This is a genomic window from Phenylobacterium kunshanense (genome assembly GCF_003254525.1).
In the GTDB taxonomy this organism is placed as follows: domain Bacteria; phylum Pseudomonadota; class Alphaproteobacteria; order Caulobacterales; family Caulobacteraceae; genus Phenylobacterium; species Phenylobacterium kunshanense.
The window spans coordinates 1-56142 of sequence record NZ_QFYS01000012.1 but is presented as its reverse complement, the minus strand read 5'-3'; the positions used below and the strand labels follow the sequence as shown (position 1 = coordinate 56142).

The following is a 56142-nucleotide window of genomic DNA, read 5'->3' as shown; positions in this document are numbered from 1 at the left end:
GCGCGGCGGGCGCCGCTGGGGCGCAGGCGAACACCCGCGGCGCAGGCCGTTGACGGGACGGCGACCAGCCCGTCAATCTCCGGAGCTCAAGGGTGGGTCCAGCAAGGGTGACGCGACGATGATGACCAAGGGTGCGATGCTGGCGATTGCGCTGGGGATCGGCGCGGCCGTGGCCGCCGGCGGGGCGATCGCTCACGACGACGTGATGCCGGCGAACGCCAGCGCGGCGACGAAGGCGGCCTATGCCCGGCATGAGAACTTCAAGAAGCTGGGCGGCGCCTTCAAGGCGATCAACGACGAGCTTCGCAAGCCGCAGCCGGCCAAGGCGGTGCTCACCAGCAACGCCAACACCATCGCCACCCTGGCCAAGGGACTGCCCACCTGGTTTCCGCGGGGCAGCGGCGTGCAGGCGCGCCCGATGAGCGAGGCGAAGGCCGAGATCTGGACCGACGCCGCGGGCTTCACCGCCGCAAGCTCCAACTTCCAGACCCAGGCGGCGAAACTCAGCCAACTGGCGGCGGCTGGTGACGTGGACGCCGTGAAGGCGCAGACGCGACAGACCTTCATGGCCTGCAAGAGCTGTCACGAGAAATACCGGCAAGAGAAGAAGGGCTGATCGTGCCCGGCCCGTCGGCAGGCGTAAGCGTCAGGCTGTGGGACGCGCCGGTTCGCCTGGTCCACTGGGCCCTCGTCGCCCTGATCCTGTTCTCCTGGTGGTCGTCTGAAGATCACCTGAACTGGCATCGCTGGAGCGGCTACGCGATCCTCGGCCTGCTGTTGTTCCGCCTGTGGTGGGGCTTCGCCGGCGGCGGCGCGGCGCGGTTCGCCAGCTTCGTGAAGGGGCCGGGCGCCACACTGGCCTACCTGAAGACCCTCGGGCGTCGGGAGGCGTCCGTGACGCCGGGGCACAATCCGCTCGGAGCCTTGAGCGTTGTAGCGATACTTGCAGTGCTGTTCGCCCAGGTCGCGACCGGCCTGTTCACGGTCGATATCGACGCCTTCGAGGGTGGGCCGCTGTCGGATCGCGTCAGTTTCGAGACGGGCAGGGCGATCGCGGAGATCCACGAACTGATCTTCCGCATCCTGCAGGCCCTGGTGGCGCTGCATCTGGCGGCGATCGCCTACTACCTCGTCTGGAAGAAGACGAACCTCGTCCGGCCGATGATCACCGGCCGCCGCTGGCTTCCGTCGGACCCGGGCCTGTCGAAGGCTCCTTGGTGGAGCCTGGTGCTGGGCGCCGTGCTGGCCGGCGCCGCAGCCTGGTTCGTGTCGAAGGGGCTCAGGCTCTAGCTGCGCTCGGCGGCGTCGCGCAGGCAGGTCAGCCAGGCGTCTTCCCGCAGCTTCTCGGCTTCCCGCAGCTTGGTCTCGGCGTCGCGCACGGCGGCGTCGTGTTTGCGCCACTCGGCCACGGCTTCCTCGCGCGCCGCGCGGGCGGCTTCCAGCGTCGAGTAGCGGGCGAGCACGGCGCGGGTGGAATAGTTCACCGGCGGGCCCACGGTCTCGCGATCCGGGTAGAATCCCGTGATCGAATCCGGCGTCTCGCTCTCGATGTGGAAGACGTCAGCCCAGCCCGCGTGATGGCGCATCAGGGCCCAGGGGCGTTCGATCCGGTTGCTCACCAGGTGTCTCCGTCGAAGGTGTCTTGTCGTTCCGGCCGCGAAGCGCGGCGCATGGCTTGCCTTTAGCGCGGCGCGTGGCCGCGTCCAACGCTGCGATCACGGTTTTGGCTTCCATTCCGCGACGCAAGCGTGAGAAAGCCGCCGCCATTCATCCGGTTCATTCTTCGCTTGGGTTTCCGATTTTGAGCAAGATCGTCATCGGCCGCCAATTCTGCGGCCCGCCGAACTCCGGCAACGGGGGGTATGTCTGTGGCGTCCTCGCCAGGGGACACGAAGGGCCCACAACCGCGGTGTTGCGGGCCCCGATCCCCTTGGACGCCGAACTCGACCTGGAGTCCCGCGAGGGCGGACAGGCCTTGCTGGGCGGGGAGGGCGCGCTGATCGCCCAGGGGCGGCCCGCAACCCAGGACCTTCCCACGCCCCCGCCGGCGCCGAGCCTCGAGGCGGCCCGCGCCGCCGCGGCCCGGCATGTGGGGCTCACCCAGCGCATCCACCCGATCTGCTTCACCTGCGGAACGGCGCGCGAGGAGGGCGATGGCCTGCGCGTGCTGCCCGGACGGCTGGAGGGCGCCGATCTCGGCGTCGTCGCCTGCACCTGGACGCCGCACGCCAACTTCGCGGGCGAGGACGGACTCGTCGCGTCCGAGGTCGTGTGGGCCGCCTTGGATTGCCCGGGCTACTTCGCCTGGGTCGAGAAGGAGGGGCGTCACGGCGCGCTGCTCGGAACCATGACCGCGGAGGTGCTGCTGCCGGTGCGGGCTGGCGAGGAGTATGTCGTGGTCGCCTGGCCGATCTCGAAGGAGGGGCGCAAGGAAGTCGCCGGCGTCGCGCTCTATGATGGCGAAGGCCGCCTGGCCGGCCTCGCGCACCAGGTCTGGATCGTGATGGGCGCCTTTCCTCCTGCCGCCGGTGTGCCTCCCGGCGCTGGCGGCGTCTGACGCTTGCGCCCAGGCCCCCTGCGCTCCAAAACCGGGCGGCGGGAGGATCATCGATGCGGGCGGCTTCGGTCTCGGACTATCGCGAGCTGGCGCGCCGGCGCCTGCCGAACATCTTCTTCGAATACATCGACGGCGGATCCTATGCCGAGGTGACCCTGCGCCGGAACGTCGAGGACCTGGAGGCCATCGCGCTGCGCCAGCGGGTGATGCGCGACATGACCCAGCTCGACATGAGCGTCCAGACCCTGGGCCAGACGCTGAAGATGCCGGTTGGCCTCGCGCCCGTCGGCATGGCGGGGATGTACGGTCGCCGGGGCGAGACCCAGGCGATCCGCGCGGCGACGGCGGCCGGCGTGCCGTTCTGCCTCTCCACGGTTGGTGTCTGTTCCATCGAGGAAGTCGCCGCGACGGGCACGCCGCCCTGGTTCCAGCTCTACATGCTCAAGGACCGCGGCTACATGCGCGAGTTGCTCGCGCGGGCCAAGGCGGCGGGCTGCCCGGTGCTGGTCTTCACGGTGGACCTGCCGCTGCCGGGGTCGCGCTATCGCGACATCCGATCGGGATTCACCGGCTCGACGCCGCTCAAGGCCGCGATGACCCAGGCGTTGGACGGGATCACCCACCCCGGCTGGACCTGGGACGTCTTCGTGAACGGGCGTCCGCACACCCTGGGATCGGTGCAGGCGGCGGTGAAGGAAGGTCGGCGCGTCACGGATTTCCTCGCGTGGATCGCCCGCAACTTCGACCGCTCGGTCACGTGGAAGGACATCGACTGGGTTCGGGAGAACTGGGAGGGCCCGATCGTCGTCAAGGGCGTACTGGACGTCGAGGATGCCCGCGACGTCGTCCGCGCAGGGGCTCAGGGGCTGGTCGTCTCGAACCATGGCGGACGCCAGCTCGACGGCGTGCGCTCCTCGATCTCGGTGCTGCCCGCCATCGCTGACGCCGTGGGTGGTGATCTGGATGTGTTCATGGACGGGGGTGTCCGATCGGGCCTGGATGTCCTCAAGGCGCTCGCCCTGGGCGCCAAGGCCTGTTTCGTCGGCCGCGCCTGGGCGTGGGCGCTGGGCGCCGGCGGGCAGCCGGCGATCGAGAGGATGCTCGACACCCTTCGGGCGGAGCTGGCCGTGGCGATGACCCTGACCGGCTGCAACAACGCCCGCGACGCCGGCAGGACCCTGCTCGACAACGGCTGAGGTCGCGCATCGCGCGAGCCGATCTCCCGATCACGCGAAATCTATTGTGCACTGCGAAACCGTTTGATTTCGTACGAGTTGAACCCGCTCGGGACGGAGGACGGGTATGCGTGACGGTAAGTACCTCGCCTATTCGCTGAGCCATGACGAGGACGTCTGGCGCTGGAGCGTCTATGACGAGGATGGCGTGACGGTGGCTGACGGGGCGCATGCGACCCAGGCGGCCGCGCAGGCGGCCGTGAATGTGACGCTGCAGAGCGCCGGCGTAGACCTCGGGCTGTCGGCCAGGGCCTGATTGCCCACGCCCTGGCGGGACCCTAGCTTCAAGAGATGTCGCAAACTGTGTTCGACACTGTCTGGCGCTTCGCCAAGCGCTTCGAAGCGCGGGTGCTGATTGCGCTCGGCCTCGCCAGCGGGGCCGTCCTGTCCTTCGTCGAACTCGCCGATGACATGGTCGAGGGCGATACGGAGGCGCTGGACCGTCGTCTGGTCCTGGCGCTTCGCACGCCGGGCGACCTCAACAATCCCGTCGGCTCTCACGACCTGGAAGAAGCGGTCCGCGACGTCACGGCGCTGGGCGGCACCACCTTGATCGTGGTGGTGACGCTCGTTGGTATCCTGGCGTTCGCCTTCCACCGCCGCTATCGGCATGCCCTGGTCCTCGGCGGGACCGTCCTGCTCGGCACCCTGTCCAGCAACCTCACCAAGACCTTGTTCGACAGGCCGCGGCCCGACCTCGTGCCGCACGAGGTGTTCGTCTACTCGGGCAGCTTCCCAAGTGGGCACTCGACCATGGCGGCGACCACCTACCTGACGCTGGCGATGCTGGTCTCCAGCCTCGAGCCCCGCCGGCGAACCAAGGCGCTGGCCTATGGCCTGGCGTGCGCGGTCCTTGTGGGCGTGGGTTTCAGCCGCGTGTACCTGGGGGTCCACTGGCCCAGCGATGTCCTGGCGGGCTGGTGCCTGGGGGCGGCCTGGGCCTTGGCGGCCTGGCTTGCCTTGCGGCTCCTGCACGCGCCGACCAGGGGGAGCTAGCCGAACCCTGTCAGGTCGGGTGTCCGCCCGTTCCAGCCCGACACCCTCTCGAATGCGGCCCCCAGCGTCACGACGCCGGCCTCATCCCGCGGATTGCCCAGGATCTGAAGCCCAACCGGCAGGCCGGCGGCGGTCAGGCCACACGGGACGCTGATCCCCGGCAGATCCAGGTAGTTGGCCGCGCGGGTAAGGCGGCTCAGCGGCGAGATCGTCTCGTCGACGCCATTGATCGGCGGGGCGGGGATCGGGCAGGTCGGGGACACGAGGCCGTGATAGCCGGCGAGCCAGTCGCGCACCTCGGCCTGGCTCGCGGCGCGCTCCAGATGAATTTCCGACAGTCGATCGTCGCTGACCTCTCGACCGGCCTCGAAGCGGCGGACGATCCAGGGGTCCATGAGTTCGCGATAGTGGGCGATCCGCTCGCGCCAGATACGCCAGCCCTCGCCGGCCATCAGCCAGCCATTCGGGCCGAACGACGCCTCCAGCGCCCGAGGCGGCCGGACGATCTCGACGATCATCCCGGCGTCTCGGAGGCGCTCGAGGGCCTCCTCATAGAGGCGGGCCACCTCGGGATCGAGCGGCGCCAGGTCCTCCGTCGGCATGGCGGCAATCCGACGGCCCGCGCTATCGGCGCCCAAGGCCGCTTCGGCGTCGAAGGGGCCGCGGTCGGCGGTCGCGCCGTCCGGACCGGAGATCGCCGCCAGGGTCAAGGCCGCCGTCCTGACATCGCGGGCCAGCGCGCCGACCGTATCCAGCGACGGGCTGAGCGGATGCACCCCCTCGAGGCTGACGAGGCCTCTCCCCGGCTTCAGCCCTACGACGCCGCAGGTCGCGGCCGGTATCCGCACCGAACCGCCGGTGTCGCTGCCCAGGGCCGCATCGCAGAGGCCTGCGGCCACGGCGACGGCCGAGCCCGACGAAGATCCGCCCGGCGCCCGATGGACCGCCGCATCCCAGGGATTCCACGGCGCGCCCACGGCCCGGTTGGTGCCCCAGCCCCCGTAGGCGAGCTCGACGGTCTGCGTCTTGCCGATCACCCGCCACCCGGCCTGCAGCAGGCGCTCGACCACGATCGCATGACGGGCGGGGCTGGGGTCCAGCGGGATGCGGGCGCCGCCGCCGGTGGGGACGCCGGCGACGTCGATCAGGTCCTTGATCGCCACGGTCGGCCCGCGGGCCCGCCCGATCTCCAGCGGCGGGTCGAACACCTGGACGAAGGCGTTGAGGCGGCCGTCGTAGCGGCGGATCCGATCGAGGGCCTGCTGCGGTGTCATCGGAGAGACCATTGCCGCGGAAAATCGGCTAGGGAAGGGTCATGTCCGCCAATCTGTACGACCTTCTCGCCAGCCGGTTTCCCGACGACCGTTCGAAGCCCTGCTTCCTGCTGAACGACGGCTCGGCCATCAGCTATGGCGCGCTGGAGGCGGGCGCGGCCCATGTCGCCGGCCGGCTCCGCGCCGAGGGCGTACAGATCGGCGATCGCGTGGCGCTTCAGGCCGAGAAGAGCGCCGAGGTCATCATGATCTATCTCGGCGTGCTCAAGGCGGGCGCGGTGTTCGTGCCGCTCAACAGCGCCTACACCCCCGCCGAGGTGGACTATTTCCTGGGCGACGCCGAACCGAAGGTGTTCGTAACCGACCCGCCCGCCTGGGTGGCCGAGGCGCGCCGTCATCCGGCGATTGCCGATACGACGCCACGGGATGCGGGGGACCTTGCGTCACTGATCTACACGTCGGGGACCACCGGGCGTTCCAAGGGCGCGATGCTCAGCCATGGGAACCTCGCCGACAACGCCCTGGCTCTGCATGCCGCGTGGGGGTTCACGTCGGAGGACGTGCTGCTGCACGCCCTGCCGATCTTCCACGTCCACGGCCTGTTCGTGGCGCTGCACTGCGCGCTGCTCAGCGGCGCGCCGATGGTGTGGCTGCCGAAATTCAGCGACGCGGAGGTGCTGGCGGGACTGAAGCGGTCAACCGTGATGATGGGGGTGCCGACCTTCTACACGCGCCTGCTGTCGAACCCCGCCTTCACGCGTGAGGCGTCGGCGGGCGTGCGCCTGTTCATATCGGGTTCGGCGCCGCTGCTGCCTTCGACCTTTGAAGAGTTCGAGGCGCGCACCGGCCAGCGGATCCTGGAGCGCTACGGCATGAGCGAAGCGGTGATCATCACGACCAATCCGCTTCACGGTGAGCGGATCGCCGGTTCCGTCGGCTTCCCGCTGCCCGGCGTGGACCTGCGGATCGGCGGCGGCGAGGAGACGGGCATCATCCAGATTCGCGGCCCCAGCGTCTTCTCCGGCTACTGGCGCATGCCCGAAAAGACCGCGGAGGAGTTCACCTCGGACGGCTATTTCATCACGGGCGACGTGGGGCGCCGCGATCCCGACGGACGTGTGTGGATCTCGGGCAGGGCCAAGGACCTGATCATCTCGGGCGGCTACAACGTCTATCCCAAGGAGGTCGAGCTGGTGCTCGACGAGCTTCCGGGCGTGACGGAGAGCGCCGTGATCGGCGTCTCCCACCCCGACTTCGGCGAAGGCGTCGTGGCGGTGGTTATGGGCCAGGGCGACGAGGCGACGCTTATCGCCGAGGCTCGCCGCCAGCTCGCGGCCTACAAGGCGCCGAAGCGGGTGGTGTTCGTGGACGAGCTGCCGCGCAACGCCATGGGCAAGGTGCAGAAGAACCTGCTGCGGGATCGTTTCGCGGACCTGTTCAAGCGCTGACGGCTCGTGCAGGTTCGCCGCCCAGCAGAACCGGGAGGATGGCATGGACCTGCAGCTCAAGGGCAAGACCGCGGTGATCACGGGCGCCACGCGCGGGATCGGACGGGCGATCGCCGAGGCCTTCGCCGACGAAGGCGCCAACGTCGCCATCTGCGCCCGGAACGCCGAGCAGGTGGCCGAAGCGGTGAAGGCCCTGCAGGCCAGGGGCGTGAAGGCCTACGGCGAGGCGGTGGACATCGCCGACGGCGCAGGGCTGAAGGCGTTCGTCGTGAAGGCCGGGGAGACGCTGGGCGGCATCGACGTGCTGGTCTCCAACGCGAGCGCCCTCGTGCAGGGCAACGGCGAGGACGCCTGGAAGGCGATGTTCGACATCGACATCCTGGGTGCGGTCCGGACGCTGGAGGCCGCCCTGCCGTTCCTGGAGAAGGCCGCGGAATCCCGGGGCGACGCCTGCATGGTCATCACCTCCTCGATCTCGGCGGCGGAGGCCGACAATCCCAGCTCCTATGGCGCCATGAAGGCGGCGCAGATCCACTTCGCCAAGGGGGTGGCCCGGCAGTACGCGCCGAAGAAGGTGCGCTGCAACGTGGTCTCGCCGGGGACGGTGTTCTTCGAGGATGGCGTCTGGGGTCAGGTGAAGCGGGGCATGCCCGGCTTCTTCGACCAGATGATCCAGCGCAACCCGACCGGCCGCATGGCCACGCCGGAGGAGATCGCGGCCGCGACCGTGTTCCTGGCCAGCCCGCGGTCGGCCTTCACGACCGGGATCAACATGGTGGTCGACGGCGCCCTGTCGCGCCGAGCCAACTTCTAGACCTTCAGCTCGGAGGCGCGGCGTCCGCCTTGGCGGATGTCGCCCTGCTGCACCTGACGCAGGCGCGCCACATAGATCGGGCCCGCGGCCATCAGGACGCCCAGCACATCGGCGGCCACCTTCGCCGGTGAGATAAGCTGGCCGCCGATGCATGGGGCAAGCTCGGCCAGCAGGACCACCCAGGCCGCCACCAGCGGGATGTCGCCACGCCGGGCGAAGGGCATCAGGACGTAGGCTGCGGTGGTCGCCGCGTAGAAGATCAGGAGCCGCACCATGAACGGCTGTGCGATCGGGGTCAGCGAAAGGACCAGCACGGCGACGCCCATCGCCGCGCCCAGCGGGACGTAAAGCGAACGGGGCAGAGCCACCGCGTTCGGAGCCGGAATGTGATGGCCGATCATCATTGAGGACCACCCTAACCGGGGCGCGTCACTTCAGGCTTAAGGTTCGTGGTTTAAGGCTGGTGTCCGAATTCGCGCATGGCGCGCATATCGTCGCAGCGCAATCTTTCGCGGTCTTGCATCGGGGCGGGCGACGGCCCCACAACGCAGGCCATGGACAAGCTCTTCTTCGACCTGCGCCCGACCCACAATCCGCATCGCTGGTATCTGCAGCTGGATCCATCGGTCTGCGTCGGCCCGCCCGGCAACGTGTTCATGTTCGGCGGCGTCGGCCTGGCCTCGGCGGTCGCGGCGATGGAGCGAACCTGCGGGCGGCCGCTCATCTGGGCGACGGCCCAGTACCTCTCCTATGCCCGCCCGCCGAGCATCGTCGACCTCGACGTCTGGACGCCGGCCGAGGGCAAGTACAACACCCAGGCGCGGGTGGTCGGCCATGTCGACGACAAGGAGATCCTGACGGTCAACGCCGCGCTCGGGGCGCGACCGAGCGACCTGTCGCAACAGTGGCTGGAGATGCCCGAGGCGCCGCCGCCGGAGGACTGCGAGGTCGCGGACCACTGGCGTGGGTCGGAGGAGGGGCTGCACAGCCGGATCGAGGTGCGGGTCGCCCGCGGGCGCTACGGCAGCGACCGGCTTGGCCATCCCCAGGCCGATGGCCGCTCGTTGCTCTGGGTTCGTCCCAGGGAGGGCTTCCCGATCGACGCCCCGATGCTGGCGATCATGGCGGACTTCGTGCCGTCAGGCCTCGGCGCGGCGCTGGGCAAGCACGCGGGCGGCAACAGCCTGGACAACACCTTGCGCATCCGGCGGATCGTGCCGACGGAGTGGGTGCTCTGCGACATCCGGATGACCGGCGTGCACGGCGGCTTCGCCCATGGCGCGATGTACCTGTTCGCCCAGGACGGAGAACTCATGGCCACGGCCAGCCAGTCGCTGATCGTCCGCATCCGGGAAAGCGTGACGGAGCGGTGATGACGCTCCGGCGGATGACAAAGCCGTAACGCGCGCGGGATGTGACGCCCGGTGTAAGAGAGCCCAAAGCACGCGCGGGCGGCTGGCCCGCGCCGAGGGAGTCCTTTTCCGCATGACCGTCCGTTCCGCCTGGCTCGCCGCTGCATCGGCCGCCGTCCTCGTCTCCGCCTGCGCCACGCCGGCCGCGCCGCCGCCGCCCGCGGCGATGGCCGAGGCGCCGCCGCCCGCGGCGCCGCAGCGCCCCAAGGCGCAGGTCGGCGAGTTCGGCTTCGACGTGTCGGGCATGGACACCGGCGTGGTGGCGGGCGACGACTTCTTCCGGCACGCGGTCGGCAAGTGGGTGGACCGCACCGAGATCCCCGCCGACCGCTCGAACCTCACGAGCTTTGCGATCATCGCCGAGAAGGCCGCCGCCCGGACCCGGACCATCATCGAGGATCCGGCGAACGCCGAGGCTCCGGCGGGATCGGAGGCGCGCAAGATCGGCGACTACTTCTCCAGCTTCATGGACGAGGCGCGGATCGAGCAACTGGGCGCTGCGCCCCTGAAGCCCGAGCTCGACGCGATCGGCGCGATCAGGACCCGCCAGGACCTGTCTCGCATCCTGGGCGCGACGATCCGGGCCGACACCGACGCCCTGAACGCGACCAACTTCTACACCGAGCGGCCGTTCGGTCTCTGGGTCGCGGAAGACCTGGACGACACCACCAAGTACCGCGCCTACCTGATGCAGGGCGGCCTGGGCCTGCCCGATCGCGAGTACTATCTCGCCGACAGCGCCCGTTTCGTGGAGGTGCGCGGCAAGTACCAGGCGCACGTGGCGGCGATGCTGAAGCTGGCCGGCTATCCCGACCCCGAGGCGGCGGCGGGGCGCGTCGTGGCCCTGGAGACCGCCATCGCCCGCACTCATGTGTCCGTGGACGAGAGTTCGGACGTGTCGAAGTCCAACACCGTGTGGACCCGCGCGGAACTGGCCAAGAAGGCGCCGGGATTGGACTGGGACGCCTTCCTCGCGGGCGCCGGCCTTGCGGACCAGTCGAGGTTCGGCGCCTGGCAGGCTCCGGCCATCGCGGGCATGTCGAAACTCACCGCCAGTCAGCCGCTGCAGGCGTGGCGCGACTACCTCGCCTTCCACGCCGTGGAGCGCGGCGCGCCCTTCCTGTCGAAGGCGTTCGTGGACGAGCACTTCGCCTTCAACGGCCAGGTTCTGAACGGAACGCCGCAGCAGCGCGACCGCTGGAAGCGGGGCGTGGATTTCACGTCCGCCGCCCTGGGTGAGGCCATCGGCAAGCAGTACGTCCAGCGCCACTTCCCGCCCGAATACAAGGCGCAGGCCGAGGAGATGGCGAAGAACGTCCTGACCGCCTTCGGTCAGCGCATCGACAAGCTCGAGTGGATGACCCCGGAGACCAAGGCCGAGGCCAGGAAGAAGCTGGCCAACTTCCGGGTCTATGTCGGCTATCCCGACGCCTGGCGTGACTACTCCGGCCTGGAGATCGCGCCCGGCGACGCCTACGGCAACTGGCGCCGCGCTTCTCTGTTCGAATACCGCCGCAACGTCGCCAAGCTGGGCAAGCCGGTGGACCGCAAGGAGTGGTTCATGACGCCCCAGACCGTGAACGCCCTGTTCGCCCCCAGCCAGAACTCGATCATCTTCCCCGCGGCCATCCTGGAGCCGACGTTCTTCGACCCGAACGCGGACGCAGCTGTGAACTATGGCGCGATCGGCGGGGTGATCGGTCACGAGGTGAGCCACGGCTTCGACGACCTGGGGGCCCAGTTCGACGCCGACGGGAACCTGCGCAACTGGTGGCGTCCGGAGGACCTGGCGCGCTTCAAGGCCGAGACCAAGAAGCTGGCCGACCAGTACAGCGCCTATGAGCCGCTGCCCGGGCTCCACTTCAACGGCCAGCAGGTGCTGGGCGAGAACATCGCCGATGTGGCTGGCCTGGCCGCCGCCTACGACGCCTACCACCTGTCTCTGAAGGGCGCGCCGGCGCCGGTGCTGGGTGGGCTGTCGGCGGATCAGAGGTTCTTCCTCGGCTGGGCCCAGAACTACCGGAGCAAGTTCCGCGAGGCCGCGTTGCGCCGGCAGATCGTGACGGGCGTGCATTCGCCGGGGCCGTGGCGGGCCGTCACCGTCCGCAACCTCGACGCCTGGTATCCGGCGTTCGAGGTCAAGGAGGGGCAGAAGCTCTATCTGGCGCCGAGCGACCGGGTGAAGATCTGGTAGTCCAGCGCATCGACGACCCGGACGACCCGAGGCTCGAACCCTATCGGGCCGTCCGGGAACGTGACCTCGTCGGCCGGGACGGATTGTTCATCGTCGAGGGGCGGGTCGTCCTGGAGAAGGCGACCCGGTCGATGCCCGAGCGTCTGGCCTCCGTACTGGTCGCGGAACACCGGGTGGAGGCCCTGGCCGAGGTGCTCGCCCCGTTGGCGCCGGGAACGCCCGTGTACGCCGCGACCCAGGCCGTGATGGACAGGGTGGTCGGATTTCCGATCCATCGCGGCATCCTCGCGGTGGGGCGGCGGCCGACGCCCATCGCCGAGGACCTGCTGGCCCAGGCGCCCGATCGGGCGCTTGTGGTCGGACTGGTCGGGATCGCCAACCACGACAACATGGGCGGGATCTTCCGCAACGCCGCGGCCTTTGGCGTCGATGCGATCCTGCTCGATGACACCTGCTGCGATCCGCTCTACCGGAAGGCGATCCGGGTCAGCGTAGGGGGCGTCCTGTCCGTCCCGTTCGCGCGTGCGGGGTCTGCACTGGAGATGGTCGATCTTCTGCAGGGCGCCGGCTTCGATGTCATGGCGCTCTCGCCAAGGGGCGAGACCCCGCTGGACGAATTCCCATCGCGCCGCCGGACCGCCGCCCTGTTCGGCGCCGAGGGGCCGGGTTTGCCCGCGGAGGTGCTGGGCCGAATCCGGGGCGTACGCATTGAGATGTCGGGTGGATTCGACTCTCTCAACGTGGCGACGACCAGCGGCATCGTTCTGCATCGCCTCGCGCGCGTGGGCGGCTAAGGCCCGCTTAACAGGTTGCGGGCGACAACGTCGGCGGGGGAGGTGCGCCATCGCGCACCGGAACAGGCCGATGACGCGCCAACCGACGGGAGACGCAGCCGCCATGCCGCCGGGCCTAGAGAGCTCCCGGGCGGTCTTCGACCGGGCGACCCGCCTGGCCCGCGCGCTGTTCGGCCGGATCATGGCCCAGGTCACTCTCGTCACTGAAGACGGCTACTGGCGCAGTCGGCCTCAGCCTATCGCGATCATCAGCCGGGGCGCCGGCGTCAACGAGGTGATCCGCCGGGGCGAGGCCATCTGGGTGGAAGACGCTCGCGAGGATCGGATCTTCCGCGGCGAGCCGGAAGTCACCGTGCAGGGTGTCCAGTTCTTCGCCGGCGCGCCGATCCGGCTCGACGATGGGACGACGCCCGGCGCGCTGTGGGTCGCGGGGCTGGAGCCGCGGCGGCGCGACGATCAACTGCTGCGCGACCTGCAGGATCTGGCCGACTTCGTCGCCGACGAGTGGACCCGGGTCAGGGCCAGCCAGGCCCGTGCCGGCTACGAGGAGGCCGTGTCCGCGATCGTGGGCGCGATGCCGGTGGCGATGGTGCTGCTGGATCAGGAATTCCGCCTTCTCTACGCCAGCCCACCCTGGATCGAAGCCCGCGGGCTGCAGGGCGAGGAGATCGTCGGCCGCAACATCTTCGACCTCCGCCCCGACCTGTTCGAGCGCTGGCGGGGCGGCCTTGCACACTGCATGACCGGCCAGGACTACAACATCGAGCGGGTGCAGCTTCCGCGGCCGGACGGCGGCGTCCAGTGGGCGCGGGTCCAGATCGGCCCCTGGCGCGACAAGGATGGCGCCGTCGCCGGACTGATCATCACCTGGTACGACATCACCCAGCACGTCGAGGCGCTGGAGTCCTCCGAGCGCTCTGAAGACCGCCTGAAGGTGGCGCTCCAGCTCGCCGAACTGCACGTCTTCGAGATGGACTATGCTCGTCGCGAGCTGTTCAGGGTCGGCTCCGCCGAGGCCTTCTTCGATCCCCCCAGGACCTACCAGGACCTCGAGCAGGACATCTGGAGCACTGTCGATCCGCGCGACCGCGATTGGGTGCTCGAGATGTGGCGCCGCCACCGCGAGGGCGGGGAGCCCTACCGGCCTCAGTACCGGGTCGCTCGCACCGACGGCGAGGAAGTCTGGGTCGCCGCGGCCACGAAGCTGATCCTCGACGAGGAGAACAAGCCCGTCCGGCTCGTCGGCGCGCTGCGGAACATCACCCGGGAGAAGGCCGCCGAGCGCGCCATGGTGCAGGCGAAGGAGGACGCGGAGGCCGCCAACCGGGCCAAGAGCGCATTCCTGGCCACCATGAGCCACGAGATCCGCACGCCCCTGAACGGGGTGTTGGGCATGGCGCAGGCGTTGGCGGCGGACGGTGATCTGACCGAAGCGCAGCGGGAGCGTATCGAGGTGATCCGGCAGTCGGGCGAGAGCCTGCTGACCATCCTTAACGACGTCCTGGACCTCTCCAAGATCGAAGCCGGCAAATTGACGCTAGAGACCGCGCCCTTCGAGGTGGACGCGCTGGCCAAGGCCGTCCATGCCACCTTCCAGGCGATCGCCGAGGCCAAGGGACTGGACTTCGAGCTGAGCGTCGATCACGCGGCCCGCGGCGTTTACGAGGGCGATCAGGTGCGCGTGCGCCAGATCCTGTGGAACCTGGTCTCCAACGCCTTGAAGTTTACCGAGCGGGGCGGCGTGAAGGTGCGCATCGGTCGCGAGAAGGGCGATCTGTCGCTGACCGTCTTCGATTCCGGGATCGGCATGTCGGCCGAGCAGCTTGCGGGTCTGTTCCGCAAGTTCGAGCAGGCCGACGCGTCGACGACCCGCCGGTTCGGCGGAACGGGGCTGGGCCTCGCGATCTGCCGGGAGTTGGCTGAGCTGATGGGCGGCGAGATCCGCGCCACCAGCGCGCCGGGCATGGGGTCGACGTTCACGGCCTCGCTGCCGCTGCCGAAGGCCTCGCGGACGTCGCGCGGGTCGGTTCCGGCAAGCCGCGCCGCGCGGGGGTCCGGGCGCAGGGCCCGCACCGTTCGCGTGTTGGCCGCGGAGGACAATCCCATGAACCAGTTCGTCCTGAAGACGCTGCTGGCCCAGATCGGGATCGATCCGGTGATCGTGGCCGACGGGCGTGAAGCTGTGGCGGCCTGGGAACGCGAGCCCTGGGACGTCATCCTCATGGATGTCCAGATGCCGGTCATGGACGGACCGACCGCCACGGCGCAGATCCGGGCGCGGGAGCGCTCCGAGGGGCGCGCGCGGACGCCGATCGTCGCGCTGACGGCCAACGCGATGTCTCACCAGATCGCGGAATATCTCCAATCGGGCATGGACGCCCTCGTGGCCAAGCCGATCGAGGCGCAACGGCTCTATGAAGCTCTGCAGGCCGCCGTCGACCGCGACGCCGCGCCAGGCGCCGCAGTGGCGTGACCGACGGCCGCGGCGAGGCGCCTAGAGCGCGTTCCGCAAGAGTGGGAACCGGTTTTGCGGTCAGAACGCGCTCAAACATTTGATTTAGAGCTTTTTTATCCCGTTCAAACGATTCCGTTTGAACGGGAAAGGCTCTAGGCCGGCCGGCCGAATTCGATGGCCGAGACCACTACGTCCATGACCGTATCGCGGAAGGCGACCGTAGCAGGGTCGCCGGTCGCGGCGCCGGCCGCCACCATGAGGGGCAGGAGGTGTTCCTCCCGCGGATGGGCGTCCCTCGCAAAGGGCGCGTCGGTCCAGCTGGCGAGAGCCTGTTCGCGTCCGAGAGGTCGCCGTATGGCCGCTTCCAGCCAGGCGTCGAAGGTGGCCGACCGCTCGGTGAAGGCCGGCGAGAAGCCGCGCATGTTGTGCCAGCTCATGCCGGAGCCGACGATGAGGACGCCTTCGTCCCGCAGCGGGCGCAGGGCCCGGCCCGCCTCCAGGTGCGCGGTCGGGTCCAGGTCCGCCCGCAGCGAAAGCTGGACGACGGGGATGTCCGCGTCGGGCGTGGCGACCATCAGGGGGATGAAGACGCCATGGTCCCACCCCCGCGCGGGGTCCGCCGTCGCCGGGATGCCGGCGGCCGCGAGCAGAGCCTGGACCCTGTTCGCGAGACCGGGCGAGCCTTCAGCCGGGAATGTCAGCCGGTAGGTGTGCTCGGGGAAGCCGTAGTAGTCGTAGATCAACTCCGGCCGCGGAGCGGAACCGACGGTGAAAGCGGTCGCCTCCCAGTGGCCGGAGATCACCAGGATGGCCTCCGGCCGGGTAGGGAGGCTGGTCACCAGACCCTTCAGGTAGGCGGCCGTACGGTCCCAGGTGTCCGTGGGGCCACGCCCCCACTCCATGAAGAAGCAGGGACCGGCGCCGTGGGGCAGGAAGACGGTTGGCAGGGTCGTCATGCTCGGGACCTTCCGTGGGACGCGGCGATCAGGCGAGGATGCGCTCGACCCAGGCCGTGAAGGCGGCGCCGTAGCCCCGAAGGAACTCGGCGGTGGAGTCGTTCGTCAGCTCCCCGCTTTCGTCGAACAGGGCATAGGCGCCTCCGATGTAGGCCTCCTTGCTGAGCAGCGGGACGTTCAGGAACACGAGCGATTGGCGAAGGTGGTGATTGGCGCCGAAGCCGCCGATCGCGCCGGGCGAAACGCTGATGACCGCGCCGGGCTTGCCGTCCCAGACGCTCTGGCCATACGGGCGCGAACCCACGTCGACGGCGTTCTTCAGGACGCCGGGAAACGAACGATTGTATTCCGGCGTCAGGAACAGCACGGCGTCCGCCGCTGCGATCTCCTTCCGGAAGCGGACCCATTCGGCGGGCGGCTCGCTTTCCAGATCCTGGTCGAAGTGGGGGAGGTCGGCGATCTGCACGAACTTGAAGGTCAGGCCGGGGGTCAGGGCGGCGAAGGCCTTGGCCACCTTGCGGCTGACGCTGTCCTTGCGGATCGAGCCGACGATGACGGCGACGGTGCGGGGCTGGGTCACAGGGGAGCTCCTTTGCGGGATGGGAGCGCCGTCAGGCCCTGTCATGAGCGCGGCGGCGGCTGCCCCTCGGCCGGATCGCCTCGGGACGATGCAAAGATGGCGGGGCGCTGCGATGTTGATAATCTGGCCCATCCGGAGGATTGTTATGCCGAACAGGAAACAATCCCGTGGACCGACTCGACGAAATCCGCGCGTTTGTGGCGGTCGCTGACGCGCGCAGCTTCACGCAGGGCGCGCGCAAGTTGGACGTTTCCGGCGCGCAGGTGTCGAAACTGGTCGCCCGCCTGGAGAACCGCCTCGGCGCGCGGCTCCTGAACCGCACGACGCGTGACGTGTCGCTCACCGACACCGGTCAGGCCTATCTGGAGCGCGCGCGGGAACTGCTGGAGAGCTTCGACGTGCTCGAGGCCTCGGTGCGCGACCAGGCCGGCCCCTCCGGAACCCTGAAGGTCTCGGCGCCTGTGTCCTTCGGCAAGAACCAGCTCACGCCTGCGCTGCTCGACTTCGCCGCGGGCTGCGCGGCGGTGTCCCTGGACGTCAGCTTCTCGGACCGCGTGGTGAACCTGGTGGAAGAGGGGTTCGATGTGGCGGTGCGCATCGGCCATCTGGCCGACTCTTCGCTCGTCGCGCGCCGCCTGGCGGCTGTCAGGATGGTGACGTGTGCGGCGCCGGCCTATCTGGAGCGCGCGGGCGTTCCGGCGGCCCTGGAGGATCTTGGCCAGCACGAGGCGATCCTGGACACCAATGCGCGGGATCCCACCGTCTGGCGGTTCGGTCCTCACAGCGATCTTCGGGACGTCCGGGTGCACGGCCGTCTGCGTTTCAATGGCGCGGAAGCCTGTGTGGCGGCGGCGGTGGCGGGCTTCGGTGTGGTGCGGACGCCGGCCTTCGCTGCGGCCGAAGACCTGCGCGCCGGCCGCCTGGTCCCGGTGCTGTGCAACTTCGAGCCCGAGTTGATCCATGTGCATGCGGTCTATCCGCATGCCCGGCACCTGGCCGCGAAAGTCCGCGCCTTCGTGGATTTCCTGGCCCAGCGGTATGCCGGCGAACCCGAGTGGCACCAGGGATGGGGGAGTCAGCACCCCGGCCGCTGAGGCTCCCTCAGGCGAAGGCGATCCAGCGGCCGGCGGCGGCGGTCGTGATCCAGACCAGGATGGCGGCGTAGGCCAGTCCGCGCGTGAACGGCGTGCCCTCGGCGCTGCGTCCGCCGCTGGCGAGTTGCGTGGCGATGGCGCCGAGGATCCACGCCGCGAACACCCAGGCGAAGGCCTTGTTGGTCGGATCGAGCCGGGCGTAGTCCTCGGGGTCGATGACCAGGCGCGTCGTGACGAACTGGGCCACGACCAGCGCCGCCAGACCCGCGGCATACACGATCCGCGTCCGCCCCCGGGCCACGAACAGCACGATCAGCCCGCCGGCGAAAATGACGTGCCAGACGCCGGGGTTGATCAGCTTCCCCACGCCGAACACCCAGAGCGATCCGGCCCAAAGCAACAGGCCAGCGACGCCTGCGATGCGGATTGCGCCATTGCCGCGCCCGTCGGCGCTGGCGAGGGGCATGCTCACGCCGTAGGTCAGGACCAGGGCGGCGGCCAGCCCCAGCATCTTCGCGGTGAACGCTTCCGACGTGTAGAGGCGCTCGGCGTTCGAGGCCCCGATCAGAAGCCCGGTCAAGATGACGCCGACCACGCCGAGATGCATCCAGGCGCGGGTGCTGCGCTGCACTTCCGAGGGGCTCTCGTCGGTCAGGCCGAAGCCGATCAGCCGAAGATTGAGCAGGATGCTGCAACCGCCCAGGAGGGCGAGCGAGAGGAGATGGCCGACTTCCCACTGGGCGAAGTACGGCTTGATGACGACGCCGGGCCAGACGTCGTCCAGCGTGGCCACCCAGTCGGCGAGCGCGGGGAAGAAATCCTGCGGAGCCATGGTCATTGGATCACCTCGCCGAGGTCGATCGCGCCGCGTTCAGAGGCGGCGCAGGCCTGGGCGGCGTTGGCCCAGTGGGGCAGCGGCTTGCCGCATTCGAACCAGTCGTAGGCGATGAAGCGCCCGAAGGTGATCACCAGGATCCAGGCGCTGATCGAGATCAGCGCCGAGGCCTTGACGGCGGCCGGCGTGCGGGGAGCCGTGTCCCAGGCCGACCGGCTCCGCTGCACCCGAAAGTGGAAGACCAGGATGTTGATCGCCGCCACAGCGAGGAAGATCAGCTTCAGCCGAAACCACAGATTATGATAATAAAGCAGTGGCTTGGCGTAAAACAGCGCGACGCCGGTCACGATCATCAGCGCGAAGCCGAACACGGTTAGCGGCAGCACCCGGTCGCTGATCACCGAGATCGGGGTGCGTCGGAAGGCGACTCCCAGCAGCCGCAGGTCCACCAGGAAGATCGTGCCGGCGAACAGCATCAGCGTCAGCACATGGGTGCCTTCCAGCAGACCCCAGAAGTTCAGGGTGCTGGCGAGCTGCTCGCTCCATGAGGGGTCGTATTCCCCCGGTCCCTTGCCCAGCTGCGACAGCCAGACCACGACATCGCGAATCAACGGTGCGCCCTCCCCAAGGCATACCGGTTCTTCTACAGGATGCGGTGTGCGTGTCGATTGCGGATTGTTTCGCGGCGGTGACGCAGGAACGCCCGCCGACCCGGTCAGGCGGCGTCGGCCGTCCTTCCAAGGGCTGCGTTCAGGAGGCGCAGGGCGGTCCGCAGGGACGCCAGCCTCACGGCGGCGCGGCCGATATCGCCGAACGTCTCAAGCTGTTGGACGCATTCGGCGCCCCGGCGGGCGCAGGCGAAGTGGACGAGCCCCGCTGGCTGGCCGGGCGCGCTTTCCGTGAAGCCGGTGATCGACACCGAGATGTCGGCCCGCGAGGCGGTCAGGGCGCCGGCGGCCATGGCTTCGGCGGCAGGCGCGGAGACCGCGCCGAACCTGTCCAGGATATCCCACGAAACGCCGAGCACCTCGTGCTTGGCGTCATTTGTGTAGGTCACGAAGCCTCGCTCGAAAGCATGGCTCTTCCCCGGAATGTCGGTGAGCAGCGACGCCAGGAGGCCCCCGGTGCAGCTCTCGGCCGTGGCCAGCATGACGCCACGGTCGCAAGCCGCCTGCAGCACCTCCTGCGCCAGCCGCTCGACGTCGTCCGGGATGGCCGGGTCGAGAGCTTCCGCCATGGTCTAGTGGGCGCGGGGCGCCTTTTCGGTCTGGCCCGTCAGTTCGGACTTGCGGGTGGCCATCTGGTCGCCCACCGCCTTGAGGTCCATGGCCGAGCGACGAACCTCGGGGAAGTATTCGCTTTCCTCTTCCTCCACGTGGTGGTCGATCATCTCCTGGAGGACCTTCACCTTGGCGTCGTAGTAGGGATCGTCAGGCGACATGCCGTCGAGTTGGGCCATCAGGTCCTTCGCGGAGGCGTGTTCGACCTCGGCTTCGTTCACGGTGTCCTGCTCGTCCACGAACTCGCGCGAGGCGGGATAGAAGATCTCCTCCTCAAGCTGCATATGAACGCGGAGTTCGCTGGCGATCGTGCGATAGATTTCCGCCTTCCGACGCGCGTTGGATTTGGCGTCCTCGTAGGCCTTGAACAGATCCTCCACGGTGCGGTGGTCGCGCATCAGCAGCGTCACGCCGTCCTCCACGGTCATGCGCGCGCGTCCCTCCTTGGTGAGGCCGGGATCGGAGGACTTCGAGGTGGTGGAACGGGTCTGCGGTGCGTTGGGCATGGCGGCATCTCCTGATGGGGTGCGTCTTTGCAGCTAAGAACCCTCGGTTGCGGTGCAGGTTCCGGTCTTGATTTTCGCGCTCCGCCCGGCTCGTTAGGCGTATGAGCACGACGGCCCGAGTCCTTGTCGCCGGCGCCGGGGCGTTCGGCCTCGCCAGCGCCCTGGCCCTGGCGGATGCGGGCTGTCACGTCACCGTCTGCGATCCGGGCGGCCCGAACGCGTCCAGCGTGGCGGCCGGCATGATCGCGCCGGTGTTCGAGGCGGTGCTGGACGACGCCGTCCGCGATCACTTCGATCTGCTCATGGGGGCGCGCGACCTGTGGCCAGGCTTTGCCGAGCGCGCCGGCGTCTTCCTGGATCGGTCGGGGGGCCTTGCCGTCGGGGACGACGGCTGGCTCGACGACCTGGCGACGCGCTTCAACGCTCTCCACGAATGGCCGACGGAGATCGGCGGCGCGACGGCGCGGGCGCTCGCTCCCGGCCTGTCCGACGCCTACGACAGGGCGTTGCTGACCCGCGAGGACTGGCGCATCGACGCCGCGACGGCGTTGAAGGCCCTTGCCGACGCAGCAAGGGCCGCCGGCGTCGTCTTCGAACCCCGCGTCGTGACCGATGGCGGCGAGGCCGACGTGCTGGTTGTGGCCACGGGAGCCGACGACGCGCTGGTGGACATCGCACCGGAGCTGGCGGAGCTTTCGCCGATCAAGGGGCACATCGTCCGGGTCTCGACACCCGCATCCGGCGCGGTGGTGCGGAGCAAGGGCATCTATGCGGCGCCGGGCGAGGCCATGGCTTTCGGCGCCACCATGGAGGCCGGCCTTTCGGACGTGGTCGTCGATCCCGCCAAGGCCAAGGCCCTGCTGGCCGCGGGACTGCGGCTGTTTCCCGGACTTGGCGACGCCCGCGTCGACGCGGTGGCGGGTGTGCGCGCGGCGACCGCCGACGGGCTGCCATTGATCGGCCCCGGACGCACGCCGGGGGTGATCCTTGCAGCCGGCGCGCGCCGCAACGGCTGGCTCCTGGCGCCGTTGGTCGGCCGGATGGTCGCGGCGCAGGTCACCGGCGGCGACGCCGGGCCCTACGCGGCGCGGCTGGCCGCCAACCGGTTCTCTGGGGGATGAGCATGAGCGGCTTCTGGCTGACCGATGAGCAGCAGGCGATCCGGGACGCCGTCTCCCGGCTCTGCGAGGGCTTCGACGCCGCCTACTGGCGCACGACCGACGAGACGGGCGTCTTCCCGGAAGCGTTCGTCAGCGCGATGGCGGAGGCCGGCTGGTTGGGCACGGCGATGCCGGCCGAACTGGGCGGGGCGGGGCTCGGCCTGACCGAGGCGGCGATCGTGATGCAGACGGTGGCCGAGAGCGGGGCGGGCTTCTCGGGCGCCAGCGCCATGCATCTCAACATCTTCGGGCTCATGCCGGTGGTGAAGTTCGGGACCGACGCGCTCCGGAAGGCCGCGATCCCTCGCATCATCGCGGGACAGGACCGTACCTGCTTCGCGGTCACCGAGCCCGACGCGGGCCTGGACACGACGAGCCTTTCAACCCGCGCGGTCCGGACGAACGATGGCTACGTCATCCGTGGCCGGAAGATGTGGACGACCAATGCCCAGCGCGCGAACAAGATCCTGCTGATCGCGCGGACGACGCCGAAGGAAGAGGCTCGCCGGCCGACCGAGGGATTGTCTCTATTCTACACCGACTTCGACCGGACTCGGATCCAGGCCACACCCATTCCCAAGATGGGGCGGAAAGCCGTTGAATCGAATGCGGTCTTCATCGACGACCTGCACGTGCCCGCCGAGCATCTGGTGGGTGAGGAGGGCAGGGGCTTCTACTACCTTCTCGAAGGGCTCAATCCCGAACGGGTCCTGATCGGCGCGGAAGCCGTGGGGCTGGGACGCGCGGCGCTGAAGCGCGCGGCCGGCTATGCCAAGGAGCGCGTCGTGTTCGGCCGGCCGATCGGCCAGAACCAGGGCGTGGCGCATCCGCTCGCCAAGGCCTGGGCCGAACTGGAGGCGGCGAACCTCATGGCGTTCAAGGCGGCGGCGCTGTTCGACGCCGGGCGCGAGTGCGGCGCCGAGGCCAATGCGGCCAAGTACCTTGGCGGCGAGGCCGGCTTCAACGCCTGCGAGGCGGCGGTGCTGGCGCACGGGGGCATGGGCTACGCCAAGGAGTTCGACGTCGAGCGCTACTTCCGCGAGGCGATGATCGCCCGCATCGCGCCGGTGAGCCGGGAGATGATCCTGAACTACATCGCCGAACGGGTCCTGGGCCTGCCCAAGAGCTACTAGGCAGGCCCAGCCGCGGCTCACTTCGGCAGGCGGAAGGTGATCGGGATCGAGACCTTCGCGCCGCCCACGGGCCGACCGTCGATGGTCTGCGGGGTCATGCGGAAGTATCTCGCGAGCCTCAACGCCGCCGCGCCGAAGCCGAAGTCCTCGGGCGTTTCCGAAACGACCCGGCAGCCCGTCACGGCGCCGACGTCTGTCACCTCGCAGGAGATCGTCGCGCGTCCCTCCTGTCCCAGCCGCACCGCGCGATCCGGATAGAAGCGCGCGAGTTCCTCCGCCCCGGGCTTCCGCAGCCATGTGGGATTGCCGATCTCCGGCGCCCGCGCCGCGGGCGGGTCGGGCGCTGGCGGATCCATGGCCACGGGACCGGGTGTCGGCGCGGTGTCGATGATTGGCGGCAGGGGGATCGGGGCGAGCGGCAGGGGCGAACTCGTCTGCACCGGCGGGCGGGGCGAGGCGGTTGGCCGGGGCTGATCGGGCTTGGGCGGCGGCGGAGGCTTGGGCGGCGTCCAGGTCTCGACAACCATCGGCGGCGGCTCGTCGATGATTTCCGGAGCAGGGGGCGCGAACCGCATCAAGGCGAGATAGCCGGCGACGAGCCCATGAGCGGCAAGCGAACCGGCCACCACCAGGGCGGTGGTCCTGGACGGACCTGATCGAGGGGAGCGGAAGTCGAAGGGCGTGGTCGTTCGAGTGGTCATGGCGCTTCCTCGTGCGATTTACGCACGTAGTCCATGCGACAATTACAGCAGTAAAATGGCGGAATGCCGCAGGCTTAGTGGCATCCGCGTCCCCAAGGTTAGCTGGGTGTTAACCATGATCGCCGACTGCTGGTGTCATGGCCGTCCAGGGAATCCGGGGCATCGTCGAAGCTGCGATCGAACGCGCCTCCAAGGCGACGGGCGTCGACTTCGGATTCCTGATGAAGACGGCAGGCCGGGAGAGCAGCTTCAACCCGCGCGCCCAGGCCTCCACGTCGTCGGCCGCCGGGCTTTTCCAGTTCGTGGGTCAGACGTGGCTGGCGACGCTGAAACAGCACGGCGCCAAGCACGGCTATGCCCGCTATGCGGACCTGATCACCCGGGGCGCCGACGGCCGCTATCGGGTCGACGGACAGGAAGCGCGCCGCGCGGTGATGGACCTGCGCCTCGACCCGCACGCCGCCTCGGTCATGGCCGGGGAGTTGACCGCCCAGAACGCCGCCTACCTGAAGGGCCGGGTCGGCCGCGACCCGACCGCGGGCGAGCTCTACGTGGCCCACTTCCTCGGCCCCCAGGGATCGGCGAAGCTGATCAAGGCGGCGGAAGTCCAGCCGGACACCTCGGCGGCGTCGCTGTTCCCGGACGCCGCGCGCGCCAATCGCGCGATCTTCTACAGGAATGGCCGCGCGGCAACTGTGGGCGAGGTCTACGCCAACCTGACCCGGACGGGTGGGGCGCACCAGGCCGTCACGCCGCGGGAGGTGACGGATCCCGACGATGGCGGCTTCATCCAATACGCCTCGGTCCGGCGCACCGCCCGTGAGCGGGAGCAGGACGCCCTGGTGGCCATGATCCTGCGGGGCGCGCAGCCGGCGGACCAGGCCGGAGTCGGCAGCCGGCTGGCCGGCTCGCTGTTCACCAGCGAGATGCTGAAGATGCTTTCTGACAGCCGCGACAGCTGATCCGGTCAGGCGGCCGCGCCGCTCTCGAACATCGCGTCGATCTCCGCCTCGCCATAGCCCGCTTCGGCGAGGACCTGGCGCGTATGCTCGCCCAGCCGGGGCGCCCGGGGACGGCGGTCGACGTCGGCGCCCGGGAAACGCGCCGGGGCGGCCGGCGATCGGTAGGTTCCGCCTTGTCCATCCTCGATCTCGACGAAGGCGCCTGCCGCCGCGGCCTGAGGATCGGCGGCGACATCGGACGGCGTCTGCATCGGGGCCCAGACCAGGTCGGCGGCGTCCAGGCGGCGGGCGATCTCGTCCATCGGCAGGGCGCCGAACGCGGCGTCCAGTTCAGCCGAGAGCTCGCGCGCATTCTGGCGGCGGGCCTTGCCGGTCGCGAAGCGCTCGTCGGTGACGAGGTCGGGCCGCCCGGCCGCCTCGCAGAACTTCTCCCAGCCGCCCCCTGACCCCCGCGGGTTGTGTACGAACCAGCGTCCGTCCTGGCTCTGGAAATAGTTCGCGATCGCGTTGATCGGATTGTCGCGGGACCTGATGGAGGCGAGCCGGCCCAGCTTAAGCTGTACGGCGAGGTCAGATCCGATGAGGTAGATCCCCGAGGCCAGCAGGGAGGTCTGCACCAGCCGCCCCTCGCCCGTCCGCTCGCGCTCGTAGAGTGCCGCGAGGATGGCGGACACCGTGGCCAGGGACGTCGTGTGGTCGCCGATGCCGGAGCTGCGCAGGAACGGCTCGGAGCCCTTCGGCGCGGTCATGTAGGAGACCCCGGCCCGCGCCCAGAAGGCGGTCACATCGAATCCAGGCAGGTGAGCCTCGGGCCCCTCCAGTCCGTAGCCCGTGATCACGGCGTAGACGAGGCGCGGGTTCGCCGCGCGGAGGCTCTGGTCGTCGAGGCCGTACTTGCGCAGGGACGCGGGCCGGACGTTGGTAAGGAAGACGTCCGCCTGGGCGGCGAGGCGCGCCAGGGCTTCGCGTCCCTCGGGCAGGGTGATGTCGAGGACCGCGCCCCGCTTGCCCCGGTTGTCGAGGTCGAAGGTCGGGTTGGAGCCGAGGTCATTGGCGAGGTCGGCGAAGATGTGGCGCATGTTGTCGCCGCCGGGCCGCTCGACCTTGATCACGTCTGCGCCCCAGTCGGCCATGATCCCCGCGGCCCCGGGTCCGGCGATGTAGGCGGAAAAATCGACGACCTTCAGACCCTGCAGCAGCACGCGTTCGCTCCCTCTTTTGGAGCCTAGGTTAGAGCAGGTGACGGAGCGGCGCCTATGCCACGGCGCGGTCGTTCGCGGGCGCCTTGTCCGACAGGGCTTCGGCGATGGCGCGGGCGGCGGCGGGAACGGCCACCGGCCGGCGCAGGAGGGCGTCGGCGCCGGCTGACAGCGCAGCCTCGGCCTCACTCGGCTCGCCTTGCGTGAGCGCAAGCACCGGCGTGCGGGCGGCATCGCCCGAGAGGGCGCGGATGGCGCCGACCGTCTCGGCGTCGCCGCTGACCACCAGGTCCAGGTCGCAGATCCGGGCAAGGTCGACGGCGCGCCGGCTGTCGACCGCGTGGACCACCTGGTGGCCGAGCTGTTCGAGGCACGCCCTGAGCATGGCGGCGGACAGCGGCTCGGCCTCCACGGTCAGAATTCGCAACCGCCGGGGGGCCATCGTCGGGGGCGGCGCGGACGTGCGCGGCCCGGACACCGCAGGGTCGAACGGAAGCTCCAGAGTGAAGCAGCTCCCCACGTTCGGCGCGCTTTCGGCGCGAATGCCGCCCCCCATGAGCCGGGCCAGCTGGCACGCCAGGGGGAGGCCCAGTCCGGCGCCGGAGCTGCCGGCGCTGGTCCGGGCGATCCGCTGGAATGGCTGCAGCGCGATGGCGAGTTCCTCGTCGGAGAGACCGGGGCCTGTATCGGCGATCGCAACGGCGACGCGTTGCGCGTCCACCCGGCTGATCCGGACCTCGACCCGGCCGCGGACCGTGAACTTCACCGCATTGCCGATGAGGGCCCCGAGCACCTGCTTCGTGCGCGCCGGGTCGGCGATGGCGGCGCCGGGGCCGGTCTCTAGCGCCTCGTCCACATGGATGGCCAGCTCAAGGCCCTTCGCGGCGGCGGCCGGACGCTGCGCGCCAATGATGTCCCTGACCAGCCCCGCCAGGTCGACAGAACGGGGCTCCACAGTCAGGCGGCCGGCCTCGGCGCTCTCGGCGTCCACGGTGGTCTCCAGGACCGACAGGAGGTCGTTCACGGCGTCGAGCGCGGCGGATACCTGTTGGCGCGACGGCGCGGCGCGGCGCCGGTCCGCCGCGGAAGCCAGGACATGGGCCACGCCCGTCAGCCCGTGACGGATCTCGTCTGAGAGCGTGGACACGAGATCGGACTTGGCGCGCGCGAGGCGCCGGGCGGCTTCCGCCTGGGCCGCGCGTTCCGCCATCAGGGTCTCCCGCTCGGCGGCGAGGGCGTACTGGGTGCGAAGAATGCGGTTCACCAGCAGAGCCAGGGCGAGAGACAGCGCCGTCGCCGCCAGGCCAAGGCGTGCGGTCGGCAGGTCCTCGGCATGCAGGAACAGGGCGACCAGCGGGCCGGCGAACGCGGCGGGCGCCACCACCAGCAGGCTGGATAGCCACGGCGCCGTGAACACCACGCAGATCATCGCCGCGCCCAGTGTCAGCAGCAGCAGGGTCTCGCGCGCGGGGCCAGCGAAGTGCGCGAACACGGCGAGCTGGGCGATGACCGCGGCCCAGATCAGGCCTGCCAGGATCTGCATCCTGGCGCGCCTGCGGGCATCCGCCGCAGCCGGCGTCCTTAACCAGTTCACGACGCCGTAGAAGCAGCCCCAACCGGCGGCGAAACCCGCGAAGCATACGCTCATCCAGGCGGCGTTGTCCGCGTGGCTCCCGGCCCAGACGAATATGGGCAGGCACACCCCGAACGCCGCCAGCGCATAGGGGAGCAGGGCGGCCTGGGCCTTCATGCCCTGCTCGGCGAACGAGGCTCCGGGGCTCGGATCGGCAGGCAGGGCGTCGGCCAAGATAAGGTCTCTCCCAAGGTGCGGGGGAGACCCTACGCGGGGCCCGTTCGCGGCTCGTTACGCGAGATCCTTAATCCACAGATTCGGCCGGCAACGAATGGTTAAGCTTACGCGCGCCAATCTCGAATCGCGGGACTCCGGAGCCGATCCGGATGGGGCGAGAGGGGCGATGACGACAACGCGGTCAGCGCTGACGGATGCTGACATCCGCACGCTGGTGAAGGGAGCGACGGCCGACGAGCGCGCCCTGGCCGCGCGGAAGCTTTGCGCCAGCATGAGCCGCGAGCCGCTGTCGGACGAGGACCGCGAGCTGGCGGCCGATATCCTCAGGGTGATGGCGGGCGACGCCACCGAAATGGTCCGCAAGGCGATCGTCGAGACGCTCCGCGCCTCACCGGTCGTTCCGCGCGATGTGGCTACGCGGCTGGCGCGCGACGTGGAGTCCATCTGCCTGCCGATGCTGGCCTTTTCGCCCGCATTCACCGACGCGGACCTCGCCGAGATCGTTCGATTGGGCGGGCCCGTCCGGCAGATCGCCATAGCCAAGCGTCCGACGCTGTCGCGGGCCGTCACCGAGAGCCTCGCCGACTTTGGCGCCGAGCGCGCGGTGGCGGTGGCATGCGCCAATCCCGGCGCCGACTTCTCGGAAGACGCCCTGCAGCAGGTGGTCGACCGCTTCGAGGCCTCTGAGCGCGTCCTCGCCGCCATGGCCTATCGGAAGTTCCTGCCGCTGTCGGTGAGCGAGCGGTTGGTCAAGCTGGTCAGCGACAACGTCCGCGACCACCTTGTGAGCCAGCATGGCGTATCGGCGGAGATCGCACTGGAGGTCGCCACGGGCGCGGCGGAGCGCGCCACGGTCGATCTCGTCGACCAGGCGGGCCGGGCGGCGGACGTCAAGAGCCTGGTGGGTCATCTCCATGCCGAGCGGCGGCTGACCGCGTCGTTGCTGCTACGCGCCCTGGCGCATGGACACATGACCTTCTTCGAATGGGGTGTGGCCGAACTGGCGGGCGTGCCGCATCACCGGACCTGGCTCATGATCCACGACGCAGGACCGCTCGGCCTGCGCGCCATCTACGAGCGAGCGGGCCTGCCGGCGCGGCTGTTCCCCGCGTTCCGCGCCGCGGTCGACACCTTCCACTCCATGGAGTTCGACGGCGGGCCGCGGGACCGCGAACGATTCCAGGAGCGGATGCTTCAGCGGTTCCTGACCCAGCCGGCCACAGTATCGAGAGAGGACGTGGACTATCTGCTCGACCGGATGGACCGCGCCGCCAACGACGCCAGGGCGCTGGCCCAGAGCGCCTGACGCTTGCCTTCCCCAGGGGCCGGGTTCCAAGCTTCGCCCATGGAAACGCCCAAGACCCCGGAAAAGGGACCGGCCGAACCGAAACCGGCGGCCACCATCCTGCTGCTGCGCGACGAGCCGGAATTCCAGGTGCTCATGGTCAAGCGGCATCATCAGATCGACTTCGCGTCCGGCGCGCTGGTGTTCCCAGGCGGCAAGACCCACGCGGGCGACACGGATCCGGCCTGGGCCGAGCATGCTGTCGGCTGGCACGCCTTCGACGACGTTCAGCGGACCCTGCGCATCGGTGCGATACGCGAAGCGTTCGAGGAGGCGGGAATCCTCCTCGCCGAACACCACGACGGCGCCCATTTCGCCGCGGCGTGCGACCCCGCGATCCGCGAGGCCGTGGATCGGGGCGAGGTTCATTTCCTGGACGTGGTGCGCGAGCTCGGGGTGCGGTTGCGGCTGGATGCGCTGTCCGTGTTCGCGCGCTGGATCACGCCGGTGATGATGCCGAAGCGGTTCGACACCTGGTTCTACGCCGTGCGTGCGCCGGCCGACCAGGTGGCGGCCTGCGACGGCCGTGAGACGGTGGATGCCGAATGGATCGCGCCCGGCGAGGTCCTCAGGCTGGCGTCGGCCGGAGAGCGGACGGTGATCTTTCCGACCCGCATGAACGTTCAGTTGCTCGCCGAAGCGCGGAGCGCCGAGGACTGCGTGGCGCAGGCCGAGGCCCGGACGCTGGTCACGGTGCTGCCCCAGGTGGAGCGGCGCGCTGAGGGTGCGTTCCTGGTGCTGCCACCGGATGCCGGCTACGGCCCCGTGGCCGAGCCGATGGAACGCATCGGCGGGTAGGGCGGATCAGGCGCCGAAAGCGGCGATCTGGCCTTCGAGTTCGCGCACGAGCGCCTGGCCGACCGGGTGGTCCTCGGTCTTGATCTCGTCGCGGGCTGCGGCCTTGATCGCGTCGATGTGGGCGTCGATCAGGGGCATCGGCGCTTCCAGGCGCTTGGCCTTGTCGTCGATGAGTCGGCAGAGCAGGCCGGCGATGCGGGTGATCAGCGGGAAGCCATAGGTGGAGCCCAGACCCTTCAGGTCATGCGCCCGCAGATAGAGGCTTTCCATGTTCTCGGGGCTGGCGCCCTCGGTCCGCACGGTCTGGCGCGCGCCCTCGAGCTTGGTGATCTCGTCGTTCAGCCACTGGGTGAAGTTCCCCGACAGGCTCTTCAGCGCGGCCTCGGCCTTCGCGATCGCCGCCGGATCGATGGCGCCCAGGCGGCCCCCGCCCACCTTCAGGCGGAGCGCGTTGGGGGCCGGAATCATCTGGCCGGGCTTGTGTTCGCTCACATGACTCTCCCGAACGATCCCCGCGAAGGTAAGGTGAACCCGTTAATAAGCCATGATGTCGAAGCGCGTTATGCGACGCAGGATCACACCGAGAACTGCTCGGCGAGCACCCGTTCGCCCAGGCTGCGCCCGGCGTCGAAGAGCATGCACACTTGCACGTCCCGATCCTCGGCGATGTAGACTTCCATCACGTGCTGGGCCTCGTAGTTGTCGGCCGTCGCGCTGACCGGCCGCTTGGCGCCCTCCAGGACTTCCAGGCGAATGCGCGCCGTGTGCGAGAGGAGTGCGCCGCGCCAGCGGCGGGGGCGAAAGGCGCTGATCGGCGTCAGGGCCAGGATCTGCGAATCCATCGGGATGATGGGGCCGTGGGCCGACAGGTTGTAGGCGGTCGATCCCATCGGGGTCGAGATCAGGGCGCCGTCGCAGATGAGCTCCGGCAGGCGCACCTTGCCATCGACGGATATGCGCAGCTTGGCGGCCTGTCGGGTCGTTCGGAGCAGGCTGACTTCGTTGAAGGCGATCGCCTCGTGCGTCTCGCCGTTCACGTCCACCGCCTGCATCCTCAGGGGATGGATGGTGGCCCCTTCGGCCGCGTTGATGCGGCCGAGAAGGTCGTCGTCGGCGAACTCGTTCATCAGGAAGCCGACCGAGCCCTTGTTCATGCCGTAGATCGGCTTGCCCGAGTGCATGAGCGCGTGGACCGTCTCGAGCATGAACCCGTCGCCCCCCAGGGCGACGATTACCTGGGCGTTCTCGACGCCGGCGTCGCCATAGCGCGCGACAAGCTTGTCGCGCGCCTCCTGCGCCTCGGGGCGGTTGGACGCGACGAAGGTGAGTCGGGTGACGAACGCGGACTTTTTCATCGGCCGGTAGAGGGGCCGAAGCTTCGCGGTCTGTCAAACGACGGATAGGGCCCGGGCGGCCTGACGGAAGGCGGCGCCGGCGACCTCAGGCGAGACGGGCGCGAACGCCACCGACGCCTTGCGGGCGCCTTCGGCCCCACCGCCGGGGCGGCCGTTGTTCAGCTTGCGCGTCATGGTCAGGATGTCGGGGAACACGCTGCGGTCGATGCCCACGGCGGCGCAGGCGAGGGCCAGGAGTTCCGGCCGGTCCGAATCGAGCGTGGCCTGCACCTGGGCGGCGTCGAAGCGTCCCAGCACCGCCAGCGCCCCGGCAAAGAGGCCGAGCCGCCCCTCGCGGAGGGCGCGGATGAGGTAGCCGGGACGGAGTTGCCCCGCGGCGTGGAGCTTGTCGATCAGCCGCCGCTCCATCGCCTCCCGCTCGCCCTCGCGCGTCATGCGCGGCAAGGCTTCGGAATTGAGGTGGGCGATCCCGACGTGCGCCTCGTTGAGCGAGGCGGCCAGCGCCTCGTCCAGGATAGTGACGTCGAGGCGGAATCGGTCGGCAAGGCCCTGGCGCAGCGCCAGTCCAACCCAGAGATAGAGGCGCTTGGCGAGCTGGCCGGTCAGCTTGGGGTGCTGGGATAGCGGGGTGCGGAGCGCCGCGATCTGGCGTGACGCCTCGACCAACTCCTCCATCTCGCGAGGCGAGAGTTCGGCGGAGGTGTTCCCGGCCAGGGCGGTCAGCACGGCGGGCTCGGCCTGTTCCAGGATCGCCGATACGACGGTGCTCGAGAGGTTCGGCCGGCGGGCGACCTCGATCTGGTGCTCAATCGTCGCCTCGACCAGCAGGCGGACGAGGTCGAGGTCGCGGAGCACGGGGCTCTGCGAAATGATCGGCCGGGCGATCTCGATGTCGTCGAGCGCGAGGACATTGACGAGGGCGTTCGGCGCCCAGTCGGCGGCGGCCAGCTTCTGGGAGAGCCGATGGCGGATATCGCGTTCGGCTTCGACCACCAGGCTCATGAAGATCGAGGACAGCAGTCCCTGGATCGACGGCGACTTCATCGCCGCGCCGACATGTGGCGCGTCGCACAGATCCGCGATCGCCAGCAACAGGCGTTCGCGGTCCGCCGGCTGGCGGCTCTTGGCGAGATCGAGCAGGCTTTCGCTGCTCATCGCGAGGCTCAAGCCGGAACTCCTATTTTCTACAGTACGAACACGGCTGTAGCCGACTCTGGGCCTTTGGCGTGAAGACATGCTTAAGGGTGAAGTCGGAACGGAGGAAACGAGCCATGGGCGAACCGCTGCTGCTCGCGCTGGACCAGGGGACCACCTCAACGCGCGCGATACTTTTCGGCGCCGACGGCTTGGCGCTGGGCGAGGCCGGCCGTCCGCTGCAGCAGCACTATCCGCAGGACGGCTGGGTCGAGCACGACGCGGAGGAGATATTCCAGGCCGCGGTGGCCGTCCTGAAGGCGGCCGTGGAGACGGCGGGACGCGAGCTCTCGGCGATCGCCGCGATCGGGATCACCAACCAGCGGGAGACGGTCGTGCTGTGGGATCGCGCCACCGGCCGGCCGGTGCACAAGGCGATCGTCTGGCAGGACCGCCGCACCGAACCGGTCTGCGCGCGACTTCGGGCCGCAGGGCGGGAGGCGCGCGTCACCGAGCTGACCGGGCTGCTCCTGGACCCCTACTTCTCGGGCACGAAGCTGGCGTGGCTGCTCGACCACGTTCCGGGCGCCCGGGCAGCCGCCGAAGCCGGCGAGTTGCTCGCGGGCACCATCGACACCTGGCTCATCTGGAAGCTGACCGGCGGGCGGGTCCACGCCACCGACGCGACGAACGCGTCCCGCACCTTGCTGTACGACCTGCGGAAGGGCGGCTGGTCGGCCGAGATGGCGGCCATGCTTGATGTCCCGCTCGGGATCCTCCCCGAGGTGAGGGACTGCGCGGGCGATTTCGGCGAGACGGATGCCGCGATCCTGGGGCGGGCGGTCCCGATCCGAGGCGTCGCGGGCGACCAGCAGGCGGCGCTGATGGGGCAGGGGTGCGTCAGGCCGGGCGAGATGAAGGCCACCTATGGGACCGGCTGCTTCATGCTCATCAACACCGGAGAGACGGCGCCGATCTCGCAGGCGCGGCTGCTGACCACGGTGGCGGCGCAGGTCGGCGGTCGGACCACCTACGCGCTCGAGGGGGCGATCTTCATCGCCGGGGCCGCGATCCAGTGGCTCTCGGAGGGGCTGCGGATTCCCGGCGGCCCGCAGGCGGCGGAAGCCCTGGCGGCCGAGGCGAACGACGACCTGGGCGTGGTGCTCGTGCCCGCATTCACGGGCCTTGGCGCGCCGTGGTGGGACGCCGGTGCGCGCGGGGCGCTGTTCGGGCTGACCCGGGATGCGGGCCTGCCCGAGATCGCGCGCGCGGCCTTTGACGCCTGCGCCCTGCAGACCCGCGACCTGATCGAGGCCATGCGCGCCGATGCGCCCAAGGCGTTCCATGGCGAGGTCGAGCTCAGGATCGATGGCGGGATGGCGAAGAGCCCGTGGTTCAGCCAGCGGCTCGCGGACCTGACCGGCGTCAGTGTCTGCCGCGCGACCTACCAGGAGACCACGGCTCTGGGCGCGGCGCTGTTCGCCGGCGTTGGGGCGGGCATCTACAGAGATCCGGCGGAGGCCGCCGCCGCGCGTCCGAAGACCGAAGCCTATGGGCCACGGATGGACGTCGATCCGCGCGAGCGGGCCTATGCCCGCTGGCTCGACGCCGTGGCCCGCGTGCGCACCACCTAGAGCAGGCGGACCCTGGGTTGGATGCCCATGGAACGGCCCGAGAGCCTTCCGATGACGGCGGCCCGGTCGAACCCGCGGACGCGGGCGGCGGTGAGGACCGCGTCGGCGACGCTCGGCGCGGCGGCGATGAGCAGGCCGCCGCTGGTCTGGGGATCGGTCAGGAGATCGCGCTTCCAGTGCGGGACGGCGGCCATCTCCTGCACCAGATCGCCATAGCTCTCCCAGTTGCGGGTGGACGCGCCTGTGCGCGCGCCGGTCTTCAGCAGATGCTCGACCCCGGGCAGGATGGGGACGTCGGCCCGGATGTCGGCCAGCAGCTTGCTACCGACCGCCATCTCCAGCGCGTGGCCGATCAGGCCGAAGCCCGTGACGTCGGTGACGGCATGTACTCCGGCCATCCCGGCGAGGTCGCGGCCCAGGGTGTTGAGCTGCGTGGTGGTGGCGATCAGGGTCTCATAGCCTGCCGCGTCGAGCCGGCCCTGCTTGAAGGCCGCCGACAGCACGCCGACGCCCAGGGGCTTGGTCAGGATGAGGACGTCGCCCTCGCGCCCGCCCTTGTTGGTGAGGATCTGGTCCGGATGCACGAGCCCCAGCGCCACGAGGCCATAGATCGGCTCCTCGCTGTCGATGGAGTGGCCGCCGGCGATCGGGATGCCCGCCGCCGCACAGACGGAAGCGCCGCCTTCGAGAATGCGCGCGATCGTGTCCGGCTCGAGCTTGCCGATCGGCATGCCGACGATCGCCAGCGCCATGATCGGCGTCCCGCCCATGGCGTAGACATCGGACAGGGCGTTGGTGGCGGCGATGCGGCCGAAGTCGAAGGGGTCGTCCACGACAGGCATGAAGAAATCGGTGGTGGCGACGAGGGCCTGGGTGTCGTTCAGCCGCCAGACGGCCGCGTCGTCGGAGGTCTCGTTCCCCACAAGCAGGTCGGGAAACGCCGCTGCCGCCGGCATCCGCGCCATGATCTCGCGCAGGGCCTTGGGCGCCAGCTTGCAGCCGCACCCGCCGCCATGGGCCAGGGATGTCAGGGGCACTTTTTCGGACATGGGCTCTCCCTCCAGTCAAACGGGGCTATAGCAGAGCCATGAGCCTGCAGCTCACCGAAGACGTGTCCCCCGCCGCCCTCGCGCGATTCGATATGCTGATCGACGTGCGCAGCCCTGGCGAGTACGCCGAGGACCATATCCCGGGATCGGTGAACCTGCCGGTGCTGACCGACGCCGAGCGCGCGGAAGTCGGCACGATCTACGTGCAGGAGTCGCGCTTCAAGGCGCGGCGGATCGGCGCCGCGCACGTCGCCCGCAATGTCGCGCTCCACCTGGAGACGGCGCTGGCGGACCGGCCGGGTGACTTCAAGCCGCTGGTCTATTGCTGGCGCGGCGGCATGCGCTCGAACGCCATGGCCCTCATCCTGTCGCAGGTCGGGTGGCGCACGAGCGTGCTGAGCGGCGGATACCGCACCTATCGGCGCCATGTGACGGCCCGGCTCTATGATGGTGTCCTGCCGCATAGCTTCATTCTGCTCGACGGGCATACCGGGTCGGGCAAGACCGAGCTTCTCGGCAAGCTGGCGAAGCGGGGATTCCAGACGCTGGATCTCGAAGGCCTGGCCGCCCACCGTGGATCGTTGTTCGGCGCCTTGGCCGGCCAGCCGCAGCCCTCCCAGAAATTGTTCGAAAGCAGGCTGCTGGCGGCGCTGGATGGCCTCGACCCGTCCCGACCGGTGATCGCCGAGGCGGAGTCGAGCAAGATCGGCGACCGGATGATCCCGCCAGCCCTCTGGACGCGCATCGCCGACGCGGCTCGCATCGAACTCGTCGCCGACCGCAAGAGCCGCGCCCGCTATCTCGTCGCCGCCTACCGCGACCTGACGGCCGACAGGGCGGCCATGGAGGCGGCGTTCGCCCGGCTGCCCGAGCCGCCCAGCCGCGAGCGGCTCGCGGGCTGGCGGGCGATGGCCGACGCCGGCGCGTTCGCCGAGCTGGCGGAAGCGATCATGGCGTTCCGATATGACCCCGCCTACGACCGATCACGCCGCAAGCACGACCGCCCGCTGCTGGGGAGCGTGGCCGTGCGACCGGATGATCCGGCGGACCTCGAGGCCGCCGTGGACGCGGTCGCCGAGCTGGCCTCGGCTTGACGATAGGCCGGAGGGGGGCGAGGTTCGCGCCTGAACAACGATTAGGGAGATGGCCATGGCGGATGGTTCTGGCGTCGGCGTGACCTCGCTGAAGGGCAAGGTGAGCGCCGAGGAATGGAAGGCGCGTGTGGAGCTTGCCGCGCTCTACCGGCTCGTGGCGCTCTACGGGTGGGATGACCTCATCTACACCCACATCTCGGCCCGCATTCCGGGGCCCGAGCATCACTTCCTGATCAACCCCTATGGCCTGCTGTTCGAGGAGATCACCGCCTCGTCCCTGGTGAAGATCGACCTGGACGGCAACATCCTCCAGGAGACGCCCTATTTCATCAATCCGGCGGGCTTCACGATCCACTCGGCCATCCATGCCGCCCGTGAAGACGCCAGGTATGTGATGCACTTGCACTCGGACGACGGCGTGGCGGTGGCCGCCCAGGCCGATGGCCTGCTGCCGCTGTCGCAGCACGCGCTGATCGTGTTGCCCCGGCTGGCCTACCATGACTACGAGGGGATCGCCCTGAACCACGACGAGCGCGAGCGGCTGGTCGCCGACATCGGCGACAAGACCCTGATGCTGCTGAGAAATCATGGCACGCTGTCGGTGGGCGAGACGGCGGCGGATTGCTGGATCGGCATGTATTACCTGGAGCGGGCCTGCACGATGCAGGTCAGGGCGATGGGCGGTGGCCGCCAGAACGTGCTGATCGCGCCCGAAGCCTCTCAGGCCGAGGTGAAGTCGCAGGTCGCGCGGGGAATCGGCGGCGGCCTCGCCTGGCCGGGTTGCCTGCGTAAACTGGACCGTGAGCTGCCCGGCTACGACGCCTGACGGCCAAGCTGCCCCAAGCATAGGCAGGCGGGCGCCCGGCCACCGGGCGCCCGTTTGCATTTAGGCGGAAGTTTCAGGGTCGCAACGCATAGCCATCCTGCTGTCACTGGACCACATGTATCTGGCTGCCTAAGAGCCGCGGCCAATTGTCAGAATTATGCCCGCACGTGCGCGGGCGACGGAGCCTTCAAGTTTTGATCCGACGCCACTTCTTCCTCGTCGCGGCCCTCGTGGTCCTCGCCGTCATGGCTGTGGCCGGCGGGTTCAAGGTGCTGACCAAGAAGTCCGGCGACGCCGGTGGCGCCGGCGGGCCCGCCGCGATGAGCAAGGCGGGGGGCGCGCCGGGGGGAGGCGCAGGCAATCGCCGCGCCGGCGCATTTGGGGGGCCGACCCTGGTTTCGGTGGCGGTGGTCCAACCGCGGGCGTTCGAGGACACCATCGAGGTCCTGGGCGTCGCCAAGGGGCGCCAGTCGGTGACGCTGACGGCCGCAACCACCCAGCTCGTGGAGCGGGTGCGGTTCTCGGATGGACAGAGAGTGCCGCGCGGCGCGGTGCTGGTCGAACTGAAGGCGACCGAACAGGACGCTGGCGTGGCCCAGGCCGAGGCGCGGCTGTTGCAGGCCCGCCGGGCGTACGATCGCTATGTCACCCTCGGGCAGCAGGGGTTCGCTTCCAAGGCCGCCATCGACCAGTACGAGGCGGCATGGCGCTCGGCCCAGGCGGACCTCGCCGCCGCGAAGGCGCGCGAGGCCGACCGGGTGATCCGCGCCCCGTTCGCGGGCGTGGTGGGCCTTTCGGACGTAGCGCCGGGCGCCCTGGTCAACCCGGGGGCGCCCATCGTCACCCTGGACGACACCTCCGTGATCCGCGTCGATTTCCAGGTGCCGGAACGCTTCCTTGGCCAGATCCGGCAGGGGCAGCCGCTGCTGGCGACCGCTGACGCATTTCCCGGCGAGACGATCAGCGGCCGCATCGCCCAACTCGACACGCGCGTGGATGAGCGGACCCGTGCGATCACGGCTCGCGCCGAATTCCCCAACCCGAGCGGACGCTTGAAGCCGGGCATGCTGATCAGGGTGGGGGTGTCGCGAGGCCAGAGGACGAATCCCGGAGCCCCGGAGTCGGCCGTGGCCGTCCAGGGCGACGCCGCCTTCGTCTATGTGCTGAACCAGCAAGGCGAGCGGACGCTGGCCGAGCAGCGGCCGATCATCACCGGCGTCCGCCAGCAGGGCTTCGTCGAGATCGTCGATGGCGTGCGGCCCGGCGATCGGCTGGTCGCGGACGGCCTCAACAAGATCCAGCCTGGCCAGCCGGTGCGCGTGGCGCGCGGGCCGGCGGCTGGCGCGCCTCAGGGAGCGCGGACGCCTGCTCCGCGGCCGGCGGCATGATGCTTTCGGACATTTCGGTCCGCCGGCCCGTCTTCGCCGCGGTCGCGGCCATTATCCTCTGCGTCGTGGGCGTGGCCTCGTTCGGGGCCCTCACGGTTCGTGAACTGCCCAGCGTCGATCCGCCCGTGGTCGGCATCTCCACCAACTATCGCGGGGCTTCCGCCGAGGTGATCGAGGAGCGGATCACCGAGGTGATCGAGCGCCAGATCGCAGGCATCGAGGGCGTCGACCGCATCAATTCGGCGTCGCGCGACGGCTCATCCCGGATCAACATCTCGTTCAAGCTGGACCGGGATTTGGACGCGGCGGCGAACGACGTCCGCGATGCGGTCAGCCGCGTCACCGCCCAGCTTCCGGAACAGGCCGATCCGCCGCAGATCCAGAAGGCGAACGCCGACGCCTCGCCGATCATGTTCCTGAACTTCACGTCCACGACCATGAACCGGCTACAGCTGTCGGACTACGCACAGCGCTACCTGGTCGAACGGATCTCGACCGTCCCGGGCGTTGCGAACGTGGGCGTGGGCGGCGCCCAGTTCTATTCCATGCGCATCTGGCTGAACCCGGAGGCCATGGCGGCGCGGGGGATCACCGTCGAGGATGTGGAAACGGCGCTCAACAGCCAGAACGCCGAGCTTCCGGCGGGTTCGCTCGAGGCGCCCGCCAAGGACTTCACCATCCGGGTCGCGCGCGGCTACGCGACGCCCGAGCAGTTCGCGCAGATGCCGATCGTCCCCTCGCGGTCTGTCACCCAGACCCAGGGGTCGGCCGTCCTGGGCGGGAGCGCGGCCGGCGCCGGCGCCGCGCAAGGCGCGACGCGGGACGTGACGACCGCGACCTCGGCGCAGGGCTACATCACGCGGCTGGGCGACATCGCGCGCGTCGAGGAGGGCCCCGACGAACACCGCCGGCTGTTCCGCTCCAACGGCCGCGACATGGTCGGGGTCGCCATCTTCCGCCAGAGCCAGGCCAACGATCTGGAAATCTCGGACGGCGTCAGGGCGGCGATCGAGGAGATCAACGCCGGCCTGCCCAAGGGGACGCGCCTGGGGATTTCGGTCGACTACACCGAGTTCACGCGCCACGCGATCGAGGAAGTCTGGATCACCATGGGCATCGCCCTGGGCTTCGTGGCCCTGGTGAACTTCCTGTTCCTCGGCACGCTTCGGGCGGCGATCATTCCATCGGTCGTGGCGCCGATCTGCATTCTCTCCACCTTCATCGTGCTCGCGCCGCTCGGCTTCTCGATCAACCTCTTGACCCTGCTGGCGCTCGTCCTGGCCATTGGCCTTGTTGTCGACGACGCCATCGTGGTCGTGGAGAACATCCAGCGGAGGATCGACGAGGGCGAACCGCCGATTGTTGCGGCTCAGCGCGGCGCCCGGCAGGTGTTCTTCGCGGTGGTCGCGACCACCGTCGTGCTGATCTCGGTCTTCGCGCCCCTGATGTTCCTGCCCGGGTTCATCGGGCGGCTGTTCGTCGAACTGGCGGTCGCGGTGGCTGCCGCCATCGCCTTCTCCGCGCTTCTGGCGCTGTCGCTTTCGCCCATGCTGGCGTCCAAGCTGCTGCGGCCGGCCCAGGGCGAAGGATGGATCGCGCGTCGGGTCGATACGGCGATGCACCGGCTCAAGACGTCCTATCACGCCTCCCTGGAAGGGATGTTGGGCCGTCGGAGCGTATCCATCGGCGCGTCCGCGCTAGTGGTTCTGCTGGGCGTCGCCGCCTGGGGCATTTTCAGCGTCCTCCCGCGGGAGCTGACGCCCGAGGAAGACAGACGGCGCGCCCAAGTGATGATCATGGGCCCCGAGGGCGCCGGCTTCGACTACACCCTGGCGGCCAGCCGGCAGGTCGAGCAGATCCTCCAGAAGTATCTCAACGACGGCACGCTCGAGCGGTACGTCTTCTCCATGCCTCGCTTCGGCAACAACTCGTTCAACACCGGCGGCGGCAATGCCATCCTGTCGGACGAAACCAAGACGACGGCCCCGGAGCTTGCTGCGAAGCTGAACCGCGAACTCTCGTCGATCACCTCGGTGCGGGCGATCGTCTCGCCCGAAGGCGGTCTGCAGCGTGGCGGTCCCGGCGGCGGGGGCGGCGGGGGATCGAGCCTGCAGCTCATCGCGACCGGTACGGATTATCCCGAGATCGCCCGCTGGATTCAGCCGCTGCTCACGGCGGCGAATTCCAATCCGGGGCTGGCGCGGCCGCGTCTCGACTACGAACCCACCAGCCCCCGGGTCGTGGTCAACATCGATCGCGAGAAGGCGGCGTCGCTCGGCGTCTCGGCTCAGGCGATCGGGCGGGCGCTGGAGACGCAGTTCGGCTCGCGTCGGGTGACGACCTACATCAAGAACGGCCAGGAGTACGACGTTCTCCTGCAGACGGACCGCGAGCGGCGGCAGACCGAGCAGGACCTGAGCCAGCTCTATGTGCGCGCCAGCTCGGGCGAGCTGGTGCCGCTCTCATCGGTGGTGACCACCCGCATTCGCGGCGACACGCCGGATCGCTCGCGGGTGGACCGCCTGCGCTCCATCACCCTGACCGCCCAGCTGAATCCGGGCTATTCCATGGGCGAGGCGATCAAGTTCCTGCAGGACGAAGCCGCCAAGCAGCCTGGACAGGTGACGGTGAAGTGGGGCGGCGGCGCCCGCGATTACCTTGAAGCGTCGGGCTCGGTGGGTCTGGCATTCGCCATGGCGCTCCTCCTGGTCTTCCTGGTGTTGGCGGCGCAATTCGAGAGCTGGATCCACCCGGCGGTGATCATGCTGACGGTGCCCGTCGCGGCGGTGGGCGGCCTGTTCGGGCTGCTCCTGGTGGACTCCTCCATCAATACCTACAGCCAGATCGGCCTGATCATCCTGATCGGCATCGCCGCCAAGAACGGCATCCTGATCGTCGAATTCGCCAACCAGCTTCGCGACGAGGGCCTATCGATCCGCGAGGCGGTGATCGAGAGCGCGTCCCTACGGCTGCGCCCGATCATCATGACGTCCATCTCGGCCGCGGCGGGCGCCATCCCGCTCATCGTCTGGGGCGGCGCCGGGGGCGAGGCGCGCAAGACCATTGGCGTGACCATCTTCTTCGGGGCGATCTTCGCCACCCTGGTCACCCTCTTCATCGTGCCGGTGTTCTACAATCTGCTCGCCCGCTTCACGAAGTCGCCGCAGGCCACGGCCCGGCGGATCGAAGCGTTCGAGGACGCCGAGCGGGCCCGCGTCGCCAACGCGGCGGAGTAGTCGCGCTTCCGCCGAGCGGCGACCCGATGCGCCGGCGTTCAGCCGGCGCCAGGGACCTGGTTACAAAAGGGGGGTGCAGGTCCCTGGGCCCGGCAGGCGGCGGGGGGCGCCGCCATTCGGATTGGGGTGTCGATCCAGACAGATGCTCGTTCTCGACGACTCAACCATGGAGGCGAGTCGCGTGCGCGTCAAGGTTGTCCAGGCCCGAAATCTGGCGCCCTGGAGCGGAGACAGGCCTACGGCTTGTGTCCCGTTTCCACCATCAGATAGGCGATAAGGTCGGTCCGATCCTTCTCGTTCTTGATGCCGGCGAACGTCATCTTGGTGCCGGGCAGGAAGGTCTGCGGCTTGGCCAGCCACTGATCGAGCTGCGGGCCATCCCACACGAAGCCGGCGTTCTTCAGCGCATCGGAGTACTTGAAGTCAGGGTGGGCGGCGGCCTTCTTGCCGAAAATCCCGTGGAGGTTCGGGCCGGTCATGTTGGCCCCGCCCGGGGCGATGGTGTGGCACGATTGGCAGAGGGCGAACTTGGCCTTGCCGTTGCTGACGTCCGCCGCGTTGTAGGGCGCCGGCAGCGAGGCGAGGATCTTGTTCTTTTCCTCGTCGCTGATCTCGGGGGTGGCTGATGGAGCGGCGGCGGTGGGCGCGGGGCCAGCAGCCTGTTCGTCGGCGGCGGGGGCGGCGGGTTCGGACTTGCCGCAGGCGGCGGCCAGCAGGCTCAGGGCTGCGGCGGCGAGGATCGGGCCATGACGCATTGGGGACTCTCCGGGGTGGAAACGCCGGCAACCTAGCGATGGCTTGCGCCGGCGCAAGGCGCGAGCGACCCATGCTGTCAGCGTCGCCGGCGCCGCTCCCGGTTCACCGCCTCATCCAGCGCCTGGAGAAAGCGTGAGCGATCTGCGGCGGCGAAGGGGCGGGGGCCGCCGGTGATCTCTCCGGTCGAGCGGATGTGCTCCATGATCGACCGCTGGGCGAGGGCCGAGCCGATGGAATCCGGGGTGAAGGGCCGTCCGTTCGGCGCGATAGCGGCCCCGCCTGATTTCAGCACACGGTCGGCGAGGGGAATGTCGTTTGTCACGACGATGTCGCCGGGCTGGACCTCGCCGGCGATCCAGTCGTCGGCCACGTCTGGACCGGCGTCCACGATCCGCCGCTCGATCAGGGGCGAGACGGGAATGGTCACGAAGCTGTTCGAGACCACGAAGACCTTCAGCTGGTAGCGCGCGGCCACCTTGTAGGTCTCGTCCTTCACGGGACAGGCGTCGGCGTCGATGAAGATGCGCATGGGCGCCGGGGCTCTGTGGCTGGCCGCACGCCCAAGAGGCGCTGGCGATGGTGCCGAGTGCAGGGATCGAACCCGCGACCTTCGGTTTACAAAACCGCTGCTCTACCAGCTGAGCTAACCCGGCCCGTCAGGGGTGCGCTGCTTATGCGGTGAAACGATGCCCGCGCCAAGGGGCTCGCAGGCCGCAGGCGCGCGCGTATGGTGCTTCCAACAAGACTGACACCAGGGAGGATTGCCGGATGCGTTTCGAGGAGTACCGCAAGCACGACGCCGTGGGGCTGGCCGCGCTGGTGGCGAAGGGGGAGGTCACGGCGGGCGAACTGCTCGATACGGCTCTGGCGCGGGCGGCGGAGGTCAATCCGAAGGTCAACGCGATCGTGCACGACCTCAGCGACCGGGCACGCGCCCAGGCGCCAGCCAAGGGGCCGCTGGCGGGCGTGCCATTCCTGCTGAAGGACCTGGGCGCGCACTATGGCGGCGCGCCGACCTCGTACGGCTCGCGCATGTTCTCGGAGGCGGTCGCGCCGGCGGACAGTGCGTTGACGCGCCTCTACAAGGCGGCGGGCCTCAACATCTTCGGCAAGACCAATACGCCCGAGTTCGGGATCTGGCCGGTGACCGAGCCCGACCTGTTCGGTCCTGCGCGCAACCCGTGGGACCTGTCCCGGACGCCGGGCGGCTCGTCCGGCGGGGCCTCGGCGGCGGTGGCGGCCGGGATCGTGCCGGCGGCCCACGCCAGCGATGGCGGCGGATCGATCCGCATCCCGGCGGCCTGCTGCGGCCTCTTCGGCATGAAGCCCTCTCGCGGCCGGGTGTCGTTCTCGCCTGCGGGCGAGGGCTGGGCCGGCGCGTCGATCCAGCATGCGGTGACGCGGTCGGTGAGGGACAGCGCGGTGCTGCTGGACATCGGCTGCGTCCCGCAGCCTGGCGATCCCTACTTCCTGGCGCCTCCCGAACGTCCGTATGCGGAGGAGGTCGGGCGGGATCCGGGCCGGCTGCGGATCGCGGTCATCGACACCGCGCTGACCCCCGGCGTGACCATGGATCCGGAGGTGGTCGAAGCCGTGCGCGATGCGGCGCGCCTCTGCGAGGGGCTGGGGCACAGCGTGGAGGCGGCGACTCTGGGGGGCGACCACGCGGCCATGCAGGCGGCGGCGCGCACGATCCTGTGGGCGAGCGTGGCGGCCAACGTCGACGCCGAACTCGAGCGCCGGGGCCGACCTCTGGCCACCGGCGATATCGAGCCCGCCACGCTCGACATCTATCGCCGGGGCAAGGAGACGCCCGCGCCTGAGTATGTCCGGGCCGTGCAGACGATCCATGCATACGGCCGCGCCGCGGCGGAGCTGTTCGAGCGCTACGACGTGCTTCTCCTGGCCACCCTCGGGCGGCCGGCGATCCCGGTGGGCTGGCTGCTGGAGGAGCCGAAGGAAACCGTCCAGCGCCTGTTCTCGTACATGCCTAACACCCAGGCGTTCAACAACTCGGGGCAGCCTGCGATGACCGTGCCCCTGGCCTGGAGTTCCGACGGCCTGCCGATCGGGCTCCAGTTCGTGGCGCGCACGGGAGACGAGGCGGTTCTGTTCCGGCTGGCGGGCCAGCTGGAACAGGCGCGCCCCTGGTTCGATCGCGTTCCGCCGCTTTAGCCCGGCGTTTGCACTGCAGCACGGGCAGGTCGGGAATGCGTGCCGGGACGGGACGCGGGGTGTTTCCGACGGCCCTGGTCGGCTGGGGGGCAGACCAGGCGCCTGACGTCCGGCTCTGGACGTCAGCCGCGGATGGTCCAGCCTTGGCCGAGCAGGGTCGCAGAAGGCTGGGCTGGACCGTCCGCGGTGGTCAGGCCGACCTGCGCCGGCGCTGCTGAAACAGGTAGGCGGCGATGACGCCCGTGGCGACGAAGCCGATCAGCAGGGTCGAGACCGCATTGATTTTTGGATCCACACCCAGCCGCACCTGGCTGTAGAGGCGCATGGGCAGGGTCGTTGACCCCGGTCCCGAGGTGAAGCTGGCGATCACCAGGTCGTCCAGCGAGAGGGTGAAGGCCAGCATCCAGGCCGCCGCCACGGCGGGGGCGATCCCCGGCAGGGTCACCAGTACGAAAGCCTTCCACGGGGGGCAGCCCAGGTCCTGGGCGGCTTCCTCAAGGCTCCGATCGAAGGTCGCGAGGCGCGCCTGGATGATCACCGTGGCGTAGGCGAGGGTCAGGGTCGCGTGGCTGAGGGTGACGGTCCAGAAGCCGCGCGGCAGGCCCAGGGAGACGAACAGCAGCAGCAGGGACAGGCCGAGGATCACCTCGGGCATCACCAGGGTGGCGTAGACGCCGCCGGCCAGCGCCGTGCGCGCTCGACGGCCTCGGGTGAGGGCGATCGCAGCTGGCAGGGCCACGAGGGTGGCCATGGTGGCCGAGAGGGCTCCAACCCGCAGGGTCACCCAGATCGCATCCAGAAGCTGGGCGTCGCGGAAGAGGGCGGCGTACCAGCGGGTGGAAAAGCCGCCCCACACGGTGACCAGCCGGCTGGCGTTGAAGGAATAGAGCGCCAGCACCAGGATCGGCGCGTAGAGGAAAGCGAGCCCCAGCGCGATCGAGGCGATGTTGAAGGCGGACGGACCCTTCCTCATCCGACGACCTTCCGCTGCTCGCGCTCGAACAGCACGATCGGGACGGTGAGGGTGGCGAGGAGGACGATGGCCACGGCCGACGCCGCGGGCCAGTCGCGATTGGCGAAGAATTCGGTCCAGATGACCTTCCCCAGCATCAGCGTCTCGGATCCGCCCAGCAGGTCGGGGATCACGAACTCGCCGGCCATGGGGATGAAGCAGAGCAGCGCCCCGGCGGCGGCCCCGCGCAGCGAGAGCGGGAAGGTCACGCGCCAGAAGGCCGAGACGGGCGTGCAGCCGAGATCCTGCGCCGCCTCGATCAGGCTCTCGTCCTGCCGGTCCAGCACGGCGTAGAGCGGCAGGACCATGAAGGGCAGGTAGGCGTAGACGAGGCCCAGGATCACCGCCGCCTCGGTGTTGAGGATGTTGATCGCGGGCAGGCCCACCGCGCCGAGGACGGTGTTGAGCAGGCCCGCCGGCTTCAGGATGGCGATCCAGGCGTAGATGCGGATCAGGAAGCTGGTCCAGAAGGGCAGGACCACCGCCATCACCAGCGCGCGTCGCACGCCGTCCGGGCAGCGGCTGATCCCGTAGGCGATCGGATAGCCGATCAGCAGCAGCAGCGCCGTGCCGATGGCCGCGAGCCGCAGGCTGGAGAGATAGGCGTCCAGGTACAGGCGATCCTGGGTCAGCCGGGCATAGGTCTCGCCGTCCAGGGCGGCAAGGAAGGCGCGTACGCCCGCGAGCCCCTGACTCCAGTCGATCCGGGGCGCGTAGGGCGGCATCGCGAGGGCGGTGTCCGACAGGGACAGCTTGGCCACCAGCAGGAACGGAAAGGCGAAGAAGATCGCAAGCCACAGGAGCGGCACGATCGCCGCCAGCCCGGAACGCTCCCGCCTCATCGGTCGAGCACCACCGCGCTGGACGGGGCGAATGTGAGCCAGACGGGATCGTCGCAGCCCAGCGGCCGGTCGACGGTCCGGGTGGCGTTGGCGCGAGCGGCGCGCAGGGTGCGGCCCGCGCCGACGTCCACGAGGTAGGTGGTCCAGTCTCCCAGGTAGCCATAGTCGAGGATGCGTCCGGCGACGACGTTGGGTCCGGCAGGCGGTGGTTCGGAGTGGACGACCATCTTCTCGGGCCGGACCGCCAGCCATGCGGTCGCGCCGACCGGAGCCGCACCCTCGGCTACGAAGAGGCCTTCCGCCGAGGCCAGGCGCACAAGACCGTCGCCCGACGTCTCCACCCGGCCCTCGAACAGGTTGATGTCTCCGATAAAGCCGGCGACGTAGCGGTCGGCCGGGGACTCGTAGACCTCTGCGGGCCGGCCCACCTGGACGATCTCGCCTTCGCGCATCACGGCGATGCGGTCGGCCACCACCATCGCCTCGTCCTGGTCATGGGTGACGATCATGAAGGTCATGCCCAGGCGCTGCTGCAGGGCCATGAGCTCGAACTGGGTCTCCTCGCGCAGCTTCTTGTCCAGCGCCGCCATCGGCTCGTCGAGCAGCAGGATGCGCGGGCGTGGCGCGAGGGCCCGGGCCAGGGCCACCCGCTGGCGCTGCCCCCCCGAAAGCTGGTCGATCCGGCGGCGGCCGTGGTCCTGGAGACGCACGAGGGTCAGCATCTCGTCGACGCGGCCGGCGATCTCCGCCTTCGGTAGGCCCTGGCGCTTCAGGCCGAAGGCGACGTTCTGAGCCACGTTCAGGTGCGGGAACAGCGCGTACGACTGGAACATCATGTGGACCGGCCGCCGGTGCGGCGGTTCGGCCTGGATGTCCCGGTCCTCAAGCAGGATGCGGCCCGCGTCGGGCTGTTCGAACCCGGCCAGCATCCGCATCAGCGTGGTCTTGCCGCAGCCGGACGGGCCGAGCAGGGCGAAGAATTCTCGTTCGTAGATGGCAAGGTCGACGCCGCGGACCGCCGCCGTCTCGCCGAAGGCCTTCGAGACCCCCTCGAACCGCACGAGCGGGCGCGCGCCGGGATCGTCCCAGGGGGCGAAGGTCTCGCGGACGCCGCCGATCTGAGGGCGACCGTTCACCGGCCGGTGAGGACGCGCGTCCACTGGCGGTTCACGTCGCGCAGCAGGGCTTGGTCCTTGGTGGTGGTGACGAACAGCCGCTTCGAGACCTCGGCCGTCGGGTAGACATTGGGGTCATTCCGGATCGCCTCGTCGACCAGCGGCGTGGCCGCGGCGTTGGCGTTGGCGTACTGCGTGTAGTTTGACGCCCGGGCGATGACTTCGGGCCGCAGCATGAAGGCCAGGAACTTGTGCGCGGCGTCGACATGCGGCGCGTCCTTGGGAATGCTGAAGACGTCGAACCAGACCTGGCTGCCTTCCTTGGGAATGGCGTAGGCCAGCTTCACGCCGTTCTTGGCCTCGTCGGCCCGGTCCCGCGCCTGCAGCACGTCGCCCGAGTAGCCGATGGCGACGCAGATGTCGCCGTTGGCCAGGGCCTCGATGTATTCGGACGAGTGGAACTTGCGGACGTAGGGGCGCACCTTGAGCAGCAGGGCCGTCGCGGCCTCATAGTCGGCCGGATTGGTCGAGTTTGGGTCCTTGCCCAGGTAGTTCAGGGCGACCGCATACATGTCCTCGGAGGCGTCGAGGAAGTAGACGCCGCAATCCTTGAGCTTGGCGAGGCTGGCCGGGTCGAACACGACCGCCCAGCTATCCACCTTCACGCCGGGCAGCCGCTTGGCGACCGCGTCGGCGTTGTAGCCGATGCCGATGGTGCCCTGCATATAGGGCACGGCGTACTTTCCGCCCGGATCGAAGGTCGCCAGGTGCGCCATCAGGTCGGGGGCCAGCTTGTCGAGGCCGGGCAGCTTGTCCTTGGCCAGCGGCTGGATCGCGCCGGCGGCGATGTAGCGGGGCAGGTTGTGGTTGGACGGGGCCACGATGTCGTAGCCGGTGCCGCCCTGCAGCACCTTGGTCTCGAGCACCTCGTTGGAATCGAAGGTGTCGTAGGTGACCTTGATCCCGGTCTCTTTCGTGAACTCCGCCAGCAGTTCCGGGTCGATGTAGTCCGACCAGTTGTAGATCCGCAGTTCAGTCGAGCCGGACGCCGCCTTGTCGCCCTCGGCCTTCGGTGAGCAGGCGGCCAGCGCCAGCATCGCCGCCACGCCCAGGGTCGCCATCCATCCACGCATGCGCCGTCCCCCAAATTCTGTGCGGCGCAGGTTATAGGTCGCTTCGAAGCGCCGTTAAGCCCGAATTGCCCGGAAGATGCCGATGACCCCCGCCTGGACCGCGATCGCCCCGATCCTGATGCTCGTGGCGTCGAACGTGTTCATGACCTTTGCGTGGTACGGCCACCTCAAGGTGGAGCACCGGCCGCTCTGGATCATCGTGATGGTGAGCTGGGGGATCGCGTTCTTCGAGTATTGGCTGGCGGTGCCCGCCAATCGGATCGGGCGGGCGGTCTACAGCCCCGCCGAGCTGAAGACCATGCAGGAGGTCATCACCCTCGCCGTGTTCGCGGTCTTCTCGGTGGCCTACCTGGGCGAGAAGCTGACCCTCAGCCACGGCGTAGGCTTCGCGTTCATCGCCCTGGGCGCCTGGTTTGTGTTCAAGAGCCCGATCTGAGGGCGCCGGGCCGCCGCGCGGACGACCCGGCAGCCTCCGTCAGCCGCCGACCATGGCGACGACTTCGTTGGTCTTGGAGATGAACTTCACGCCCTTCACGCGGCCGTCCTTGTAGCGGTCCCAGGCGCTTTTCACCTCGACCGGCGTCGGGCCCGCCGCGCCGGGCGTCGCCGGCTTCTGGGCGACCACGTCGACTTCGTAGATGCCGTCCGGAGGCGTGGCGGCATACACCCGCGGCAGGAAGCCGACCTGGGTCCAGCCCGCTCCGTCGGTCGAGGCCTGGGCCTCAAGGTCCAGCCCGCCGCCGGCCGCAGCGGTCGCCTTCGCCGACTGGATGGACAGGACCTGTTCCTGACCGGCGTACATCGGCGCCTGCCGCGCCAGCGACTTCTTGGGCGCCGGCGCCTCGGCGGTCGCCGCCGGCTCGGCGGCCTTCTCACTGCAGGCGGAAAGCGAAAGGCAGGCGAGAGCGCCCGCCGCAAGCAACATCTTGCGCATGTCTTCTCCCGATCCCGGCGGCTTATCGTTTGCGACTCGCGGGCCGCCGCCTGGTCCCGCGAGCTTGAGTGTGCGCGGATACCCGCGATTGGCGAGCAAATCTTGCAACGGCGGCTTTGGCGAACCACGCGGGCGGCCTATAAGCCCCGGTTCCGCAACTGAACGACGCCGCGCGAAGGCCCATGTCCCGCATCCTCATCACCTCGGCCCTGCCGTACATCAACGGGATCAAGCATCTGGGGACGCTGGCCGGGTCCATGCTGCCGGCCGACGTCTATGCGCGCTTCCAGCGGGCCCGCGGCCGCGAGACGCTCTACATCTGCGCCACCGACGAGCACGGCACGCCGACCGAACTGGCCGCCGCCGAGAAGGGACAGGATCCCGCCACCTTCTGCGCCGAGGCGCATGACGTCCAGCACCGGCTGGGCCGCGAATTCGGGCTGTCGTGGGACCACTTCGGCCGCTCGTCCTCACCGCAGAACCACCGCCTGACCCAGCGCTTCGCCCAGCAGCTCTGGGAGGCTGGTTTCATCGAGGAGCGGGTCACCCAGCAGGTCTATTCGCACGCCGACAAGCGCTTCCTGCCCGACCGCTACGTGATCGGGACCTGCCCGCACTGCGGCTACGAGGCGGCGCGCGGCGACCAGTGCGAGAACTGCACGCGCGTCCTCGACCCGGCCGACCTCCTGCATCCGCGCTCCGCGGTGTCGGGCTCGACCGACATCGAGATCCGCGGGTCCAAGCACCTGTTCCTCCGCCAGAGCCTGTTCGCCGGCAAGCTCCGTGACTGGATCGAGAGCAAGCGCGGAACCTGGCCGCTGCTGGTCACTTCGATCGCGCTGAAGTGGCTGGACGAGGGGCTGCAGGACCGGGGCATCACCCGGGATCTCGAATGGGGCGTGCCGGTGAACGCCTTCGAATGGGGGCCGAACCCCGAGGGCAAGCTGCCGGACATCGAGGGGCTGGCCGGCAAGGTCTTCTACGTCTGGTACGACGCCCCCATCGAATACATCGGCGCCACCTGGGAGTGGGCCGACGCGCGCGCTGCGGAGGAGGGCCGGGGGCCGGCCGCTGACGCGGAGTGGCTGCGGTGGTGGAAGGGGCCCGAGGCGGCCGACGTGACCTACGTCCAGTTCATGGGCAAGGACAACGTGCCGTTCCACACGGTGGGCTTCCCCTGCACCCTGATGGGGGTGAACACCCGCGAGACCGCCCCGTGGAAGCTGGTGGACGAGCTAAAGGGCTTCAACTGGCTGGACTACTACGGCGGCAAGTTCTCCACCTCCCAGGGCCGCGGCGTCTTCATGGACCACGCCCTCGAGCTGCTGCCGGCCGACTACTGGCGCTGGTGGATCATGGCCAACGCGCCCGAGACGTCGGACTCCACCTTCGCCTGGGAGCAGTTCCGCGACCAGGTGAACGCCGACCTGGCCGACGTGCTGGGCAATTTCGTGAACCGCATCTGCAAGTTCACCGAGAGCCGGTTCGACGGCGTCGTTCCTGAGGGCGGCGCGCCCGGCGCGCTGGACGAGAAGCTGGAAGCGGACGTGCTCGCCAAGTTGCGCGAGCTGACCGGCCACATGGAAGACCGCGAATATCGCAAGAGCGCGACGGCCCTGCGGCAACTGTGGGTGCTGGGCAACCAGTACCTGACCGAGGCGGCGCCCTGGACCGCGATCAAGACCGACCGCGACCGCGCGGCCGTGGCGGTGCGCTACGGCCTGAACCTCGCGGCCCTGTTCGCCAAGGTCTCGGAGCCGTTCATCCCGTTCGCGGCCGAGAAGATCTCCGCCGCGCTGGGCGAGCCGTTCCCGGCCACCTGGCCGTCGCTGGACGGGCAGGGCGTGCTGTCGGCGCTGGAGCCCGGTCGGAAGATCCAGGCGCCCGAGGTGCTGTTCCGCAAGATCGAGGACGCTCAGGTCGCCGAATGGCGCGAGCGCTTCGGGGGACCCGAGGCGGCCTGATCTTCTGGGGGGCTTAGTGCCCCCCGCCGCCGTTCTTGTGGCGGAGGTGGGTCGCGACCTCTTCCGGCGTGATGTCCATCATGTCCGGCACGGCGGCGTTGTAAGCCGCCGTCTGATTGAGATCGATCGCGATGGTCCGGTGACCCTGCCACATCATGTGCAGCGCCACATAGAGGACGATGATCAGGCCGATGAAGCCGATCCAGCGGTACTTGTGGAGCAGGCGGGCGATGGCGTGGGCGGCGACGCCCATCAGCGCGATCGAGAGCAGCAGGCCGAAGACCAGGATGCCCGGGTGTTCGCGCGCCGCGCCCGCAACGGCCAGCACGTTGTCGAGCGACATCGAGACGTCGGCGATCAGGATCTGGATGAACGCGTCCTTGAAGGACTTCGCCGGCCGGTCCGTCGGTTCGGTCGTGGGATCGTCGTCGAGAACCGCTTCGGCGTCGGACTCGTCGTCGAGCGCCTGGTTCCTCAGCTCCTTCCACATCTTCCAGCAGACCCAGAGCAGCAGCAGTCCGCCGGCGAAGAGCAGGCCGATCACGCCGAGCAGCTGGGTGGTGATCAGGGCGAAGCCGATCCGCGTGATCACCGCCGCGCCGAGGCCCCACAGGATGGCCTTGCGGCGCTGTTCGGGCGGCAGTCCTCCGGCGGCGAGGCCCACGGCGACGGCGTTGTCGCCCGCCAGGACCAGGTCGATCATCAGGACTTGGAGAAGGGCCGAGAGGGCCCCCGGCGACATCAGCTCTTCGAACATCCGGTCTCAATGCGTCAGCCCGCGTCCGGCTGCAACAGGAGACGAGCGCCCAGCCGCGGGATCGGCCCGGCCCGACCGGGTAGTCCAGCCGGGCCGATCCCCAGGCGGTCAGCGACCCTGCTCGCCGACCGCCCCCCGGAGCGGCGTCATTGGTGGGGGACGCAGCTCCGGTCCCCCGTCGCGTCAGGACGCGGCGGAGACCAGTCGACGCCGCTGGCGCAGCATCGTGCCTGCGGCGCCGAAGCCCAGGATCATCAACGCCCAGGCTGAGGGCTCCGGCACTGCGCCTGCGGGGCCGCAGATTCGCGTGCCCGGCTCGCAGGGATCGCGTGGCGTCGTCGCGGTGGGGATGAAGGCCAGGGGGCCATTGCTGATAACGGGCCCCGTGTTGAGCGACAGGACCTGCGAGCCCGATGGGTCGTACTTCGAGAGCCCGAACTCGGTGCTGACGTAGAGCCCCCCATCGCCGTAGGCGAGGCCGGTCACCGCGTCGTCGGTGTACACCGTGGCGCCCCCCGAGCTGAAGAGAAGCGGATCGATCGACGCCCAGCCATGCTGGCTCCCCGAGTCGAAGGCCGCGAACACCTTGCCGCCGCCATAGGCGAGGCCGGTGATGTTCACGACCCCATAGTCGTGGGCGTCGATAAGACCGCCCGAAAGGTCGTAGTGCGCGAGGGTGCTGCCGTACGAGACGAACAGGCCGCCGCCCGTGAAGGCCACACCCGTGACGGCTTCCGGCACCTCGAACGCGTCCTGGATCGCGAGGTCGGCGTCATAGGTGTCGATCCAGTAGGTGGAACCGCCCAGATCGGCCTTCCTGGTCCCGGCGAAGAGCGAGCCGTTGCCCGCCGCCAGGGCGCCCCAGTCGACGAAGGAGAGGCCGTATATGCTCTCCAGGACGTTGCCATCGAGGTCGTAGGCATAGAGCACGCCGCCGCCCAGAAAGCCGTCGACCCTCCCGCTGGCGAAGATGCGGCCGCCCATGTGGGCGATGCCGTCGATCGGAAAGCCCGCGGCGAAGCCAGATGTCGGCGTCAGCGTGTCGCCGGCGAAGAAGCCGACGGTCGGCGCATTGCCGTTGATGCTGAAGATGCTCGCGCCGTCGACGAGGGTTCCGGCCTCGGCGCTGGTCACCGCAATGGTCAGCGCCGCCGCGGCTGATGCGACGATCTTCAGAGTCCTTGAAAGCACTTGATGTCCCCCACTCAGGAATGGGGCGTGATCAATCAGACGCGGCAGGGCGCGGGTAGGCGCGTCGCCATTCGAGTTGTTGCGAGTCGAGGCGCGCGCGCCGGCAAGGATGTCCTGAATGGCGGTTGCTTGGGCCCTACGGCTCGAAGCGCCTTCCGCGCGACCAGGAACCGGCGAAGGGCATTGTGAGCAGCGCCGAACCGCCGCTCGCCAGAACCGACGGGCCGAAGTCCCTGAAGACGTGATCGCGCACCTCCGGCGGCACCGAATCTTCCGGAGCAAGCGGGTTTGCCAAGGCGAGTTCCTCGAACCTGGCGTCGTCGGCCTGGGCGTCGCCGGTCAGGTCGCCCGTGCGTTCCAGGATGTTGGCTCCGGCCACGGGTGAGCCGCCGCCCACCCGCTGGATCGTCATCGAGATGCCGTCCAGCACCTCCGCCTTGTTCCGGAGGACCGCATTGTAGATCGAGAAGATGAAGATGCCGCTCCGGGCGTCAGCGGCGAGCGAGAAGAGCTGGGTCTGGGTCGGGAACGTCCAGCCCTCGAACAGCATGTCCTCGACCCGGAGTCGGAAGGCGAGGAAGCCGTTGTCGGCGCGGCGGATCAGCACCTGGTCGTGCATGAACCGTCCGGGCATGCCGATCGCCGGCCGGGTGGTGCGCCAGAAGCCCTCGTAGTCCGCGCCTCGCAGGGCGGTAAGCGCCTGCGCCTCCTGCAGCACCGCCTCGGGCAGCCAGCCGGCGAGGGGACCGAAGGCGCCGGGCGCGGGCTCGGACGCCACGCCGAGCCTTGCCGACAGGGTGTCGAGATCAGCCTCCCAGTCGAGCAGGGTGAAGCCGGGCCGCCGCTGGGCCACGAGATTGGTCAGGTTCGCCAGGTTCTCGCCCGACGGGGCCTGGCGGCCGCTCAACCAGCGGCTGACGACCGACTTGTCCACCGCCAGTTCGGCCGCGAGGCGCCCTCGGCTCAGCGACAGGGCTTTCAGCGCGAGAAGCAGCCGCGATGGAAATTCGCCTTCGCCCACCCGCAGATCCCCCGCCCAAGTTGCGTCTTTGGTCGCAGGTTTGGGGGGTGTTGTCAGCGGCGGAGCTTTGACAAATCACAAGGCGAGGGGCGGAATCGATGTGACGCCGGCTCAACCGTCACGCGCGGCGGCGGGACGCCTCGTAGAGCGCCACTGCGGCGGCGGCCGAGACGTTCAGGCTCTCGAAGCCGCCCGGCATCGGAATCCGCGCCAGCTCATCGCAGTGCTCGGCCACCAGACGCCGCAGGCCTTCGCCCTCCGAACCCATGACAATGACGGTCGGGCCGCCATCCAGGACCTCTGCAAGCGCGCGCTCGGCCTCGCCGGCCATGCCGACCGCGCGCCAGCCCGACCGAGTGAGCTCGTCCAGCGCGCGCGAGAGGTTGACCACGCGCGCGACCGGCACCTGTTCCACGGCGCCCGCGGCCGCCTTGGCCAGGGCGCCGGTGAGTTTCGGGGCGTTGCGATCCTGCAGCACCATGCCCACCGCGCCGAACGCCGCCGCGGAGCGGAGAATCGCGCCGACGTTCTGAGGATCCGTCACCTGATCCAGCATCAGAACCACGGCCCCCGGCTTCGGCTCGAAGTCGGTGACCGCCGCCTCCTCGAGCGGCGCGGGGCGCATGGCGACGCCCTGGTGCACCGCGCCCTGGGGCAGGGACAGGCCGATCTGATGCGCGTCGGCGATCTCGAGCGTCGGGAGTTTTCCGAATCGCGCCTCGATCTGGCGCGCCTTGTCCGGGGTGGCCACCAGCTTCAAAGGGGCGCCCCGCCGGGGATTCGCCAACGCCGCCTCCACGGGATGCCAACCCCAGATCCAGTCGTCGACCGGCGCGGAGACGCGCCGTTCCGGGCGGCCCCGGGGGCTTCCTTTCGAGCGAAAATTCCGACCCTTTCGGGCGTCGTTGCGTTCCGTATGCGAGGCCACTATAAGACGCGCTCCAATTTGGGGCCCCCTAGGGAGGCCGCCGCTTTTGGACCGTGAGCCGGGCCGCTTCAAGCCCCTCGCATCCGGATGCGGAGCGCCTGCCGAAAAGGCCCCGAACTGGCTCCGAGCGCGCTGGGGGAATGTCCCGAGTGGCAAAGGGGGCGGACTGTAAATCCGCTGCTGTAATGGCTTCGTAGGTTCGAGTCCTACTTCCCCCACCACGCGCCGGAGTGAGCTTGAATCTGAGGAGTTGCGGCGGCCCCGCGATCTGGTTGGCGGGTATAGCACAATGGTAGTGCAGCAGCCTTCCAAGCTGAGGATGCGGGTTCGATTCCCGCTACCCGCTCCAGCTCCTTGACCCATTAGTCACGCAACGCCGGCAGGACCCTGATGGCCAAAGAGAAGTTCGAACGTAACAAGCCGCACTGCAACATCGGCACGATTGGTCACGTTGACCACGGCAAGACGACGCTGACGGCGGCGATCACGATGGTGCTGGCGAAGACTGGCGGCGCGACGGCGAAGAAGTACGAAGACATTGACGCTGCGCCGGAAGAGAAGGCGCGGGGCATCACGATCAACACGGCGCACGTCGAGTACGAGACGACGAACCGTCACTACGCGCACGTGGACTGCCCTGGTCACGCCGACTACGTGAAGAACATGATCACGGGCGCGGCGCAGATGGACGGCGCGATCCTGGTGGTTTCGGCGGCTGACGGTCCGATGCCGCAGACGCGCGAGCACATCCTGCTGGCCCGTCAGGTGGGCGTGCCGGCGCTGGTGGTGTTCATGAACAAGGTCGACATGGTCGACGACGCCGAGCTGCTGGACCTGGTGGAGATGGAAGTTCGCGAGCTTCTGTCGTCTTACGAGTTCCCGGGCGACGACATTCCGATCGTGAAGGGCTCGGCGCTGGCGGCGGTCGAGGGCCGTGACCCGGCGATCGGCGAGGAGCGGATCCTTGAGCTGATGGCGGCGGTGGACGCCTACATCCCGCAGCCGGAGCGTCCTGTGGACCTTCCGTTCCTGATGCCGGTGGAAGACGTGTTCTCGATCT

Annotated in this window: 55 protein-coding genes and 3 tRNA genes (1 of these 58 only partly in view); 30 read left to right on the top strand and 28 right to left on the bottom strand. The window is 69.3% G+C overall.

Going from position 1 to position 56142, the window contains the following annotated elements; all coding sequences use genetic code 11:
• The 3 genes from DJ019_RS19505 to DJ019_RS19495 all read left to right on the top strand — a co-directional run.
• On the top strand, positions 1-53 hold the end of the coding sequence (locus DJ019_RS19505; protein WP_240606552.1) for an AsmA family protein. 1975 nt of this gene lie to the left of the window's left edge; the window shows 53 of its 2028 coding nt (coding positions 1976-2028); its start codon lies off the left edge, out of view; it ends in the stop codon at positions 51-53.
• Between the two features lie 65 nt (positions 54-118).
• The gene (locus tag DJ019_RS19500) at positions 119-616 is read left to right on the top strand and encodes a c-type cytochrome (protein ID WP_111278258.1); all 498 of its coding nucleotides are present in this window, start codon (positions 119-121) and stop codon (positions 614-616) included.
• Positions 617-618: 2 nt separating this feature from the next.
• Entirely contained in the window at positions 619-1290 is a 672-nt protein-coding gene (locus DJ019_RS19495) for a cytochrome b/b6 domain-containing protein (protein WP_111278255.1), read from the top strand.
• Here the strand turns inward: DJ019_RS19495 and DJ019_RS19490 are convergent.
• Entirely contained in the window at positions 1287-1619 is a 333-nt protein-coding gene (locus tag DJ019_RS19490; RefSeq protein WP_111278252.1) for a hypothetical protein, read from the bottom strand. The genes DJ019_RS19495 and DJ019_RS19490 overlap by 4 nt on opposite strands.
• Positions 1620-1930: 311 nt before the next feature.
• Here DJ019_RS19490 and DJ019_RS19485 point away from each other — a divergent pair, with 311 nt between their 5' ends.
• The 4 genes from DJ019_RS19485 to DJ019_RS19470 all read left to right on the top strand — a co-directional run bounded on the left by DJ019_RS19485 (position 1931) and on the right by DJ019_RS19470 (position 4788).
• Positions 1931-2557, top strand: a complete 627-nt coding sequence (locus DJ019_RS19485; protein WP_111278249.1) for a hotdog family protein — start codon at positions 1931-1933, stop codon at positions 2555-2557.
• A gap of 53 nt (positions 2558-2610) precedes the next feature.
• Entirely contained in the window at positions 2611-3753 is a 1143-nt protein-coding gene (locus tag DJ019_RS19480) for an L-lactate dehydrogenase (RefSeq protein WP_111278247.1), read from the top strand.
• A gap of 106 nt (positions 3754-3859) precedes the next feature.
• A complete protein-coding gene (locus DJ019_RS19475) occupies positions 3860-4048 on the top strand; it encodes a hypothetical protein (protein WP_111278244.1) in 189 nt (62 codons plus the stop codon).
• A 47-nt stretch (positions 4049-4095) separates the two neighbouring features.
• Positions 4096-4788: a phosphatase PAP2 family protein gene (locus DJ019_RS19470; RefSeq protein ID WP_205854214.1), complete on the top strand. Its 693-nt coding sequence runs from the start codon at positions 4096-4098 to the stop codon at positions 4786-4788.
• Here the strand turns inward: DJ019_RS19470 and DJ019_RS19465 are convergent.
• On the bottom strand, positions 4785-6062 hold the full coding sequence (locus DJ019_RS19465) for an amidase (RefSeq protein ID WP_165844088.1): 1278 nt from the start codon (positions 6060-6062) through the stop codon (positions 4785-4787). The two genes, DJ019_RS19470 and DJ019_RS19465, sit on opposite strands and share 4 nt — an antisense overlap.
• A gap of 41 nt (positions 6063-6103) precedes the next feature.
• On the opposite strand from DJ019_RS19465, the gene DJ019_RS19460 reads away from it, so the two are divergent.
• Together DJ019_RS19460 and DJ019_RS19455 are read left to right on the top strand one after the other, a co-directional pair.
• Positions 6104-7510, top strand: a complete 1407-nt coding sequence (locus DJ019_RS19460) for a malonate--CoA ligase (RefSeq protein WP_111278236.1) — start codon at positions 6104-6106, stop codon at positions 7508-7510.
• A 43-nt stretch (positions 7511-7553) separates the two neighbouring features.
• Positions 7554-8324 (top strand): SDR family NAD(P)-dependent oxidoreductase, encoded by a 771-nt coding sequence (locus tag DJ019_RS19455; protein ID WP_111278233.1) that lies wholly within the window; start codon positions 7554-7556, stop codon positions 8322-8324.
• Here the strand turns inward: DJ019_RS19455 and DJ019_RS19450 are convergent.
• Positions 8321-8728, bottom strand: a complete 408-nt coding sequence (locus DJ019_RS19450; RefSeq protein ID WP_111278230.1) for a hypothetical protein — start codon at positions 8726-8728, stop codon at positions 8321-8323. The two genes, DJ019_RS19455 and DJ019_RS19450, sit on opposite strands and share 4 nt — an antisense overlap.
• A gap of 150 nt (positions 8729-8878) precedes the next feature.
• Here DJ019_RS19450 and DJ019_RS19445 point away from each other — a divergent pair, with 150 nt between their 5' ends.
• From DJ019_RS19445 to DJ019_RS19430, 4 genes are all read left to right on the top strand, one after another.
• A complete protein-coding gene (locus tag DJ019_RS19445) occupies positions 8879-9697 on the top strand; it encodes an acyl-CoA thioesterase (RefSeq protein ID WP_111278227.1) in 819 nt (272 codons plus the stop codon).
• 112 nt (positions 9698-9809) lie between these two features.
• On the top strand, positions 9810-11930 hold the full coding sequence (locus tag DJ019_RS19440) for a M13 family metallopeptidase (protein ID WP_111278225.1): 2121 nt from the start codon (positions 9810-9812) through the stop codon (positions 11928-11930).
• Positions 11931-12019: 89 nt separating this feature from the next.
• A complete protein-coding gene (locus tag DJ019_RS19435) occupies positions 12020-12724 on the top strand; it encodes a TrmH family RNA methyltransferase (protein WP_111278373.1) in 705 nt (234 codons plus the stop codon).
• A 70-nt stretch (positions 12725-12794) separates the two neighbouring features.
• Entirely contained in the window at positions 12795-15197 is a 2403-nt protein-coding gene (locus tag DJ019_RS19430) for an ATP-binding protein (protein ID WP_133255338.1), read from the top strand.
• Between the two features lie 134 nt (positions 15198-15331).
• Here DJ019_RS19430 and DJ019_RS19425 read toward each other — a convergent pair whose 3' ends face one another.
• Both DJ019_RS19425 and DJ019_RS19420 read right to left on the bottom strand, forming a co-directional pair.
• Positions 15332-16135 carry a DODA-type extradiol aromatic ring-opening family dioxygenase gene (locus tag DJ019_RS19425; RefSeq protein WP_111278220.1) on the bottom strand — a complete coding sequence of 268 codons (804 nt, stop codon included), beginning with the start codon at positions 16133-16135 and terminating at the stop codon, positions 15332-15334.
• Positions 16136-16163: 28 nt separating this feature from the next.
• Complete coding sequence (locus DJ019_RS19420; protein WP_111278217.1) at positions 16164-16715, bottom strand: NADPH-dependent FMN reductase; 552 nt, start codon at positions 16713-16715, stop codon at positions 16164-16166.
• 167 nt (positions 16716-16882) lie between these two features.
• On the opposite strand from DJ019_RS19420, the gene DJ019_RS19415 reads away from it, so the two are divergent.
• Positions 16883-17809, top strand: coding sequence for a LysR family transcriptional regulator (locus DJ019_RS19415; protein ID WP_111278214.1), 927 nt, complete (start codon positions 16883-16885; stop codon positions 17807-17809).
• A 7-nt stretch (positions 17810-17816) separates the two neighbouring features.
• On the opposite strand, the gene DJ019_RS19410 is transcribed toward DJ019_RS19415, so the two are convergent.
• From DJ019_RS19410 to DJ019_RS19395, 4 genes are all read right to left on the bottom strand, one after another.
• The gene (locus DJ019_RS19410) at positions 17817-18647 is read right to left on the bottom strand and encodes a DUF6644 family protein (protein ID WP_111278211.1); all 831 of its coding nucleotides are present in this window, start codon (positions 18645-18647) and stop codon (positions 17817-17819) included.
• Positions 18644-19255 carry a DUF6644 family protein gene (locus DJ019_RS19405; RefSeq protein WP_111278208.1) on the bottom strand — a complete coding sequence of 204 codons (612 nt, stop codon included), beginning with the start codon at positions 19253-19255 and terminating at the stop codon, positions 18644-18646. Before DJ019_RS19405 ends, DJ019_RS19410 begins: the two co-directional genes overlap by 4 nt.
• A 104-nt stretch (positions 19256-19359) precedes the next feature.
• Positions 19360-19881 (bottom strand): CinA family protein, encoded by a 522-nt coding sequence (locus tag DJ019_RS19400; protein ID WP_111278205.1) that lies wholly within the window; start codon positions 19879-19881, stop codon positions 19360-19362.
• Between the two features lie 3 nt (positions 19882-19884).
• The gene (locus tag DJ019_RS19395; protein ID WP_111278202.1) at positions 19885-20430 is read right to left on the bottom strand and encodes a hemerythrin domain-containing protein; all 546 of its coding nucleotides are present in this window, start codon (positions 20428-20430) and stop codon (positions 19885-19887) included.
• 101 nt (positions 20431-20531) lie between these two features.
• On the opposite strand from DJ019_RS19395, the gene DJ019_RS19390 reads away from it, so the two are divergent.
• A complete protein-coding gene (locus tag DJ019_RS19390) occupies positions 20532-21551 on the top strand; it encodes an NAD(P)/FAD-dependent oxidoreductase (RefSeq protein WP_111278199.1) in 1020 nt (339 codons plus the stop codon).
• A 2-nt stretch (positions 21552-21553) separates the two neighbouring features.
• On the top strand, positions 21554-22723 hold the full coding sequence (locus DJ019_RS19385; protein WP_111278197.1) for an acyl-CoA dehydrogenase family protein: 1170 nt from the start codon (positions 21554-21556) through the stop codon (positions 22721-22723).
• 17 nt (positions 22724-22740) lie between these two features.
• Here DJ019_RS19385 and DJ019_RS19380 read toward each other — a convergent pair whose 3' ends face one another.
• A complete protein-coding gene (locus DJ019_RS19380; protein ID WP_111278194.1) occupies positions 22741-23424 on the bottom strand; it encodes an energy transducer TonB in 684 nt (227 codons plus the stop codon).
• A 137-nt stretch (positions 23425-23561) separates the two neighbouring features.
• On the opposite strand from DJ019_RS19380, the gene DJ019_RS19375 reads away from it, so the two are divergent.
• On the top strand, positions 23562-24386 hold the full coding sequence (locus tag DJ019_RS19375; RefSeq protein WP_111278191.1) for a transglycosylase SLT domain-containing protein: 825 nt from the start codon (positions 23562-23564) through the stop codon (positions 24384-24386).
• Positions 24387-24391: 5 nt separating this feature from the next.
• Here the strand turns inward: DJ019_RS19375 and DJ019_RS19370 are convergent, their stop codons facing one another.
• Positions 24392-25588, bottom strand: a complete 1197-nt coding sequence (locus tag DJ019_RS19370; protein WP_111278188.1) for a CaiB/BaiF CoA transferase family protein — start codon at positions 25586-25588, stop codon at positions 24392-24394.
• Between the two features lie 52 nt (positions 25589-25640).
• Complete coding sequence (locus DJ019_RS19365; protein WP_111278184.1) at positions 25641-27392, bottom strand: ATP-binding response regulator; 1752 nt, start codon at positions 27390-27392, stop codon at positions 25641-25643.
• A 169-nt stretch (positions 27393-27561) separates the two neighbouring features.
• Here DJ019_RS19365 and spbR point away from each other — a divergent pair, with 169 nt between their 5' ends.
• Both spbR and DJ019_RS19355 read left to right on the top strand, forming a co-directional pair.
• Positions 27562-28701: a SpbR family protein gene (gene spbR / locus DJ019_RS19360; protein ID WP_111278181.1), complete on the top strand. Its 1140-nt coding sequence runs from the start codon at positions 27562-27564 to the stop codon at positions 28699-28701.
• Positions 28702-28740: 39 nt separating this feature from the next.
• Complete coding sequence (locus tag DJ019_RS19355) at positions 28741-29538, top strand: NUDIX hydrolase (protein WP_111278178.1); 798 nt, start codon at positions 28741-28743, stop codon at positions 29536-29538.
• 6 nt (positions 29539-29544) lie between these two features.
• On the opposite strand, the gene DJ019_RS19350 is transcribed toward DJ019_RS19355, so the two are convergent.
• From DJ019_RS19350 to DJ019_RS19340, 3 genes are all read right to left on the bottom strand, one after another.
• Entirely contained in the window at positions 29545-30006 is a 462-nt protein-coding gene (locus tag DJ019_RS19350) for an Hpt domain-containing protein (protein WP_111278370.1), read from the bottom strand.
• 107 nt (positions 30007-30113) lie between these two features.
• Entirely contained in the window at positions 30114-30893 is a 780-nt protein-coding gene (locus DJ019_RS19345) for an NAD kinase (protein ID WP_111278175.1), read from the bottom strand.
• Between the two features lie 33 nt (positions 30894-30926).
• A complete protein-coding gene (locus DJ019_RS19340) occupies positions 30927-32060 on the bottom strand; it encodes a DUF2336 domain-containing protein (protein ID WP_111278172.1) in 1134 nt (377 codons plus the stop codon).
• Positions 32061-32164: 104 nt separating this feature from the next.
• Here DJ019_RS19340 and glpK point away from each other — a divergent pair, with 104 nt between their 5' ends.
• Entirely contained in the window at positions 32165-33661 is a 1497-nt protein-coding gene (glpK, locus tag DJ019_RS19335) for a glycerol kinase GlpK (RefSeq protein WP_111278169.1), read from the top strand.
• Here glpK and selD read toward each other — a convergent pair.
• Positions 33658-34710: a selenide, water dikinase SelD gene (gene selD / locus DJ019_RS19330; RefSeq protein WP_111278166.1), complete on the bottom strand. Its 1053-nt coding sequence runs from the start codon at positions 34708-34710 to the stop codon at positions 33658-33660. The genes glpK and selD overlap by 4 nt on opposite strands.
• Positions 34711-34748: 38 nt before the next feature.
• On the opposite strand from selD, the gene mnmH reads away from it, so the two are divergent.
• From mnmH to DJ019_RS19310, 4 genes are all read left to right on the top strand, one after another.
• Positions 34749-35804: a tRNA 2-selenouridine(34) synthase MnmH gene (gene mnmH, locus DJ019_RS19325; protein ID WP_111278164.1), complete on the top strand. Its 1056-nt coding sequence runs from the start codon at positions 34749-34751 to the stop codon at positions 35802-35804.
• Between the two features lie 55 nt (positions 35805-35859).
• Positions 35860-36630, top strand: a complete 771-nt coding sequence (locus DJ019_RS19320; RefSeq protein ID WP_111278162.1) for a class II aldolase/adducin family protein — start codon at positions 35860-35862, stop codon at positions 36628-36630.
• Between the two features lie 194 nt (positions 36631-36824).
• Positions 36825-38018, top strand: coding sequence for an efflux RND transporter periplasmic adaptor subunit (locus DJ019_RS19315; protein ID WP_165844087.1), 1194 nt, complete (start codon positions 36825-36827; stop codon positions 38016-38018).
• Positions 38018-41254 carry an efflux RND transporter permease subunit gene (locus tag DJ019_RS19310; protein ID WP_111278159.1) on the top strand — a complete coding sequence of 1079 codons (3237 nt, stop codon included), beginning with the start codon at positions 38018-38020 and terminating at the stop codon, positions 41252-41254. Before DJ019_RS19315 ends, DJ019_RS19310 begins: the two co-directional genes overlap by 1 nt.
• A 236-nt stretch (positions 41255-41490) precedes the next feature.
• On the opposite strand, the gene DJ019_RS19305 is transcribed toward DJ019_RS19310, so the two are convergent.
• From DJ019_RS19305 to DJ019_RS19295, 3 genes are all read right to left on the bottom strand, one after another.
• Positions 41491-42009 carry a c-type cytochrome gene (locus DJ019_RS19305; RefSeq protein WP_111278156.1) on the bottom strand — a complete coding sequence of 173 codons (519 nt, stop codon included), beginning with the start codon at positions 42007-42009 and terminating at the stop codon, positions 41491-41493.
• 77 nt (positions 42010-42086) lie between these two features.
• Positions 42087-42539 carry a YaiI/YqxD family protein gene (locus DJ019_RS19300; protein WP_111278153.1) on the bottom strand — a complete coding sequence of 151 codons (453 nt, stop codon included), beginning with the start codon at positions 42537-42539 and terminating at the stop codon, positions 42087-42089.
• Positions 42540-42587: 48 nt separating this feature from the next.
• Positions 42588-42663: transfer RNA gene (locus DJ019_RS19295), tRNA-Thr, on the bottom strand.
• Positions 42664-42778: 115 nt separating this feature from the next.
• Between DJ019_RS19295 and DJ019_RS19290 the strand changes: the two genes are divergently transcribed.
• Positions 42779-44185: an amidase gene (locus tag DJ019_RS19290; RefSeq protein WP_111278150.1), complete on the top strand. Its 1407-nt coding sequence runs from the start codon at positions 42779-42781 to the stop codon at positions 44183-44185.
• Positions 44186-44375: 190 nt separating this feature from the next.
• Here the strand turns inward: DJ019_RS19290 and DJ019_RS19285 are convergent, their stop codons facing one another.
• Genes DJ019_RS19285 through DJ019_RS19270 form a run of 4 tightly spaced genes read right to left on the bottom strand, consistent with a single transcriptional unit; the run spans position 44376 to position 48287 of the window.
• Entirely contained in the window at positions 44376-45158 is a 783-nt protein-coding gene (locus DJ019_RS19285; RefSeq protein WP_111278148.1) for an ABC transporter permease, read from the bottom strand.
• On the bottom strand, positions 45155-46039 hold the full coding sequence (locus tag DJ019_RS19280; RefSeq protein ID WP_111278145.1) for an ABC transporter permease subunit: 885 nt from the start codon (positions 46037-46039) through the stop codon (positions 45155-45157). The genes DJ019_RS19285 and DJ019_RS19280 overlap by 4 nt, the downstream gene beginning before the upstream one ends.
• Entirely contained in the window at positions 46036-47199 is a 1164-nt protein-coding gene (locus tag DJ019_RS19275) for an ABC transporter ATP-binding protein (protein WP_338066112.1), read from the bottom strand. Before DJ019_RS19275 ends, DJ019_RS19280 begins: the two co-directional genes overlap by 4 nt.
• A complete protein-coding gene (locus DJ019_RS19270) occupies positions 47172-48287 on the bottom strand; it encodes a polyamine ABC transporter substrate-binding protein (protein WP_240606551.1) in 1116 nt (371 codons plus the stop codon). Before DJ019_RS19270 ends, DJ019_RS19275 begins: the two co-directional genes overlap by 28 nt.
• A gap of 82 nt (positions 48288-48369) precedes the next feature.
• Here DJ019_RS19270 and DJ019_RS19265 point away from each other — a divergent pair, with 82 nt between their 5' ends.
• Complete coding sequence (locus DJ019_RS19265; protein ID WP_420849891.1) at positions 48370-48723, top strand: DMT family protein; 354 nt, start codon at positions 48370-48372, stop codon at positions 48721-48723.
• A 39-nt stretch (positions 48724-48762) separates the two neighbouring features.
• Here DJ019_RS19265 and DJ019_RS19260 read toward each other — a convergent pair whose 3' ends face one another.
• Positions 48763-49221, bottom strand: coding sequence for a hypothetical protein (locus tag DJ019_RS19260; RefSeq protein WP_111278137.1), 459 nt, complete (start codon positions 49219-49221; stop codon positions 48763-48765).
• A 182-nt stretch (positions 49222-49403) separates the two neighbouring features.
• On the opposite strand from DJ019_RS19260, the gene metG reads away from it, so the two are divergent.
• Positions 49404-51185 carry a methionine--tRNA ligase gene (gene metG / locus DJ019_RS19255; RefSeq protein ID WP_111278134.1) on the top strand — a complete coding sequence of 594 codons (1782 nt, stop codon included), beginning with the start codon at positions 49404-49406 and terminating at the stop codon, positions 51183-51185.
• Between the two features lie 13 nt (positions 51186-51198).
• On the opposite strand, the gene DJ019_RS19250 is transcribed toward metG, so the two are convergent.
• From DJ019_RS19250 to rlmB, 4 genes are all read right to left on the bottom strand, one after another.
• On the bottom strand, positions 51199-51942 hold the full coding sequence (locus DJ019_RS19250; protein WP_111278132.1) for a TerC family protein: 744 nt from the start codon (positions 51940-51942) through the stop codon (positions 51199-51201).
• 183 nt (positions 51943-52125) lie between these two features.
• Positions 52126-53133: a PEPxxWA-CTERM sorting domain-containing protein gene (locus DJ019_RS19245; protein WP_205854213.1), complete on the bottom strand. Its 1008-nt coding sequence runs from the start codon at positions 53131-53133 to the stop codon at positions 52126-52128.
• Positions 53134-53269: 136 nt separating this feature from the next.
• Positions 53270-54154 (bottom strand): helix-turn-helix domain-containing protein, encoded by an 885-nt coding sequence (locus DJ019_RS19240; protein ID WP_165844086.1) that lies wholly within the window; start codon positions 54152-54154, stop codon positions 53270-53272.
• A 118-nt stretch (positions 54155-54272) separates the two neighbouring features.
• Positions 54273-55082 (bottom strand): 23S rRNA (guanosine(2251)-2'-O)-methyltransferase RlmB, encoded by an 810-nt coding sequence (rlmB, locus tag DJ019_RS19235; RefSeq protein ID WP_111278128.1) that lies wholly within the window; start codon positions 55080-55082, stop codon positions 54273-54275.
• 134 nt (positions 55083-55216) lie between these two features.
• On the opposite strand from rlmB, the gene DJ019_RS19230 reads away from it, so the two are divergent.
• The 3 genes from DJ019_RS19230 to DJ019_RS19220 all read left to right on the top strand — a co-directional run.
• Positions 55217-55303, top strand: a tRNA-Tyr gene (locus DJ019_RS19230).
• Between the two features lie 54 nt (positions 55304-55357).
• Positions 55358-55431, top strand: a tRNA-Gly gene (locus DJ019_RS19225).
• 41 nt (positions 55432-55472) lie between these two features.
• The coding region (locus tag DJ019_RS19220) for a GTP-binding protein (RefSeq protein ID WP_133255337.1) at positions 55473-56142 on the top strand (670 nt) is incomplete at its 3' end.

Coding starts and splice junctions, on each gene's coding strand:
- DJ019_RS19300 (WP_111278153.1), bottom strand. CDS start 42,539: ATGCGCATCTTCATCGACGCCGACGCCTGTCCCGTGAAGGACGAGACC.
- DJ019_RS19270 (WP_240606551.1), bottom strand. CDS start 48,287: ATGCGTGGATGGATGGCGACCCTGGGCGTGGCGGCGATGCTGGCGCTG.
- DJ019_RS19260 (WP_111278137.1), bottom strand. CDS start 49,221: ATGCGCAAGATGTTGCTTGCGGCGGGCGCTCTCGCCTGCCTTTCGCTT.
- DJ019_RS19350 (WP_111278370.1), bottom strand. CDS start 30,006: ATGATTCCGGCCCCCAACGCGCTCCGCCTGAAGGTGGGCGGGGGCCGC.
- metG (WP_111278134.1), top strand. CDS start 49,404: ATGTCCCGCATCCTCATCACCTCGGCCCTGCCGTACATCAACGGGATC.
- mnmH (WP_111278164.1), top strand. CDS start 34,749: ATGAGCCTGCAGCTCACCGAAGACGTGTCCCCCGCCGCCCTCGCGCGA.
- DJ019_RS19305 (WP_111278156.1), bottom strand. CDS start 42,009: ATGCGTCATGGCCCGATCCTCGCCGCCGCAGCCCTGAGCCTGCTGGCC.
- DJ019_RS19400 (WP_111278205.1), bottom strand. CDS start 19,881: ATGGCGGAAGCTCTCGACCCGGCCATCCCGGACGACGTCGAGCGGCTG.
- DJ019_RS19425 (WP_111278220.1), bottom strand. CDS start 16,135: ATGACGACCCTGCCAACCGTCTTCCTGCCCCACGGCGCCGGTCCCTGC.
- DJ019_RS19480 (WP_111278247.1), top strand. CDS start 2,611: ATGCGGGCGGCTTCGGTCTCGGACTATCGCGAGCTGGCGCGCCGGCGC.
- DJ019_RS19380 (WP_111278194.1), bottom strand. CDS start 23,424: ATGACCACTCGAACGACCACGCCCTTCGACTTCCGCTCCCCTCGATCA.
- DJ019_RS19310 (WP_111278159.1), top strand. CDS start 38,018: ATGCTTTCGGACATTTCGGTCCGCCGGCCCGTCTTCGCCGCGGTCGCG.
- DJ019_RS19450 (WP_111278230.1), bottom strand. CDS start 8,728: ATGATGATCGGCCATCACATTCCGGCTCCGAACGCGGTGGCTCTGCCC.
- DJ019_RS19320 (WP_111278162.1), top strand. CDS start 35,860: ATGGCGGATGGTTCTGGCGTCGGCGTGACCTCGCTGAAGGGCAAGGTG.
- DJ019_RS19355 (WP_111278178.1), top strand. CDS start 28,741: ATGGAAACGCCCAAGACCCCGGAAAAGGGACCGGCCGAACCGAAACCG.
- DJ019_RS19390 (WP_111278199.1), top strand. CDS start 20,532: ATGAGCACGACGGCCCGAGTCCTTGTCGCCGGCGCCGGGGCGTTCGGC.
- DJ019_RS19440 (WP_111278225.1), top strand. CDS start 9,810: ATGACCGTCCGTTCCGCCTGGCTCGCCGCTGCATCGGCCGCCGTCCTC.
- DJ019_RS19500 (WP_111278258.1), top strand. CDS start 119: ATGATGACCAAGGGTGCGATGCTGGCGATTGCGCTGGGGATCGGCGCG.
- DJ019_RS19375 (WP_111278191.1), top strand. CDS start 23,562: ATGGCCGTCCAGGGAATCCGGGGCATCGTCGAAGCTGCGATCGAACGC.
- DJ019_RS19385 (WP_111278197.1), top strand. CDS start 21,554: ATGAGCGGCTTCTGGCTGACCGATGAGCAGCAGGCGATCCGGGACGCC.
- DJ019_RS19250 (WP_111278132.1), bottom strand. CDS start 51,942: ATGTTCGAAGAGCTGATGTCGCCGGGGGCCCTCTCGGCCCTTCTCCAA.
- DJ019_RS19455 (WP_111278233.1), top strand. CDS start 7,554: ATGGACCTGCAGCTCAAGGGCAAGACCGCGGTGATCACGGGCGCCACG.
- DJ019_RS19290 (WP_111278150.1), top strand. CDS start 42,779: ATGCGTTTCGAGGAGTACCGCAAGCACGACGCCGTGGGGCTGGCCGCG.
- DJ019_RS19475 (WP_111278244.1), top strand. CDS start 3,860: ATGCGTGACGGTAAGTACCTCGCCTATTCGCTGAGCCATGACGAGGAC.
- selD (WP_111278166.1), bottom strand. CDS start 34,710: ATGTCCGAAAAAGTGCCCCTGACATCCCTGGCCCATGGCGGCGGGTGC.
- spbR (WP_111278181.1), top strand. CDS start 27,562: ATGACGACAACGCGGTCAGCGCTGACGGATGCTGACATCCGCACGCTG.
- DJ019_RS19285 (WP_111278148.1), bottom strand. CDS start 45,158: ATGAGGAAGGGTCCGTCCGCCTTCAACATCGCCTCGATCGCGCTGGGG.
- DJ019_RS19345 (WP_111278175.1), bottom strand. CDS start 30,893: ATGAAAAAGTCCGCGTTCGTCACCCGACTCACCTTCGTCGCGTCCAAC.
- DJ019_RS19460 (WP_111278236.1), top strand. CDS start 6,104: ATGTCCGCCAATCTGTACGACCTTCTCGCCAGCCGGTTTCCCGACGAC.
- DJ019_RS19395 (WP_111278202.1), bottom strand. CDS start 20,430: ATGCCCAACGCACCGCAGACCCGTTCCACCACCTCGAAGTCCTCCGAT.
- DJ019_RS19280 (WP_111278145.1), bottom strand. CDS start 46,039: ATGAGGCGGGAGCGTTCCGGGCTGGCGGCGATCGTGCCGCTCCTGTGG.
- DJ019_RS19465 (WP_165844088.1), bottom strand. CDS start 6,062: ATGACACCGCAGCAGGCCCTCGATCGGATCCGCCGCTACGACGGCCGC.
- DJ019_RS19430 (WP_133255338.1), top strand. CDS start 12,795: ATGACGCGCCAACCGACGGGAGACGCAGCCGCCATGCCGCCGGGCCTA.
- DJ019_RS19410 (WP_111278211.1), bottom strand. CDS start 18,647: ATGACCATGGCTCCGCAGGATTTCTTCCCCGCGCTCGCCGACTGGGTG.
- glpK (WP_111278169.1), top strand. CDS start 32,165: ATGGGCGAACCGCTGCTGCTCGCGCTGGACCAGGGGACCACCTCAACG.
- DJ019_RS19445 (WP_111278227.1), top strand. CDS start 8,879: ATGGACAAGCTCTTCTTCGACCTGCGCCCGACCCACAATCCGCATCGC.
- DJ019_RS19265 (WP_420849891.1), top strand. CDS start 48,370: ATGACCCCCGCCTGGACCGCGATCGCCCCGATCCTGATGCTCGTGGCG.